This window comes from Luteimonas panaciterrae (genome assembly GCF_020511115.1).
Taxonomy (GTDB): Bacteria; Pseudomonadota; Gammaproteobacteria; order Xanthomonadales; family Xanthomonadaceae; genus Luteimonas; species Luteimonas panaciterrae.
In genome coordinates, this window is sequence record NZ_JAJAVH010000011.1 from 1 (window position 1) to 55,135 (window position 55,135).

At 63.8% G+C, this 55,135-nt stretch carries 60 protein-coding genes and 1 tRNA gene (1 of these 61 cut by a window edge); 32 read left to right on the forward strand and 29 right to left on the reverse strand.

Translation table 11 applies throughout. The features are described 5' to 3' along the window. Both LG367_RS12760 and LG367_RS12765 read right to left on the reverse strand, forming a co-directional pair. On the reverse strand, window positions 1-429 hold a 429-nt coding region (locus LG367_RS12760), incomplete at its 3' end, for a hypothetical protein (RefSeq protein ID WP_226469647.1). A 201-nt stretch (window positions 430-630) separates the two neighbouring features. Further along, a complete protein-coding gene (locus LG367_RS12765) occupies window positions 631-1,956 on the reverse strand; it encodes an outer membrane protein transport protein (protein ID WP_226469648.1) in 1,326 nt (441 codons plus the stop codon). 328 nt (window positions 1,957-2,284) lie between these two features. Here LG367_RS12765 and LG367_RS12770 point away from each other — a divergent pair, with 328 nt between their 5' ends. After that, window positions 2,285-3,886: a lipase family protein gene (locus tag LG367_RS12770; protein WP_226469649.1), complete on the forward strand. Its 1,602-nt coding sequence runs from the start codon at window positions 2,285-2,287 to the stop codon at window positions 3,884-3,886. Between the two features lie 118 nt (window positions 3,887-4,004). On the opposite strand, the gene LG367_RS12775 is transcribed toward LG367_RS12770, so the two are convergent. Then, the gene (locus tag LG367_RS12775) at window positions 4,005-4,427 is read right to left on the reverse strand and encodes a VOC family protein (RefSeq protein ID WP_226469650.1); all 423 of its coding nucleotides are present in this window, start codon (window positions 4,425-4,427) and stop codon (window positions 4,005-4,007) included. 439 nt (window positions 4,428-4,866) lie between these two features. Between LG367_RS12775 and LG367_RS12780 the strand changes: the two genes are divergently transcribed. Continuing rightward, a complete protein-coding gene (locus LG367_RS12780; protein WP_226469651.1) occupies window positions 4,867-5,994 on the forward strand; it encodes a linear amide C-N hydrolase in 1,128 nt (375 codons plus the stop codon). 169 nt (window positions 5,995-6,163) lie between these two features. Here LG367_RS12780 and LG367_RS12785 read toward each other — a convergent pair whose 3' ends face one another. The 5 genes from LG367_RS12785 to LG367_RS12805 form a co-directional block, all read right to left on the reverse strand. Further along, window positions 6,164-6,994: a DUF4434 domain-containing protein gene (locus tag LG367_RS12785; protein WP_319004028.1), complete on the reverse strand. Its 831-nt coding sequence runs from the start codon at window positions 6,992-6,994 to the stop codon at window positions 6,164-6,166. A 479-nt stretch (window positions 6,995-7,473) separates the two neighbouring features. Further along, a complete protein-coding gene (locus LG367_RS12790) occupies window positions 7,474-8,475 on the reverse strand; it encodes an NADP-dependent oxidoreductase (protein WP_226469652.1) in 1,002 nt (333 codons plus the stop codon). A 42-nt stretch (window positions 8,476-8,517) separates the two neighbouring features. After that, window positions 8,518-9,369 carry an oxidoreductase gene (locus LG367_RS12795; protein ID WP_226469653.1) on the reverse strand — a complete coding sequence of 284 codons (852 nt, stop codon included), beginning with the start codon at window positions 9,367-9,369 and terminating at the stop codon, window positions 8,518-8,520. A gap of 98 nt (window positions 9,370-9,467) precedes the next feature. Then, entirely contained in the window at window positions 9,468-10,043 is a 576-nt protein-coding gene (locus tag LG367_RS12800; protein ID WP_226469654.1) for a TetR/AcrR family transcriptional regulator, read from the reverse strand. A gap of 421 nt (window positions 10,044-10,464) precedes the next feature. After that, a tRNA-Phe gene (locus LG367_RS12805) sits at window positions 10,465-10,540 on the reverse strand. A 172-nt stretch (window positions 10,541-10,712) separates the two neighbouring features. On the opposite strand from LG367_RS12805, the gene LG367_RS12810 reads away from it, so the two are divergent. Next, the gene (locus LG367_RS12810; protein ID WP_226469655.1) at window positions 10,713-11,156 is read left to right on the forward strand and encodes a DUF6491 family protein; all 444 of its coding nucleotides are present in this window, start codon (window positions 10,713-10,715) and stop codon (window positions 11,154-11,156) included. Here LG367_RS12810 and LG367_RS12815 read toward each other — a convergent pair. From LG367_RS12815 to ftsY, 4 genes are all read right to left on the reverse strand, one after another. After that, window positions 11,129-11,407, reverse strand: coding sequence for an oxidative damage protection protein (locus LG367_RS12815; RefSeq protein WP_226469656.1), 279 nt, complete (start codon window positions 11,405-11,407; stop codon window positions 11,129-11,131). The two genes, LG367_RS12810 and LG367_RS12815, sit on opposite strands and share 28 nt — an antisense overlap. Beyond that, window positions 11,404-12,501: an A/G-specific adenine glycosylase gene (mutY, locus tag LG367_RS12820; RefSeq protein ID WP_226469910.1), complete on the reverse strand. Its 1,098-nt coding sequence runs from the start codon at window positions 12,499-12,501 to the stop codon at window positions 11,404-11,406. The genes LG367_RS12815 and mutY overlap by 4 nt, the downstream gene beginning before the upstream one ends. Window positions 12,502-12,578: 77 nt before the next feature. Beyond that, a complete protein-coding gene (locus LG367_RS12825) occupies window positions 12,579-13,832 on the reverse strand; it encodes an AsmA family protein (RefSeq protein WP_226469657.1) in 1,254 nt (417 codons plus the stop codon). Continuing rightward, entirely contained in the window at window positions 13,829-15,097 is a 1,269-nt protein-coding gene (ftsY, locus tag LG367_RS12830; protein ID WP_425490965.1) for a signal recognition particle-docking protein FtsY, read from the reverse strand. Before ftsY ends, LG367_RS12825 begins: the two co-directional genes overlap by 4 nt. 56 nt (window positions 15,098-15,153) lie before the next feature. On the opposite strand from ftsY, the gene rsmD reads away from it, so the two are divergent. From rsmD to LG367_RS12875, 9 genes are all read left to right on the forward strand, one after another. Then, window positions 15,154-15,801 (forward strand): 16S rRNA (guanine(966)-N(2))-methyltransferase RsmD, encoded by a 648-nt coding sequence (gene rsmD, locus LG367_RS12835; RefSeq protein WP_226469659.1) that lies wholly within the window; start codon window positions 15,154-15,156, stop codon window positions 15,799-15,801. Next, on the forward strand, window positions 15,798-16,316 hold the full coding sequence (gene coaD / locus LG367_RS12840; RefSeq protein ID WP_226469660.1) for a pantetheine-phosphate adenylyltransferase: 519 nt from the start codon (window positions 15,798-15,800) through the stop codon (window positions 16,314-16,316). Before rsmD ends, coaD begins: the two co-directional genes overlap by 4 nt. A 35-nt stretch (window positions 16,317-16,351) precedes the next feature. After that, window positions 16,352-16,858 (forward strand): hypothetical protein, encoded by a 507-nt coding sequence (locus LG367_RS12845; protein ID WP_226469661.1) that lies wholly within the window; start codon window positions 16,352-16,354, stop codon window positions 16,856-16,858. 104 nt (window positions 16,859-16,962) lie between these two features. Beyond that, window positions 16,963-17,217 carry a YfhL family 4Fe-4S dicluster ferredoxin gene (locus LG367_RS12850; RefSeq protein ID WP_226469662.1) on the forward strand — a complete coding sequence of 85 codons (255 nt, stop codon included), beginning with the start codon at window positions 16,963-16,965 and terminating at the stop codon, window positions 17,215-17,217. Window positions 17,218-17,248: 31 nt separating this feature from the next. Further along, window positions 17,249-17,875: a LysE family translocator gene (locus LG367_RS12855; RefSeq protein ID WP_226469663.1), complete on the forward strand. Its 627-nt coding sequence runs from the start codon at window positions 17,249-17,251 to the stop codon at window positions 17,873-17,875. 24 nt (window positions 17,876-17,899) lie between these two features. Then, entirely contained in the window at window positions 17,900-19,633 is a 1,734-nt protein-coding gene (ggt, locus tag LG367_RS12860; protein WP_425490966.1) for a gamma-glutamyltransferase, read from the forward strand. A gap of 70 nt (window positions 19,634-19,703) precedes the next feature. Next, the gene (locus tag LG367_RS12865) at window positions 19,704-20,291 is read left to right on the forward strand and encodes a hypothetical protein (RefSeq protein WP_226469664.1); all 588 of its coding nucleotides are present in this window, start codon (window positions 19,704-19,706) and stop codon (window positions 20,289-20,291) included. Between the two features lie 73 nt (window positions 20,292-20,364). Further along, on the forward strand, window positions 20,365-21,252 hold the full coding sequence (locus LG367_RS12870; RefSeq protein WP_226469665.1) for an MBL fold metallo-hydrolase: 888 nt from the start codon (window positions 20,365-20,367) through the stop codon (window positions 21,250-21,252). Next, window positions 21,252-22,289, forward strand: coding sequence for a TMEM43 family protein (locus tag LG367_RS12875; RefSeq protein WP_226469666.1), 1,038 nt, complete (start codon window positions 21,252-21,254; stop codon window positions 22,287-22,289). The genes LG367_RS12870 and LG367_RS12875 overlap by 1 nt, the downstream gene beginning before the upstream one ends. A gap of 32 nt (window positions 22,290-22,321) precedes the next feature. On the opposite strand, the gene LG367_RS12880 is transcribed toward LG367_RS12875, so the two are convergent. The 4 genes from LG367_RS12880 to LG367_RS12895 are packed head-to-tail and all read right to left on the reverse strand — an operon-like array spanning window position 22,322 to window position 25,347. Next, entirely contained in the window at window positions 22,322-22,588 is a 267-nt protein-coding gene (locus tag LG367_RS12880; RefSeq protein WP_226469667.1) for a hypothetical protein, read from the reverse strand. An 18-nt stretch (window positions 22,589-22,606) separates the two neighbouring features. Then, on the reverse strand, window positions 22,607-23,239 hold the full coding sequence (gene upp, locus LG367_RS12885; protein ID WP_226469668.1) for a uracil phosphoribosyltransferase: 633 nt from the start codon (window positions 23,237-23,239) through the stop codon (window positions 22,607-22,609). Between the two features lie 17 nt (window positions 23,240-23,256). Beyond that, complete coding sequence (locus LG367_RS12890) at window positions 23,257-23,790, reverse strand: DinB family protein (RefSeq protein ID WP_226469669.1); 534 nt, start codon at window positions 23,788-23,790, stop codon at window positions 23,257-23,259. Window positions 23,791-23,829: 39 nt separating this feature from the next. Beyond that, window positions 23,830-25,347, reverse strand: a complete 1,518-nt coding sequence (locus LG367_RS12895; protein ID WP_226469670.1) for an aminotransferase class III-fold pyridoxal phosphate-dependent enzyme — start codon at window positions 25,345-25,347, stop codon at window positions 23,830-23,832. 131 nt (window positions 25,348-25,478) lie between these two features. On the opposite strand from LG367_RS12895, the gene LG367_RS12900 reads away from it, so the two are divergent. From LG367_RS12900 to secF, 6 genes are all read left to right on the forward strand, one after another. Continuing rightward, a complete protein-coding gene (locus tag LG367_RS12900; protein ID WP_226469671.1) occupies window positions 25,479-25,910 on the forward strand; it encodes an Lrp/AsnC family transcriptional regulator in 432 nt (143 codons plus the stop codon). A gap of 73 nt (window positions 25,911-25,983) precedes the next feature. Continuing rightward, entirely contained in the window at window positions 25,984-27,018 is a 1,035-nt protein-coding gene (gene queA / locus LG367_RS12905) for a tRNA preQ1(34) S-adenosylmethionine ribosyltransferase-isomerase QueA (protein ID WP_226469672.1), read from the forward strand. A 151-nt stretch (window positions 27,019-27,169) separates the two neighbouring features. Then, complete coding sequence (tgt, locus tag LG367_RS12910; protein ID WP_226469673.1) at window positions 27,170-28,279, forward strand: tRNA guanosine(34) transglycosylase Tgt; 1,110 nt, start codon at window positions 27,170-27,172, stop codon at window positions 28,277-28,279. A 121-nt stretch (window positions 28,280-28,400) separates the two neighbouring features. Beyond that, complete coding sequence (yajC, locus tag LG367_RS12915) at window positions 28,401-28,751, forward strand: preprotein translocase subunit YajC (RefSeq protein WP_226469674.1); 351 nt, start codon at window positions 28,401-28,403, stop codon at window positions 28,749-28,751. A gap of 102 nt (window positions 28,752-28,853) precedes the next feature. Continuing rightward, window positions 28,854-30,719, forward strand: coding sequence for a protein translocase subunit SecD (gene secD / locus LG367_RS12920; RefSeq protein ID WP_226469675.1), 1,866 nt, complete (start codon window positions 28,854-28,856; stop codon window positions 30,717-30,719). A 15-nt stretch (window positions 30,720-30,734) separates the two neighbouring features. After that, window positions 30,735-31,700 carry a protein translocase subunit SecF gene (secF, locus tag LG367_RS12925; RefSeq protein ID WP_226469676.1) on the forward strand — a complete coding sequence of 322 codons (966 nt, stop codon included), beginning with the start codon at window positions 30,735-30,737 and terminating at the stop codon, window positions 31,698-31,700. 51 nt (window positions 31,701-31,751) lie between these two features. Here the strand turns inward: secF and LG367_RS12930 are convergent, their stop codons facing one another. Beyond that, window positions 31,752-32,534 (reverse strand): DODA-type extradiol aromatic ring-opening family dioxygenase, encoded by a 783-nt coding sequence (locus LG367_RS12930; RefSeq protein ID WP_226469911.1) that lies wholly within the window; start codon window positions 32,532-32,534, stop codon window positions 31,752-31,754. Between the two features lie 164 nt (window positions 32,535-32,698). On the opposite strand from LG367_RS12930, the gene LG367_RS12935 reads away from it, so the two are divergent. The 5 genes from LG367_RS12935 (at window position 32,699) to LG367_RS12955 (ending at window position 37,631) form a co-directional block, all read left to right on the forward strand. Then, a complete protein-coding gene (locus LG367_RS12935) occupies window positions 32,699-34,150 on the forward strand; it encodes a bifunctional 2-methylcitrate dehydratase/aconitate hydratase (RefSeq protein WP_226469677.1) in 1,452 nt (483 codons plus the stop codon). Window positions 34,151-34,341: 191 nt separating this feature from the next. After that, the gene (locus LG367_RS12940) at window positions 34,342-35,463 is read left to right on the forward strand and encodes an OmpA family protein (protein ID WP_226469678.1); all 1,122 of its coding nucleotides are present in this window, start codon (window positions 34,342-34,344) and stop codon (window positions 35,461-35,463) included. 232 nt (window positions 35,464-35,695) lie between these two features. Next, complete coding sequence (locus tag LG367_RS12945; RefSeq protein WP_226469679.1) at window positions 35,696-36,217, forward strand: hypothetical protein; 522 nt, start codon at window positions 35,696-35,698, stop codon at window positions 36,215-36,217. A 142-nt stretch (window positions 36,218-36,359) separates the two neighbouring features. Continuing rightward, entirely contained in the window at window positions 36,360-36,896 is a 537-nt protein-coding gene (locus LG367_RS12950; RefSeq protein WP_226469680.1) for a hypothetical protein, read from the forward strand. A 216-nt stretch (window positions 36,897-37,112) separates the two neighbouring features. Further along, on the forward strand, window positions 37,113-37,631 hold the full coding sequence (locus LG367_RS12955; RefSeq protein WP_226469681.1) for a hypothetical protein: 519 nt from the start codon (window positions 37,113-37,115) through the stop codon (window positions 37,629-37,631). Window positions 37,632-37,694: 63 nt separating this feature from the next. On the opposite strand, the gene kbl is transcribed toward LG367_RS12955, so the two are convergent. From kbl to tdh, 3 genes are read right to left on the reverse strand one after another with little or no spacing between them, the layout of a single operon-like run. Beyond that, window positions 37,695-38,888, reverse strand: coding sequence for a glycine C-acetyltransferase (gene kbl / locus LG367_RS12960; RefSeq protein WP_226469682.1), 1,194 nt, complete (start codon window positions 38,886-38,888; stop codon window positions 37,695-37,697). Window positions 38,889-38,928: 40 nt separating this feature from the next. Further along, entirely contained in the window at window positions 38,929-39,222 is a 294-nt protein-coding gene (locus LG367_RS12965) for a hypothetical protein (RefSeq protein WP_226469683.1), read from the reverse strand. Window positions 39,223-39,235: 13 nt separating this feature from the next. Further along, window positions 39,236-40,258 carry an L-threonine 3-dehydrogenase gene (tdh, locus tag LG367_RS12970; protein WP_226469912.1) on the reverse strand — a complete coding sequence of 341 codons (1,023 nt, stop codon included), beginning with the start codon at window positions 40,256-40,258 and terminating at the stop codon, window positions 39,236-39,238. A 212-nt stretch (window positions 40,259-40,470) separates the two neighbouring features. Between tdh and LG367_RS12975 the strand changes: the two genes are divergently transcribed. Next, window positions 40,471-42,672 carry a S46 family peptidase gene (locus tag LG367_RS12975; protein WP_425490967.1) on the forward strand — a complete coding sequence of 734 codons (2,202 nt, stop codon included), beginning with the start codon at window positions 40,471-40,473 and terminating at the stop codon, window positions 42,670-42,672. Window positions 42,673-42,716: 44 nt separating this feature from the next. Here the strand turns inward: LG367_RS12975 and LG367_RS12980 are convergent, their stop codons facing one another. The 6 genes from LG367_RS12980 to LG367_RS13005 all read right to left on the reverse strand — a co-directional run bounded on the left by LG367_RS12980 (window position 42,717) and on the right by LG367_RS13005 (window position 44,462). Beyond that, window positions 42,717-42,932: a hypothetical protein gene (locus LG367_RS12980; protein WP_226469684.1), complete on the reverse strand. Its 216-nt coding sequence runs from the start codon at window positions 42,930-42,932 to the stop codon at window positions 42,717-42,719. A gap of 145 nt (window positions 42,933-43,077) precedes the next feature. Beyond that, window positions 43,078-43,311 carry a DUF6289 family protein gene (locus tag LG367_RS12985; protein WP_226469685.1) on the reverse strand — a complete coding sequence of 78 codons (234 nt, stop codon included), beginning with the start codon at window positions 43,309-43,311 and terminating at the stop codon, window positions 43,078-43,080. 21 nt (window positions 43,312-43,332) lie between these two features. Then, complete coding sequence (locus tag LG367_RS12990) at window positions 43,333-43,551, reverse strand: DUF6289 family protein (protein WP_226469686.1); 219 nt, start codon at window positions 43,549-43,551, stop codon at window positions 43,333-43,335. 62 nt (window positions 43,552-43,613) lie between these two features. Beyond that, window positions 43,614-43,907 (reverse strand): DUF6289 family protein, encoded by a 294-nt coding sequence (locus tag LG367_RS12995; RefSeq protein ID WP_226469687.1) that lies wholly within the window; start codon window positions 43,905-43,907, stop codon window positions 43,614-43,616. A 10-nt stretch (window positions 43,908-43,917) separates the two neighbouring features. After that, window positions 43,918-44,145, reverse strand: a complete 228-nt coding sequence (locus LG367_RS13000; protein ID WP_226469688.1) for a hypothetical protein — start codon at window positions 44,143-44,145, stop codon at window positions 43,918-43,920. Between the two features lie 77 nt (window positions 44,146-44,222). Further along, complete coding sequence (locus LG367_RS13005; RefSeq protein ID WP_226469689.1) at window positions 44,223-44,462, reverse strand: DUF6289 family protein; 240 nt, start codon at window positions 44,460-44,462, stop codon at window positions 44,223-44,225. A 169-nt stretch (window positions 44,463-44,631) separates the two neighbouring features. On the opposite strand from LG367_RS13005, the gene LG367_RS13010 reads away from it, so the two are divergent. Together LG367_RS13010 and folC are read left to right on the forward strand one after the other, a co-directional pair. Next, complete coding sequence (locus LG367_RS13010) at window positions 44,632-45,276, forward strand: histidine phosphatase family protein (protein WP_226469690.1); 645 nt, start codon at window positions 44,632-44,634, stop codon at window positions 45,274-45,276. Window positions 45,277-45,442: 166 nt separating this feature from the next. After that, window positions 45,443-46,699 (forward strand): bifunctional tetrahydrofolate synthase/dihydrofolate synthase, encoded by a 1,257-nt coding sequence (gene folC / locus LG367_RS13015; RefSeq protein WP_226469691.1) that lies wholly within the window; start codon window positions 45,443-45,445, stop codon window positions 46,697-46,699. A gap of 126 nt (window positions 46,700-46,825) precedes the next feature. Here the strand turns inward: folC and LG367_RS13020 are convergent, their stop codons facing one another. Both LG367_RS13020 and LG367_RS13025 read right to left on the reverse strand, forming a co-directional pair. Further along, on the reverse strand, window positions 46,826-47,197 hold the full coding sequence (locus LG367_RS13020; protein ID WP_226469692.1) for an antitoxin YezG family protein: 372 nt from the start codon (window positions 47,195-47,197) through the stop codon (window positions 46,826-46,828). 21 nt (window positions 47,198-47,218) lie between these two features. Continuing rightward, window positions 47,219-48,001, reverse strand: a complete 783-nt coding sequence (locus tag LG367_RS13025) for a DNA/RNA non-specific endonuclease (RefSeq protein WP_226469693.1) — start codon at window positions 47,999-48,001, stop codon at window positions 47,219-47,221. 318 nt (window positions 48,002-48,319) lie between these two features. Between LG367_RS13025 and LG367_RS13030 the strand changes: the two genes are divergently transcribed. Genes LG367_RS13030 through LG367_RS13045 form a run of 4 tightly spaced genes read left to right on the forward strand, consistent with a single transcriptional unit; the run spans window position 48,320 to window position 52,274 of the window. After that, entirely contained in the window at window positions 48,320-49,369 is a 1,050-nt protein-coding gene (locus LG367_RS13030; protein ID WP_226469694.1) for an SPOR domain-containing protein, read from the forward strand. Window positions 49,370-49,424: 55 nt separating this feature from the next. Beyond that, the gene (gene purF / locus LG367_RS13035) at window positions 49,425-50,897 is read left to right on the forward strand and encodes an amidophosphoribosyltransferase (protein WP_226469695.1); all 1,473 of its coding nucleotides are present in this window, start codon (window positions 49,425-49,427) and stop codon (window positions 50,895-50,897) included. 38 nt (window positions 50,898-50,935) lie between these two features. After that, window positions 50,936-51,499, forward strand: coding sequence for a hypothetical protein (locus LG367_RS13040; protein ID WP_226469696.1), 564 nt, complete (start codon window positions 50,936-50,938; stop codon window positions 51,497-51,499). Then, on the forward strand, window positions 51,429-52,274 hold the full coding sequence (locus LG367_RS13045) for a ferritin-like domain-containing protein (protein WP_425490968.1): 846 nt from the start codon (window positions 51,429-51,431) through the stop codon (window positions 52,272-52,274). The genes LG367_RS13040 and LG367_RS13045 overlap by 71 nt, the downstream gene beginning before the upstream one ends. A gap of 26 nt (window positions 52,275-52,300) precedes the next feature. On the opposite strand, the gene lpxH is transcribed toward LG367_RS13045, so the two are convergent. Then, the gene (gene lpxH, locus LG367_RS13050; RefSeq protein ID WP_226469698.1) at window positions 52,301-53,041 is read right to left on the reverse strand and encodes a UDP-2,3-diacylglucosamine diphosphatase; all 741 of its coding nucleotides are present in this window, start codon (window positions 53,039-53,041) and stop codon (window positions 52,301-52,303) included. A gap of 70 nt (window positions 53,042-53,111) precedes the next feature. Between lpxH and gltX the strand changes: the two genes are divergently transcribed. Next, the gene (gene gltX / locus LG367_RS13055; protein WP_226469699.1) at window positions 53,112-54,551 is read left to right on the forward strand and encodes a glutamate--tRNA ligase; all 1,440 of its coding nucleotides are present in this window, start codon (window positions 53,112-53,114) and stop codon (window positions 54,549-54,551) included. An 88-nt stretch (window positions 54,552-54,639) separates the two neighbouring features. After that, window positions 54,640-55,135: the 5' portion of a transcriptional repressor gene (locus tag LG367_RS13060; RefSeq protein WP_226469700.1), read on the forward strand. Its footprint extends 2 nt past the window's final position; 496 of the gene's 498 nt are visible here — the first part of the coding sequence; the start codon lies at window positions 54,640-54,642; the stop codon is cut by the window's right edge — 1 of its three bases falls inside, at window position 55,135.

Here is a 55,135-nt window from a genome sequence, read left to right on the forward strand (position 1 = left end):
CCCGCCGAGCGTCACCCCGCCCGAGATCGCATACGACGGCTCATCGTCGGGATTAAGCGAGTCGTAGAACGATTGATACGAGACCAGCTTCTTCGGGCCGAAATTGAAGGCCGGTTGGACCACGGACGTGACATTCACCGTCGCCTGTCCGAGCTGTCCGGTCGAGCGATACAACAGCTGTGTAGTCTTGATCGGCAGCGGAAACCCGATGACGTGGTAAGGGATGATGCGGGTCTTCAATACCGTGCCAGGCGCAATGTTTTCCAGCGGTGTGCTGCCGTCGTATCGGTAGAACGGATCCTGGCCCGGAGGAAGCCGTGCCTCGGCCGAAGTGGTTACCCCTGCGAATGCCAGCATCGCCGCGACCAGGGCTGCGTGTTTATGCGTGACCGCGCGTCGACGGTTTTTCGCACATTTCTTTTCGGACATCTGATGCTCCCGTGGGTTGGATTGACAACGCAATGAACCGGCATCGCTGGAGATGCCGGCAAAGTGGATGGTCAATGAGCGCTACTCCCGTGCTCACTTCTAAGAGTTAAGAGGCGGTTTGGAGTTTCATCGTGCGAAATCTGCGAGGCCGTTGGACGGCATGGGGGCGCCTACAGAAGTCCAGTTCGCAACTCGATCTTGTTAGAAACGCCATGCTCCTTCGAAGGCGAGGATGTCACCTCCCACATCGAAGGCGCCTTGCAGTGTGCTGCCTGTGGCCGATACCAGATCTGTCTTGGAATCGTTCACGAACAGGTGTGTGTAGCCAACGCTGTACTCCGCCGATTCTGAAACTTGCCAAGTCGCACCCAGCGACAGCCAAGTGCGATCCGTGTCCGGTACTCGCACATCCCGCACTTTGTTGGTGACTGGCGATTGGTCATAGGCGACGCCAGCGCGTAACGTCAGCTTCTCGTTGGCCTTGTATTCCGTGCCGATGGAGGCGAAGGTCGTATCGCGATAGCCGAAGTTGAGGACTTGGTTGGCTTGGGGCGATCGGAAGTCAAGTTCGACTTCCTGGAACTTACCCCATGCGGTTCGGCTTACGTCCGCCATGATCGACCACTGGTCGTTCAGTCGGTGCGAGAAGCTGGCGGTCAAGGTGGCCGGCAGCTTCAACGAAGTGGAGGCGCGAGTGTCCGTGAACCATCCGGGACGACCCACGGCCAGGATGGATTGGACAGCCGATGGGACATCGAAGTGTGCATCTACATCATTCGGTTCGTGATTGACTTGTGAGCGATAGGCGATGCCGATGTTGGTGTGCTCGGAAGGGCTGAAAAGGCCGCCGATCGTGAAGCCCCACTCGTTGTTGCTCGCATCGATGCGGCTGTAACCGTCGGCACTGGTCGGGGCATAACCTGGAACACCGCTGGCGGCAAGGAGTGTTCCAAAATCAATAGCAGTGTTGAGTTTGGCCTGCGCGTGCTCGATGAAGACGGAGCCGCCAAATGAAACGTAAGGGTTGACGTCGTATGAGAAGGAAGCACCTACGTCAACGGTTCTGATTTCCGTCTTGGTGCCATGGTAGCGACCTAGCCAGGACCGGCCGTAATCGGTTTTGAAGCCGAAGGGAGCGGTGACCGAGAAGCCCAGGTGCATGCGTTCACCGATGGGCGTTTGAAAGTACAGGGCAGGAAGCGGGGATGTGGCGCCCGCATCGCCACCATCGCCGCCGCTTAACGGACGACCGAAGGCGTCTTGTCCGGTGCCGCTGAATTCGACCGAGTAATTGACAGCCGTCAGATCGGCTTGAAGCACGCGGCCGCCCAGCAGGCGCATTGCTGCCGGATTGTCAGCGACGACGGAGGCATCGCCGGGTGTGCTGATGGAACCCGCAAAGGCTCGACCTTGTCCCTTGGCACTTTTTTCTTTCAGCTGGAATGCCGCCGCATGGGCGTGTCCGACGGCGAAGAGGCTGGCCAAGGTAAACAGGATGGCTTGGGTGAGACGTGTGGGGTTGGTCATTCATTGTGCTCAAAAAAAGAGGTTGGAATAAGCAACACGGCCCCTGATCTCAGAGGGCTGTGTTGGAAACGGGTAGAACATGACGCAGCATCGATCTGGCGGCCAATGCATCACTGGTGTTCGCCCGTGGAACACGTTGCCTAGATGCCCGTGATTGCGATGTATTCGCATGGTGGAATGGCTCATCTGCATTGATCGAGGCAGCTGTCGAAGTGGCGCTGTGCAGACGTTTGTCTCCCCCAAGCGCCGGCTTGTCGAAGAGCACGACACGACGCGTCAAAGCGTCGACGAAGATTTCAAAGGCTACTAGTCTCTGCCAATTCTCTTGATGCTATTCAGAAATCGTTGCGTCGGATCAAATGGTCGCCTATCTGATAATGCCGTTGATGCCACCTTGACGTGCTTTCTGAAAGCATTCCCAGGTGTCGCCTATTGTGTGCAGAATTTTTTCGTTGCGGACACTTGTCTTTGCAGTGATGTTGTTCCGCACATCATGGGCATCATGAAGATGCCATTCCCTGGAGAGTGGCCCATTGTTCCTCGTGACGCCGGTTTTCAGCGTCGTCATATGCTCGTGGAGCGCGTAATGTCTGAGATGAGAGATGAGATGAGTCGCCGGCTTGCCGCCGTGCGTGGACGATTGGCCATGCTTGTTGTATCGCTGGCATTCCTGGGGCCAGCGACTTCGGCGGAAGCACGGCTTCCTCCAAGCGAAGATCCGTTCTATCAGTACGACGGCAGTATGCCGCTCGAGGATATCTTGCCCGGCACAGTGTTGAAGAGCCGTTTGGTTCCCTATCACATCGTCGGGTTTCCGCTGCCGATCAAGGTCACGCAGTTGTTGTATCGCTCGACTGGGCAGCTTGGGCAGGCGACAGTCAACGTCACTTCCGTTGCCCAGCCGGCCTTCAACTTTGGTCCCAAGAGAGTGGTCTCGTACCAATCGGCCTATGATTCGCTGAATCCGGCTGACGAGCCGTCCTACGCGATCTCCGGTGGGTTGACGCTCGGCGGATTGATCCCGAATATCGAGGCGGTATTGATCATTCCGCTTTTGTCGAAGGGCTACACCGTCGTGGTTCCCGACATTCAAGGCCAGCGGGCGAACCTGGTGGTTGGACAAGAATACGGAATGAACACCTTGGATTCGTTGCGGGCGGCGTTCGCCTCTCCGGCGATCGGCCTTCCAAGCGATACCAAGGTCGCGCTGATCGGCTACTCCGGTGGCGCGATCGCAGCGGAGTGGGCGGCCGAACTTGCCCCGGGTTACGCGCCCGACATGGACAAGCGAATCATCGGAACATCAATTGGCGGTGTGTTCGCGCACCCAGTCAACAATCTGCATTATGTTGATGGAAGTCAGCAATGGTCCGGCGTCATGGTGATGGCGTTCATCGGCCTTGCACGCGCATACGAAATCGATCTGGCGCCCTATCTCAACGACTACGGCAAGACCCTGTACGAACGTATACACGAGGCTTCGATCTTAAGCGTTCTGAATCAATACCCAGGACTCACATGGGCATCGATCACTAAGCCGGGGTACCAGGCACCGGAGCAGATTCCAGAGCTCGTAGAGGCCTTGAATGACACAATCATGGGAACAGGCGGTACGCCGTCGGCGCCGTTGCAAATCCGGCAAGGTGCCGGTGGTGAATCGGAAGGTACGCCGGGCAATAAGTCAGGCATCGGCCCTGGCGATGGCATCATGGTGGCCGGTGATGTCCGCAGCCTGGTTCGCGAATATTGCTCACGCGGGGCCAAGGTTCAATACGGGCAGAGCGAGTCTCTCGGTCACACTCTCACCGCGCTTGTCTGGATTGCCGAGATGCTGCCCTGGGCGGGTGAGCGGTTCGCTGGCCATGCGGCATCGCAAAACTGTTCGCTAATCCCGCCGGGAAACCCACGGGACCCAATCCCTTCTCTCTGAGAAAGCGCTCTTCAATGAAAGAGCAAGGAAAATTTGATTCTTTCAAGTCAACCCCGCGTTGGGATGATTCGGAAAGGGAACTTCCGTTACTGGCGCACTGCGTTTGTGGTGCTTGCGCTCAGCTGAGCTCCTGGGCGAGTCCGATGAGAATCCCTCCAGGTCCTCGAATGTAGCAGAGCCGATATACGTCTTGATAACGAACGACTTCGCCTACGAGTTGTGCGCCGCGCTTGCGGAGCTTCTCGAGGGTCTCGTCGATGTCGTCCACGGTGAACATGACGCGTAGATAGCCCAGAGCATTCACCGGGGCGTTCCGGTGATCTGCGACGATGGTTGGCGTGAGAAACTGGGAGAGCTCGAGCCGGCTGTGACCGTCGGGGGTGCGCATCATGGCAACCTCGACGCGTTGATCGCCCAATCCGGTGACACGTCCGGCCCATTCTCCTTCGATCGTAGCTCGCCCTTCGAGCTCGAGGCCGAGCTCGCGAAAGAAATCAATCGTCGCTGCGAGATCAGCGACGACGATTCCTACGTTATCCATCCGCTTAAGCCCCATGTTTCGAATCTACAAGATGTCGTCTTTTCTGACAACGGAGCGCGCGGCATCTGGTGTGATTCCTAAGCTCAAGATAGTCGTCGGATCTGCTTTTGTCCGGGGTGGCCCACTCATCGGCTTCGAGCCAGACTGAAGTGACGTACTGCGGACGGCTACCAACACGTGGCGCCACCGCGTTCACCACATTGCCAGGAATAATCTGGACACAAATCACACGCCTTCATTGTCCGGTGTCATTGCCGCTTCACGCTCGTGTGGCTCATTCGGGATTTTCGGTGAATGCCGCCAGGATTCTGCGCGTTGCGTCGCAATCCTCTCCCGTCGCTCAGGTGTAGAAGTGCCAGCCAGGCTCCGCTTTCGCCGCACAGCGGAACGCTCGACGCGATGTTGCACACCCAAGCCATGGACAAGGAGAGACACTCGCATGTGCACCAACTTCCTACTCGCCGTTCCGCAAATTCCCGCTACCGCCAATACCATCCAATACGTCAGTGCGCGCTGCATGGAGCTCACAGGTGCTCTGGCGACGCATCTCTATCTGGTTCCGGCGCAGCAGCAATTCCCATTGGTCCCGAACCGCTCCACGCCTTGGATCGGCCAGTACGGCTTCGTCGGCCTGGCTGATCCTCAGACAATGGCCGAATTCCCCTGTTTCATGGACGGCATCAACGAAGTTGGTCTGTCCTGTGCGGCGCTGTGGTTGCCGGGCACCGAGTTTCCCTCGGCGAAGGGCGCGAAAAACGTCGAGTTTTCCGATCTGTGCGCCTGGGTGATGAGCAACTTCTCCTCAGTCAACGATCTGCTCGAAGCACTGCCAAACATTCAGTTCCTCGGCCCAAAGGCCGGCGCGATCGATTACGTGCCGCTGCACTTCATCGCCACCGATTCCGCCGGTCAGAGCGTGGTGATCGAATTCCTCGACGGCCAGACGGTGGTTTATCCGCCGTCCTACGGAGATGGCGCCACCGCCGACGGCGTGCTGACCAACGGGCCGGACTATGCCTGGCAACGCACCAATCTGCTCAGCTACTCGCATTTGAGCGTGAAAGGTGGCGGCACCTCGCGATCCACTCAGGTGGCGCCGCCGGTCGGCAACGGCTTGCTCGGTCTTCCCGGCGACATCATGTCGGCATCGCGTTTCGTCAAGGCGGCGACGTTCCGCCGCGGCTTCGGCCTGTTGCCTGCAGACGGCAAAGGCTGGCTGCCGACGCCCAAGGAAGCCGGTGCCACCGAAAGCACCCAGACCGTGGTCAATGTAGCGCTGCAGATGGTGCAAATGATCCAAGCCACACCCTACGGGACTGCTCTGATCAAACCGAAAGATCCGCTCGACAAACCCAGTGTCGGTGATTGGACGATGTGGCAGGTGGCACGTGATCACAGCAATTTCGCCTACTACTTCAGCAGCGCCTTCAACGCCGGCGTGCAGAAGATCAATCTGACCCAGCCGATCTTTGGTGGTGGCAGCGTCAAGGTTCGTGATTTGAAGTCGATCCCAGTGTTACCCGGCCCAAGCCAGTGGTACACCGATATGACGGCAAGCCTGACCTGAGCGCCGCGGCTGGCAAACAGACAGTACGGCGCCGCTACAATGCCTCGTGTTCGACATACATCCTGCAAATGACCCGGGCAGCTCTCTTTGAATTTTCTCCTCATCCTTTGTCTTGAGGGGAGAGAGTACGGTCGCTGACGGCGATGAAACCGGCAGCGGCCGTGATTGCTCAATACGCCAGCTTGCCTTCGGTAGAGGGCAGATAGCGCAGTGAGAAAAACACGCTATCGCCACCGCAGGGCGCGCGTTGTCGCAGCGCCGCCGACATCTCAGACGGTGGAAGCGGCCGTGCGTGGAACTGACCTTCGGTCGAATCAGCCTGCCGAAACACTTCGAATATCAGGCCACGCATCGCCGTGGCCTCACATTGAGCCGCAAGCGCCAGATAGGGCGCGCGTCCAGCGGCATCGAGGCGGCCGGTGCCGGCGCCGTCCTGAATCCAGATGCGAAGGCCGTGGGCGTCGAGGTCGCGGATCATGTCCGCATAGGCGTCGGGCGGCATTTGCGCTGTGAAGAATGACGTCGCGTAGACCGGCCTGGGCAGTATCGAATGCAGCTTTCGTGTTTCGATCGCCAGGTGATGCGCCAGCTTGCGGCGTCGGCTGGAGTCGCGCCAATGAAGGTCGTCAATTTCGAGCGTCAGATACCAGCCGCTGATGATGTCCGATTGCAGGGTGCGCGCCCATGTTCGCGCCAGTTCCAGATCTTGCGCGCGCAATGCCGAGAGATAGCCCTTGAGCGCTTTCGGAGGCTGTGTCAGGCGATTGAAGAAAGCCGGATCTGCATGCAGGCCCAACACCACGTGCAGGCCTGCCGAGTGAGCCTGTTCGATCCGCTCCCGCAGCCAGTCCATGCCCTCGGCATCGGCGAAGGCCTCGCCATGACGTGTCCATTGCAAGACGACCGTGTCGAACCCTGCGGCCCGGGTGGCGGTGAAGAGGGCAGGCCAGCGTTCGGCCGGCAGCGCACGATCGCACGCGCTATTCCCCTGGATTTTTATAGGCCATTGCCATGTCCAGACACTTTCAGTTTCATGACATCAGAAATGAGAACCCTTGGATATGTAATCTATAAATGCTGTGAGATAAATAATATCTGTGGAATATATTTGATCTGATGATCCGTTCGCGCAGGAGACCAGTCCTCATCCGTGAACACGATATGCGTTTCGCGCCAGAAATTCAGGGCAGCGCATCTTTGACATAAGCGATTTTCGTATTGCGAGCAAGAACTAGCCCGGTAACTTGGATCGCCGATTTTGGAAGATGTAAAGGCAACTGCGATATCGGAAGGCGGGCAGAGCAAAGCGGGCCAAGAGAATGGGGTATCGCAGTGGGCACTGCTGGGGAGGGTAGATTGCGGCGTGCTAGGTTGCGGCCATCAACAGGTGGCGCATGATGGGTAAGGAGAGCGCTGTCTTTGGTCGTGGATTGTCTGCTTGCGACCAAAAGCAGACCCAGCTCCTGCTGGGCGATATCTCTACCCCATTCTGATAACGACCTTGCCTTTCGCCCGGCCCTTGTCTACATAAGTCATGGCCTCATTCGTCGATGCGAATGGAAAGACTTGATCCACGACGGGGCGAAGGGCGCCCGAGTCGACCAAGGAAGCGATCTTGCCCAACTGATCGCCGTTCGCTCGCATGAAGTGGAAGGAATAGCTCACACCACGACGCCGAGCCTGCTTCCTGATGCGATAGCTCAGAAGGCGCATGACCTGCCTCATGAACCAGGAAGCGCCGATCTCCGTTGCAAACTCGGTATCGGGTGGACCGGATATCGAGATGAGCTTGCCGCCGGGTTTCAGCACACGCAGCGACTTTTCGAGCACGTCCGGGCCGAGGCCGTTCAGGACGACGTCGTACCCCTGAAGCACCTGCTCGAAATCCTCCTTGCTGTAATCGATGACCACATCTGCGCCAAGCCGCTTCACCCAATCCGCGTTGGTCGCGCTCGTGGTGGTGGCCACGAACGTCCCGAGATGCTTCGCCAGTTGGATGGCAACGGAGCCCACGCCGCCGGAGCCGGCGTGGACGAGGACTTTTTGTCCCTTCTTTAGATTTGCCCGTTCGACCAGTACTTGCCATGCAGTCAATGCAACCAATGGAAGCGACGCAGCCTCTTCCATGCTGATTGTCTTGGGCTTGTGTGCCACTGCCGCTTCATTCATCGCGATCCGCTCGGCGAACGCGCCAATTCGCGCGGCATCCGGCCTGGCATAGATCTCGTCGCCGGGCTTGAATCGCCGCACTTTGGGTCCGACGCGAATCACGACGCCGGCCACATCATTGCCTAAGATCAAAGGCAGACGATAGGGCAGGAGGAGCTTGAATTCGCCGTTCCTGATCTTGGAGTCCAGCACGTTCACGCTGGCGGCGTGGACCTGGACCAGCACGTCATCGTCGCGCAGCTCCGGCTCCGGCATGTCGCCGAGGCGCAATGCGCCACTTTTCTTGTAGTGATCGACGATGAATGCCTTCATGACTGCTTCTCTGGGGGTGCAAAAAGGGGCGCGTAAGAACGCTTACTCTAGGACCGGCGTGCGTGCCGGCGATGCCGTTGTGGCGTCGAGCCGCAAGTCTTTTCGAATGCCAGCGTCCACCAGTCGAGCCGGCGCAAATCTGCGAAGCAATCGCAGGCGATTCGCGAGCCCACCAGCGGTGTACCGGAGTTTTGGCTGGGCGGCGATGGCCGCTTGCAGCACGACATCGGCCACGACGGTCGGCTCGTCAGCCTCTGCCATCACCTTCTTGATCACTTTGTTCAGGAGCGCGCGAACTTCCCGATATTCGTCGAGCTGCGAATCGGGGGCTAGAAAGTTCGCGTCGAATTGCGTCTTCGTGTAAGCGGGCTCGATCACCGAGACCCGGATGCCTCTTGTGCGCAACTCGTGGTCGAGCGACTCGGAGTAGCCTTCAACCGCATGCTTGGTTGCGGCATACAGAGCCCCGTAAGGCATCGGAAGGAAACCAAGCACCGAACCGATGTTGATGATGCGGCCATTCCCCTGGTGTCGCATGTAAGGCACGACGGCACGGGTCATGCGGATAAGCCCGAAGAAGTTGGTTTCAAAGATCGCCTTGGCCTGCTCGATCGAGCTCTCTTCCGCTCCCGCAGGCGCAACACCGAAGCCAGCATTGTTCACCAGCAGATCGATGCGGCCTTCCAGCCGGATCAGCTGGCTGACGGCGGCTTCGACCGACTCGTCGCTGGTCACGTCGAGCGGCAGCATGTGGAACAACTGTTGGCTGCCCTGCGCGCCGCGTCTGCTGGTGCCGTAGACCTTGTAGCCGGCCTTGGCGAGCCGCTGCGCAATGGCTTCGCCGATACCTGACGAAGCGCCTGTTACGAGGGCAATGGATCCTTTGCTTTTCATGGGAATGCCTTCTATCGGAGGTAAAAGTGATGCGAGATATATGATGTTCGTCATATTGGAAATCGAACGGATAGACGCAGATTTCTAACGGCTCAGTTCTAGGTCGGAGCGAGATGCTTCAGCGCTGCTTCGCGTAGCCCATCGGAAAGCCTGGGCTCGTCGACGGCACGCGCCAGCACCAGCGCACCCACCATCGTCGCGACGGTGAAGAGGGCATGTTCGTGCGCGCCCGGCTGCCCCCAGTCGGGCGACTGGCGGGCGACGAGGTCGATCATCTCCTTGATGCGGCGCGTGGCGGCGCGCCGTACCTCAGGCGCCTGGCGTGGCATCTCCGAGCCAAGCGCGGCCGTTGCGCAGCCGCTCTCAATCCCTTCGAGGTGCTCCTTCGAGAGATAGGCCCGCATCATGGCCGGGAGTGCCTGCTGTGGCGGCGAACTGGCGGCGATGCGCTCCATCATCGCCACGCTTTCACTGCCGGCGCGATCGGCGGCTTCGGCGAGCATCGCCTCGCGCGACGGGAAATGGGCATAGAAGCCGCCGTGCGTCAGACCGGCGGCTTTCATGATGTCGGCGACGCCGGTGCCGTTGTAGCCACTGCGCCGGATAGCGCGAGCGGCGGCGTCGACGATGCGATCGTGCGTGGCTTCTTTGGACCTGGGAGTGGCTCGTTTCATATGATGATCATCATATTTGATGTCGGCATATGATGCAATGGGCTTTTCCCGGGGCAGGTTGGGGGTGGCTTTTGGCTGGGATGCCAATGTCCGCTATAGGTCGGAAGCAGCCATCTTCGATGGCTATCATGCATGGTTGCTGTGTCTCCGCTCTCCATCGGTTTGATGTTCTCTTTGCTTACCGAAATAGGTTGCAGAACCGCTTTTTGCAACCCTTTGAATTTGCAGGTGAAGTTCCCGTGTCATGACACAGGACGAATTTCACAAACGGAGAAAAACGGGCGGAAGAGAGAGGAGTTTGGCCTGAGAGAGGCCAGAAACTTGTTCGCGCCGACACGGCGTGAATGCACGAAACCCTGCGAAATAAGGGGTTTTTGCCAGAAACGAAAAACCCACCGGAGAGCGGTGGGTTTTGATGAGGTGGTGGCCGGGGAGGGAATCGAACCCCCGACACGGGGATTTTCAATCCCCTGCTCTACCAACTGAGCTACCCGGCCAAACGCTGCGGCCTTGGCCGTGCGAGCCGCGCATCATACGGGGCTGAACGGCGGGGAGCAAGAAGCTCGCGGCTGGCTGAACGGGCCGCGCGTGCTCCCTTGGGCGGCATGCGGCCCGAGCGCATCATCGTGCTACCTCATCCAGCGCCGCTGTGCGGCAAGGGAAACGGGCATGAAAACGATGATTTTCGCGGCCGCCCTGAGTGCCGCATTGCCACTGTTGGCCGCCTGCGCGACCACGGGCATGAGCGATTCCGAAAAGCTGGCGCTCTACAGCAGCCATGCCGGCAAGCCGGTGTCGAACTTCCACTACTTCGGCCGTATCGACGGCTGGACGCCGCTCGGCGACAGCGCGGTGGCGGTGTGGACCAAGCCCAACCAGGCCTATCTGCTGAGCCTGTACGGTCCATGCCAGAACCTCGAATTCACCCCGGTGATCGGCGTGACCAGCCAGATGAACCAGGTGTACGCGAAGTTCGACAAGATCATCGCGCACGATCGCGGTTCGATCGAGTTCCCGTGCCGAATCAATGAAATCCGTCCGCTCGATGTGAAGGCGATCAGGGCCGCGGAGAAGACCGCGCGCGATCAGGCGTCGCCGTCCACCGGAACGTAGCCGGCCGGCCTCTCGGCGCCGCCGCCGAACAGGAATTTCCGCATCTCGTCTTCGAGGAAGGCGCGGTGGTTCGGGTCGAGCGGTGAGAGCCGGTTTTCGTTGATCAGCATGGTCTGGTGCGCCAGCCATGCGGCCCAGGCGGTCTTGCCGATGTGGGCGAAGACGCGTTTGCCGAGTTCGCCGGGCCAGGGCACGAAGTCCAGGCCTTCGGTTTCGCGGTGTTCGTATTCGCAATAAACCATGCGCGTCATGACGATGTGGTCCCGTGATCCTGATGTTGTCGGAATTGCGCTTCGAGCAGGGTGCGGACCGGTGCCGGAATGCCGAGCGTGGCGAGGTCTTCGCGCGTTGCCCAGCGCATGTCGTCATTGTCGCGCACGACGGTGCGCGGCGTGACGGCGTGCCAGCGTAGCGGCTGCAGGCGCAGGTGGTAGTGGGTGAAGCCGTGGTCGATGGCATCGAGTGCCTCGCCGCCGTCGTAGTCGCCGGTGACGTGGGTCTCGAACCAGGCGCGTGCGTCCTCATGCGCCTCGCTTTGCGGCAGCGACCAGAGTGACGCCCACACACCGGTCGGCGGACGCCGTTGCAGGAGAACGCGATCCTGGGCATCGCGCAGCAGCAGCACGAAGGCCGAGCGTTCGGGCAGTGGCTTGCCGGGTTTCGGCGTCGGTAGTTCGGCGACGCGGCCGGTGGTCAGTGCGGCGCAGTGTTCCTGCAATGGGCAGAGCACGCAGGCCGGATCGAAGCGGGTGCACAGCGTGGCACCGAAATCCATTTGCGCCTGGGTGTAGTCGGGCAGTCGTGCATCGGGCAGTTGCCGGCTCCGCACATGATGCTCGGCAAGCGACCACAATTTCTTTTCCACGGAGGGCTGTCCGGGCCAGCCATCGACACCGTGATAGCGGCACAGCACACGCTTGACGTTGCCGTCGAGGATGGCGTGGCGATCGCCCCAGGCCTGCGACAGAATCGCGCCGGCGGTGCTGCGGCCGATGCCGGGCAATGCGATGAGTGCATCGAAGTCGCGCGGCAGTTCGCCGCCGTGCCGTTCCGCGCACGCACGCGCGGCCGCGTGCAGGTTGCGGGCGCGTGCGTAGTAACCGAGTCCCGACCACAGCGCCAGCACGGTGTCGAGTTCGGCGGCGGCGAGCGCGGCGACGTCGGGCAGGGCGGTGACGAAGCGTTCGAAGTAGGGAATGACGACGCGGACTTGTGTCTGCTGCAGCATGATTTCCGACAGCCAGACGCGGTACGGCGTGCGCGGATGCTGCCAGGGCAGATCGTGGCGGCCGGAGACGTCGAACCAGTTCAGCAGCTTGGCTGCGAAGGTGTCATTCGAATCCATCGCCGAAACCTGCTGGTCGCCGTGCGAATCTTTCACCGGCACGGGGATTTTCAATTTCCTGCTTCCCGATTTCGTGCTCATGGCGCTTTGGCATCCTTCGGCTCCGCGTCATCCAGTTCGATCTCGATCCCTTCCAGGCGCGCGCCGGAAATGACGAGTTCCGGTGTCGTGAGGTGCCCGGATAACGGCGGCAGCGGCGCTGCGGTGCCGGTGGCCGCCGCTACCCACTGCGTGATCTCGGGGATGCGGAAACGGCCATCGAAGCGGGTGGCGTCCCGTTGCAGATGCAGCTCGGCAGGATCGGAAAGATCGGCGGCGCCAAGATAGCGCGTGGAGAATCCCAGTGGCGATTGCGATGCATTGAGTGGCGCGGGCAACGCCGGCCACGCCCGCGGCCAGGCCGCGAGACGGCCGTCGAAGCGCAACAGCATGCGTTTGCCATAGGCGGCCACGCCCGATGCGTCCAGATTTGGCACGACTCCTTCACCGCGCAGGGCGAGGCCCGCGGGGGCGAGCGCCGCCACATCGTCGCGATAACGCAGTGGCGAATTCAAGGCGAAGGCGAAGGGGAGTCTGGTGTCGCCGCTTTCGTATCGCGCGACCAGGGAGGCGCGCAGCGGAACGATACGCACGCCATCGTCGAAATACAGCGGGCCGGACGCGCGCAAACGTGCGGGGAGGCGCCAGTTCTTCGCTTGCGCGGTGATCGGGCCAACGACGGCGACGCCCGCGCCGCTGGCGGGGCGAGTCATCGCAACGGCGAGATTGAATTGCAGCGACAGTGTTTCAGTTCCGAAGCGACCACCGGCGCGCGCGTCGATGCGGCGATCCGGCTGCAGGCGCGGCAGGGCGAGGGAAAACGCCTCGATGCGCCAGTCGCCACCTTCGACGCGCCCGTTGTCGACTTGCACGCCGTTGCTGAAAGTAGGGAGGCTTGTCTCGCCAGACGGTCGTGTGGACAACCAATGCTGCAGCGCCTGGACATCGAGAATGGGCGCATCGAGTTCGAGCCGGGTGATGTCGAGCTTCTCGCCGCGACTGCGGACGGTCGACCAGGGCACGGAGACCAGCACGCGCTGTGCGCGCAGCAACGGTGTCGTGGCGCCTGGCTCGCGGACGGTCACGTTGCGCACGACCAGTTGCGGCCCACCGAGCAGCTGGTATTCGTTGGTGCCGGCGGCATTGATTTCCAGGCCGAGTGCATTGCCGATCGCCGACAACGTGAATCCTGCAACGCGATCAGGTTGCAGGACGAAACGCAGCGCGATCGCCAGCAGCAACAGCAGGACGGCGCCCGCGATGAGCAGCAGCGCAATGCGCTTGCGGATCACGCGCTGAGCGACTCCGGCAGCAATGCGTCGACGAAAGCCTCCGCATCGAACACGCGCAGATCCTCGGGCCGCTCACCGATGCCGGCGTAACGGATCGGAATGGCGAATTCGCGCGCGAGCGCGAACACCACGCCGCCCTTGGCGGTGCCGTCGAGCTTGGTCACGACCAGGCCGGTGACGCCGGCGGCCGCATGGAACTGGCGCAGCTGCGACAGCGCGTTCTGCCCGGTGGTGCCGTCGATGACCATCAACACTTCGTGCGGTGCCTGCGCATCGACCTTGCCGAGCACGCGCTTGATCTTGCCGAGCTCGGCCATCAATCCCTGCTGCGTGTGCAGGCGGCCGGCGGTATCGGCGATCAGCACGTCGATGCCACGCGCTTTGGCCGCCTGCAGGGCGTCGAAGGCTACCGAGGCGGCATCGGCGTTCTGGCCCTGCGCCACTACGGCGACGCCATTGCGGTCGCCCCAGGCTTGCAGCTGCGCGACGGCGGCGGCGCGGAACGTGTCGCCGGCGGCGAGCATCAGGCCGCGGCCTTCGTCCTTGTAGCGTTTGGCGAGCTTGCCGATGGTGGTGGTCTTGCCGACGCCGTTGACGCCGACGGTAAGGATGACGAAGGGCTTGGCCGTGCCATCGATCACGAGCGGCTTGGCGACGGGTGCCAGCATCGCGATCAGTTCGGCGCGCAGTGCCGTGCGCAATGCCGCTGCGTCGGCGAATTCGCGCGCCTTCATGCGCTTGCGCAATTGCGCGATCAGCTGGGTGGTGGCGGTGATGCCGACGTCCGCGGTGAGCAGGGCGGTCTCGATTTCGTCGAGCAGGTCGTCATCGAGTTTCGGATTACGCGAGAACAGGCTGCCGAGGCCGCGCGCGATGCTGCTGCCGCGCAGGCGTTCGCGCCAGCCGGGTTTGCCGGGAGCCGCCGCGGGTTTTTCCTGGACGTCGGCTACCGTCACAGGCGCAGGTTCGGGCCTGGCGGCGGATTCGGGCGCCAGGGGGCTCTCCGTCGCCTCGTCCCGCGATTGCGGGAAGGCGGCGGCGAGCGCATCGATGCGGCTGTCACGTTCGCTGGCAGGGGGGGCCGCATCGGAGCTTGCCGTATTGGAGCTGACCTCGCTCGGCTTCTTGCGGCGGAAAAAGCTGACCATCGGGTGTCGTTCGGTAGATTTGATGAAGTCCGCGCATCGAGCCGCGCGGTCGGCACGATGAGGTGTGCGGGTCTTGTGCAGGGGCCGCACGGAAGGTGTTTTTGTCCACGGGAGCATGGACAATGCCCGAGCAATGGTAGCACCGGCCCCCGGACTCCCCCTATGAAAGCAACATGAGGAAACCGGCTCCGGCCAGGAACGCAGTGCGGAATGCCGTGCCGGGCAGCGTGCGCATCATCGGCGGGCGTTGGCGCGGAACGCGGCTGCCCGTCGCGGACGCGCCCGGGTTGCGGCCGACCTCCGACCGCGCACGCGAAACCCTGTTCAACTGGTTGCAGCCGATGCTGCCGGGCGCGCGCGTGCTGGATCTGTTCGCCGGCAGTGGCGCCCTCGGCCTGGAGGCGCTCTCGCGCGGCGCAAGCGAGGCGCTGCTGGTGGAGCGCGAACCGCGGCTGGCCGAGTCCCTGCAGGCGACGATCGAACGACTACAGGCCGGCGATGCGGCGAAGCTGGTGCGCGCCGATGCGCTGACCTTCCTGCGCGCGCCGCCGCACGGCCGCTTCGACTTGGTCTTCCTCGATCCGCCGTTCGAGCAGGAGCTGTGGCGGGCGACGCTCGCGCTGCTGCCGCCATGGCTGGCGGACGACGCCTGGCTCTATCTGGAAAGCCCGTCCGGGAACCCCGTGGACGCCGGCCCGGGCTGGCGCCTGCACCGCGAAGGGGGCAGCCGCGACGCGCGCCATGCCCTCTACCGTCGACAAGGCGACGGCACTGATACACTGGAAAGGATTCCAGAAGACGATCAGACCAGCCCTCCATGAGCGTGGCCCGTACCCGCATCGCGGTCTATCCCGGTACCTTCGATCCCATTACCAGTGGCCACGTCGACCTGGTCGATCGCGCCGCGCCGCTGTTCGAGCGCCTGATCATCGGCGTCGCCGAAAGCCCGAGCAAGGGGCCGGCGCTACCGCTGGCGCTGCGCGTGGATCTCGCGCGCCAGGCGACCGCCCATCATTCCAATGTCGAGGTGCGCGGCTTCAACTCGCTGCTCGCGCATTTCGTCAGCGAGGTCGGCGCGGGCGTGCTGCTGCGCGGGCTGCGCGCGGTCTCCGACTTCGAATACGAGTTCCAGCTCGCGAGCATGAATCGCCATCTCATTCCCGACGTCGAGACCTTGTTCCTGACGCCGGCCGAGCAGTACGGCTTCATCTCTTCCTCGTTGGTGCGTGAAATCTCGCGTCTCGGCGGCGACGTCTCCGGCTTCGTGCCGCCGGCCGTCGCCAAGGCGCTGCAGGAAGAGCGCAAACGTTCCATGCCCCAATCCAATACGACCTGATTCCATAAGCTGATCCCATAGGGGAATTAATCGCCATGAAAATCCTGACCCATCCGGCTCTGAAGCGTTTCGCCCTGGTTGTCTGCCTCGTGCTGCCGTTCGCGGCCTGCAAGAAGGAAGAAGCGCCGAAGGAAACCGTCAAGGCGGCGCTCCCAGCGCCGACCACCGAGGATGCCGCGCAGTGGCGCGAGTACGTCTCCGACGTCGTCACCCGCAACAGCCCGGCCGATCTGGGCAACCAGCCGTACGTGTACCTGCTGCCCGGCGAAAGCACCCCGGACTTCCAGGGCAACTACGAGCGCCTGCTGGAAAAGGCCAAGACCGACGTCGCACGCGGCATCATCAGCGGCAACATGCTCGCCTATGCCTCGCCGGCTTCGGCGAAGATCGCCGACATCGTAGTGGAGTCGTTCAAGGACGTGCCGGCCGGCACGATGAAGGGCGTGCGCGTCGTGTTCATCGGCAAGCCCGCGGACGGCGAGCGCGTCAAGGCGGCCGTCACGCCGGCGGGTGTGGATTACGTCTTCGTCGAGGCGAAGTAACCGTCGTTCGCGACGGATCGTCCGGACGCAGCGAGGAATCCGCGCGGGCTTGAAAACGCGCGGATTCTACGCCACGTTCTGGAATGATGGATTGAAATGTCGCGATGTCGCTGAAAATCAACGAGCTCTGCGTCAACTGTGACGTCTGCGAACCGGCCTGCCCGAATCAGGCGATTTCGCAGGGCGAGACCATCTATGTGATCGATCCGGCGCGCTGCACCGAATGCGTCGGCCATTTCGACGAGCCGCAGTGCGTGGTGGTGTGTCCGGTGGAATGCATCGATCCGGACCCGGCATTTCCCGAAAGCCAGGAACAATTGCTGGCGAAGCTGCGCCGGCTGCAGCAAGATGCGGGTTAGTCCTTAGTCGTGTCTCAGGTAAGGAGGATCCGTGATCGAGCTTCCCGTCCTGTTTTCCTTCGTCCTGGTCGTGCTCGCGTTGTTCCTGATTCCAGGGCCGGCCGTCCTGATGACGCTCGCCCGGGCCGCAAGCGGCGGCCGCCGCATCGGCGTGCTGACCGGTCTGGGCATCGCCTGCGGGGATCTGATGCATGCGCTGCTGGCGACCTTCGGCCTGTCGGCCGTGCTGATGACCTCGGCGACGGCATTCGCTGTTGTGAAATACGCCGGCGTCGCCTATCTCGTGTATCTCGGTCTGAAGGCGATCTTCGAGAAGACCGGTGAGCTGAGTCTGCCCAGCGCCCGCAAGGTCGATGGTTGGATGGCCTTTCGACAGGGCGCGCTGACCGAAATGCTCAATCCGAAGACGGCGCTGTTCTTTCTCGCCTTCCTTCCGCAGTTCGTGCATCAAGGGCAGGGCAGCGTGACCTTGCAGCTCGCCGAACTCGGTTTGCTGTTCGCGCTGTTGAGCGCGATCTATTCATCCTTCGTCGCCATGGCCGGCAGCGCGCTCGGTGGCTGGATCGGCCGCAATCGCGGGATTGGCCGTTGGCAGGGTAAGGTGGTGGGGACCATCTATCTCGGGCTTGGCGCCAAACTCGCGCTTCAAGAGCGATAGGTTTCCGCATCGGTGTTCATTCGCATGAAATTGAAGTTGTTGCTGTTGTTGGTTTCGTTCGTTCTCACGCCGGGTCTGGCGTTGGCGCAGACGGGAGGCGAAACAAGTGGCAAGTCTCCGCCAGGCGCGGCCATCGCATCGGGCCACGCGCTGGCCACCGATGCGGGCCTGCGCATCCTGCGCGAGGGCGGTAATGCTTTCGACGCGGCGGTGGCGGTCTCGTCGACCTTGTCGGTGGTCGAGCCGATCAGCTCGGGTCTCGGTGGCGGCGGTTTCTTCCTGCTGCACGATGCCGAAAGCGGGCGCGATGTCTTTCTCGATGCTCGCGAGATCGCGCCACGTTCCGCCACGCCGGAGGCCTATCTCGACAAGAGCGGCAATCTCGATTCCGACCGTGCCGAGAACGGCCCGTGGTCGGCCGGCATTCCCGGCTTGCCGGCGGCGCTGGTGGAACTCGCCGGCAAATACGGCCGGCTGCCGCTGAAGACATCGCTGCAACCGGCGATCCGCATCGCCGAGGAAGGCTTCCCGGTCTACGCGCGCATGGCCAGAGGCTACGCCTCGCGCCGCGACGTGATGGACCGCTATCCCGGCACGCGCGCGGTGTACGCGCCGAACGGGAAGCCGATCAAGGAAGGCGATCTGTTCAAGCAGCCCGATCTGGCGCGCACGTTGCGGGCGCTCGCCGATAAAGGTTTCGATGGCTTTTATCGCGGCGAAGTCGCGGACAGGCTGCTCAAGGGCGTGAAGGACGAAGGCGGGCTCTGGACCGCCGACGAGCTTGCTGGCTATCGGGTCAAGGAGCGCACGCCGATCAGCTTCGACTACCGTGGCTGGAAGATCACCACCGCGCCGCCGCCTTCCTCAGGCGGCATCGCGCTGGCGAGCATGCTGCAGATCCTGGAAGGCTGGGATCTGGCCAAACTCGACGAACCGCACCGCGTGCATCTGGTGGTCGAGGCGATGCGGCGCGCCTACCGCGACCGCACCTTCTATCTCGGCGATCCGGATTTCGTGAAGATCCCGCAGCGCACCCTGACCAGCCGCGATTACGCCGCCGGCCTGCGCGCCACCATCAATCCCGACAAGGCGACACCGAGCGATCTGCTCTCGGGCAAGCAGACGCCGCTGGAAGACGACGAGACCACGCACTTCTCGATCATCGACAAGGAAGGCAACCGCGTCGCCGCCACGCAGACGGTGAACCTGCTGTACGGCTCCGGCCTGATCCCGCCCGGCACCGGCGTACTGCTCAACGACGAGATGGACGACTTCGCGCTCAAGCCCGGCACGCCCAATGCCTTCGGCGTGATGGGCTTCGACGCCAACGCACCGAAACCGGGCAAACGCATGCTGAGTTCGATGACGCCGACCTTCATGGAATCGAAGGACAAGGTGGCCGTGCTCGGCACCCCGGGTGGCAGCCGCATCATCACCATGGTGCTGCTGGGCGTGCTCGGCTATGACGCCGGCCTCGACGCACAGGCCGTGGCCGCGCTGCCGCGCTACCACCATCAGTGGCTGCCGGACGAGATCGAGGCCGAAAGCAACGCATTCTCGCCACAGACCGCGGCGGCCTTGCAGGCGATGGGCCACAAGCTCGACCTGCCCGGTGACAGCGCCGCGGGTGGCCGCGGCTCCAGCCACGTCTGGGGCAACCTGCAGACGGTGGAGTGGGACAAGACGCGGGGCGTCCTGTCCGGCGGGAGCGATCCGCGCAATCCGGTCGGCGCGGCCAAGGTGGAACCCGCGCGCTGAGGCCGTGGAGTCGCGGCGGCGCTTGCAGTAGATTGCACGTCCGCCAACACATCGCCACGACCAACTCCCCGTGACCGACGAGTCCAAGAAATCCTGGTACACCCGTGTGCCGACCTTGGCCGCCGCCGGGGTCGCCTTCCTCGTCGCCCTGACCACGCTGGTCAAGAACGTCAGCGACATGTGGACGGAGAAGTCGGCGCCCGCGGCATCGACTCCCGCGGCCGCTCCCGCGAAGCCTGAACCGGTCGCGGCCACACCGCAGGTACCGAAGAAAACCACGGTGACGTTGACCCTGCAGAAGATCGAAGTGCTCGACGACGGCAGCAACGGCACCACCACCTGGTCGTTTGCGGTGGAGGCCGGCGGGCAGTCGCTGTTCGAACTGGCGCCGCGCGACTACAGCGACAGTGAAGCCGAACGCGAGGTGACACCGCGCGGCAGCGACCCCTCGATGGCGCGCGTGGTGCTGGTGCCGGGACAGGAAATGCTCATCAAGGTCAGGGGCCGCTCGCCCGGCGTGATCGGCAAGGCGGTGCTCGCCAGCGGCAGCGCGATGCTGACCGCCGACAGCCCGCTGGCGCCGATCCGTGTTCAGGCCGAGAACGGGCGAAGCGGCACCTTCGTTTTCCACTTCGCCACCGTGGCAAGCGCGCAGTAGCGCGCGTTGAGCAAAAAGCGTCATTCCAGGCTTGTTCAACGACGCCCTAACGCCCAGGGCGTATCCTGTCGTCATGAAACTCTGGTCCCTTCTCGGCAACAGCCAACGCCTCGACGGCGGTGCGATGTTCGGCAACGCGCCGCGCGCGATGTGGGAACACTGGCTCGAGCCCGATGCTCAGAATCGCATCCCGCTTGCCTGCCGCGCATTGCTGGCGAGCCCGCTGAACGGCAAGACCGTGCTGTTCGAAACCGGCATCGGCGCGTTCTTCGAACCGAAGCTGCGCGAACGCTACGGCGTGGTCGAGGAGCGTCACGTGCTGCTGGATTCGCTGCACGAGGCCGGGTTCACGCACGAGGACATCGATGTGGTGGTGCTCTCGCACCTGCACTTCGATCATGCCGGCGGCCTGCTGGCGCCGTGGGAGGAAGGACGTGCCCCACAACTACTGTTCCCCAATGCGGTGTTTCTCGTTGGCGCGGAACAGTGGGAGCGTGCGCGCCATCCGCATCCGCGCGATCGCGCCAGCTACATCGCCGAGCTTCCGGATTTGCTCGAAGCCAGCGGCCGTCTGGAAATCGTCCACGGCGAGCATTCGAAGGCATTGGGCGACACGGTGCGCTTCCATTACAGCGACGGACATACGCCGGGTCTGATGCTGGCCGAGATCGTCGGGCCAGAAATCATCGACGGCGAACCGCATGGCGGCGTCGTGTTCTGCGCCGACCTGGTACCGGGCAAGCCCTGGGTGCACGTGCCGATCACGATGGGATACGACCGGAACGCCGAGCTGCTGATCGACGAGAAGCGCGCATTCCTGGAAGACAAGCTCGCACGCAACGTCCATCTGTTCTTCACGCATGATCCTGGCTGTGCGCTCGCACAGGTGGTGCGCGATGCCAAAGGCCGGTTCGGTACCGCGCACGAGATGGCGGAGTTGCAGGCGAGGGCGCTCGGGTAATGCATGGTTCGAACCGGGGGCGGTGGTTTCGTCTGTGGGGCTTGCAGGCGTCTGCCGTCCTGCTGATGGCCTGCTCGGGACTCGCATTCGCTCACACCACTCCGCAAGAACCGCCGCGTGTCGTCAAGGCGCCGCGTGATGTCGATTTCGGTGTCGTGACGCATCAGGCGGCGCTGCTGCGTCACGTCGAAATGTTTCAGTGGACACAGATAGACGGCGGATATCGCAAAACCTGGCGCGATTCGCTGGTCGATTCCAGCGGGTTCGCGCCGGGACACGACAATCCAAAAGCAATGCCGCTGAGTAGTCGCGAATGGCGGGCGAAGCTGACGCTGGACGGCAAACCGCTCGACGACGTACTGGTGATGCAGCTGGCGCAGTGGCGCAATATGCGGCCGAGCTTCTCGACTCTGCCCGGCAACATGGCGGCGACCTTCCAGCCGGAAGGTGAAGGCCTGGGCAGTGCCGACAATCCGCTGTCACCGCAGATCGGTGATCTGCGTATCACTTGGCGCGAACTGGTGCTGCCACCGCTAGACGACAAGCTGGTGCTTGGACACGATGGGCATTGGACGTTGGCTGCACCGCTGGCAGATCCGGTTGCCGAAGGAATAGGCAGTATCACGGAGACGAAGAAGGGAATCGCGATGCCGAAGATTTCACTGCTGTTCGCTGCATTGCATGCATTGTTGCTGGTCATGCTGGCGGCGCCGGTGACGCTTTATCGACTGCGGAATCGGATTGGAATTGGCGATGGTGGGGATGCATTGCTGATACGCCGTATCCGTGTGCACGCCAACTTCATCGAATATGTTCCGATGGGGCTGCTGTTGCTGCTGCTACTTGAACTGGCAGGAATGCCCGCTGGCTGGCTGTGGGGGTTCGGCGGCTTGCTGTTGCTGGGACGCCTGATGCATGCGCTCGGTCTTTCGCGCAGCTCTGGCAAGTCGTTCGGGCGCTTCTACGGAACGGCGCTGACTTGGCTGGTGCTGGTGGCGATGGCTTGCAGCGGATGTTGGCTTGCCGTGCATGCTTAAGAACGTCCGGCAACATGCACGGGTTGCATCATCTAGCCGTAGCGGTCGCCACTGATTGCATCATCCGGCACGAATCCTTTCTGGCATTTCTCGCAAAAGAAGCCGTCGACGAACTGTTCTAGAGGCGATTGCCTGACTACAGCCGGTTTAAGAGCACCTACTCGCAGGTCGGCGGCATATCTGAGCCGAGAATCCTTGCCCTGAGCCGGAACCCACGCTTCGTCGATCAGCAACAGCTTTTCACGAAGTGTCGAAGTTTCCCCGCATCGCGGGCAGGGCTCTTGTGCGGATGTTTCCATGACGTCACCTCACCAGGTTTATTCAACGCGCGTACCGAAAATCTTGTCTCCGGCATCACCAAGCCCCGGCAGGATGTAGCCTTTCTCGTTGAGCCGCTCGTCGATCGAGGCGACGTAGACCTCGACATCGGGATGCGCGGCTTCCAGTGCCTTCAGGCCTTCCGGCGCGGCGACCAGGAACAATCCCTTGATGCGTGCCGCACCCGCAGCCTTGAGCATGTCGACGGTGGCAATCAGCGTGCCACCGGTGGCCAACATCGGGTCGAGGATCAGTGCGATGCGATCCTGCATGTCGCCGACCAGATTCTCGTAGTAGGGCATCGCTTCCAGCGAGGCTTCGTCGCGCTTGATGCCGACCACGCTGACTTTCGCCGCGGGAATGAGTTCCAGCACGCCCGGCAGCATGCCGATGCCGGCGCGCAGGATCGGAACCAACGTGATCTTGCGGCCCTTGATGCGGCGCACGCGCACGGGGCCGGCCCAGCCTTCGAGTTCCGCGTCCTCGGTCTCGAGATCGGCGGTGGCTTCGTAGGTGAGCAGGGTGGCGACTTCCGCCGACAGCTCGCGGAAGGTCTTGGTGCTGTTGTCGGCGCGACGCATCAGGCCGAGTTTGTGCTGCACGAGAGGATGGCGGACTTCGACGATTTTCATTGCAGCCTTGTTGATGGCTAGTGGTCGTCCCGCCGACGGCGGTCGGGTTCGAATTTGTGCAGATAGGTGGTGAAGGTGTCTTGCGGCGGCGCGGAGGTCAACTGCGGCAGGATGCGGCCGACCTGTCCGCGATGGTAGCCGGCGTGGAGCGCCACGTGCATCAGCATCTCCTCGCGGGTCATGCGTCCCTTCGCGCCGTCGGTGAAATCGAAGGCGATTTCCTCGGAGAGCTGTTCCGGCGAGATGCTGCCGATGTAATCCAGATACCAGCGATCGGATTCGGCGACGGTTTGATGCAAGGTGTCGAGGGTCGGGGTCTCGGGCGTGTTCGTGCCCGTGTAGGCATGCGCCTTGCCAACGAGATGCGCGGCGAAGATGCGATCCACCACGTAGGCATGGTTGAGGAGACGAATGGCGAGATGGCGATCCGCTTCCGAGATCGCCGTGCTTTGCGCCCGGAATTCCGTTAGGAACGCATCGTTGGCCCAGGCCTTGTACTGGAAAAGACGGGTCAGCAGGGAGGATGCGCCGGATGCTGTGATGGCTTCCATTGGCTTCTCCTCCATGCTCCCGTCTTTTCGTCCCGGATTTTACGCTGCGGCGGCCTGCTTTTGCTGCGGACCTTCGAGCAAGGCGCGCTTGACCATCGTCACGATCAAGTCGATCTCCTCGCTGCTCACCGCGAACACCGGCGTGAAGCGCAGCGAGTTCTCGCCGCCGTGGATCACGCCCATGCCGTGCTCGCGCAGCCATTCCTCGCTGGAGCCGGCACCGTAACCCTTGAAGCGCGGATCGAGTTCGCAGGAGAACAGCAGGCCGGTACCCTGGACCTTCTTGATCAGTCCGCCCAGTTCGCCCTTCAGTTTCTCCAGCTTCTCGACGGCCTCGCGCCCGCGCTCGCGCACGTTGCGGCGCAGTTCCGGCGTCAGCTGTTCGAGCACCGCGCAGGCCACGTCGAGCGCGCGCGGGTTGGTGGTCATGGTGTTGCCGTAGGTGCCGCGCTTGTAGATGTTGGCGGCGCGCTCGTTCACCGCGAGCACCGACAGCGGGTATTGGCCGGCGTTGAGCGCCTTGGAATAGGTTTCCATGTCCGGTGCTTCGAGCTGTTCGAAGCCGGGATAGTCGACGATCGACAGCACCCCATGCGCGCGCAGACCGGCCTGGATCGAGTCGACCAGCAGCAGCGCGCCATGCGCCTTGGTGAGTTCGCGCGCGGCGGCGTAGAAGGCCGGCGGCACGCTGCGTCCGGGATCGCCTTCGCCCATCACCGGTTCCAGGAACATCGCCTCGATGTACCAGCCGTTGCGGTCTGCGTCGGCGAACACCTGCTTCAGCGCGTCGATGTCGTATGGCGGAATCGTGATCACCGTGTCCTCGCCGCGGTAGCTGGCGAGGAACTGCATGTAGCTCTTGCGGCTGGAGTCGGAGTACAGCGCGGGGCGCTCGGTGCGGCCGTGGAAGCTGCCTTTCACCACCAGGCGCTTGACCTGCCGGCCGGCGTACTTGGCGCCCGGATCGGTCATGGTCTTGGTGTTGATGTCGGCGATGCGCGCGGCCAGCGTCACCGATTCGGAACCGGAGTTGAGGCACATGAAGGAGGCATAGGGACAGCCGCTGCCCTGAGTTGAAGTGCCGCGGCTGTGCCCGATTTCCTTGCGCAGGGCGCGCTCGAAGCGCAACTGCGCCAGATTCGGCGTCATCACATTCGCCATCGCCTGCGGGCGCGACATGGCGTCGATCACTGGTTGCGGCGTGTGGCCGAAGCCGAGCATGCCGTAGCCGCCGGTGTCATAGACCACGGCGCCCTTGAGCGTGACGATCCAGCAGCCGCGCGCGACCAGCGCCACGTATGGGTTCACGCCATCCTGCGGATAGAAATTGACGAAGCCGGCCTGCACGGCGTGCGTCTGGGCGTCCTCGTCGAGATCGAGCAGGTCGGCGAACTCATGCTTGATGCGCGCATATTCGGCGGCGGCGGCCTCGACAGCGGCGACGAGGTCGGGATGCGTGGCGGCGAATTTCAGGAGGGTGGCATCGTCCAGCCCCTGCGTGCGGCGGCGGCCCTGGTGGGCGCGGAGCGGGGCGAGTGCGTCGATAAGGGGCGTCATGGCGGCCTCCCGTTTCCGGACAAGTGTTCAGGGTAAGTGACTATTATCTGGATTGTTTCGTCGTTTAACAGAGGCGATCTGATAGAAATGCCGCTATATTTCGGCGAATCGCCGAAAATGGAGCCCGCCAGGTGAAGATCACGCCTCTGGATCAGCAGTTGCTGTCCCTGTTGCGCGAGAACGCGCGCGCGCCGACCGCCGCGATCGCGCGCCGCCTGGGGCTGTCGCGGACCACCGTGCAGAGCCGGATCGAGCGGCTGGAACGCCAGGGCGTGATCGCCGGCTACACCGTGCGCGTGCCCGGCGATCTGGAGCGCAGCCTGGTCCGCGCGCACATCATGATCGCGGTGCAGCCCAAGCAGATGGTCGCGGTCACCAAGGCACTCAAGGCCATGCCGGAGCTGCGGCTGCTGCATTCGGTGACCGGCGCCTACGACCTGATCGCCCTGGGAGTGGTGTCCACGCTGACCGAGATGGACGTGCTCACCGATCGTATCGGCGTCATCGACGGCGTGGAGAGGACGACCTCGGCGCTGATCCTCTCCACCAAGTTCGAACGATGATCGGCGGACCGGTGTCGCCATGCGCAAACGTCTAAAATAGGCGATTCCCCGAGCCTGATCGTCCCTGATCCTCTTGAAAAAATCGGATTTCCACTACTCGCTGCCGCCCGAGCTGATCGCGCAGGCGCCACTCGCCGAACGCTCGGCCAGCCGCATGCTGGTCGTGCCGCCCGAGGGCGACTTCGCGGATCGCCATGTGCGCGATCTGCCGTCGTTGTTGCGCGCCGGCGATCTGCTGATCTTCAACGACACGCGCGTGATTCCCGCACGGCTGTTCGGACAGAAGCGGGGCAGTGGCGGGCGTGTCGAGATCCTGATCGAGCGTCTGTTGCCGAACAACGAGGCGCGCGCGCAGGTCGGCGCGAGCAAGTCGCCGAAGGCCGGCGGCGTGATCGAACTGGACGGCGGTGGCGAAGCCGAGGTGCTGCATCGCGATGGCGAGTTCTATCACCTGCGCTTCCATGTCGGGGATGCGCTCGAATCTTGGCTGCTGCGCGTCGGACGCCTGCCGTTGCCGCCCTACATCCGCCGCGAGCCGGGCGCGGACGATGCGGAGCGTTACCAGACCGTGTTCGCGCGCCAGGTCGGTGCCGTCGCTGCGCCCACGGCCGGTCTGCATTTCGACGATGCCTTGCTCGAAGAGTTGCGCGCGCGTGGTGTCGCCTTCGGTCATGTAACGCTGCACGTCGGTGCAGGCACGTTCCAGCCGGTGCGCGTGGAGGATCTGCGCGAGCACCACATGCACAGCGAGTGGCTCAACGTCGGCGCCGAACTGGTCGAGCAGGTGCGCCGCACGCGTGCCGCCGGCGGGCGCGTGATCGCGGTGGGCACGACGGTGGTGCGCGCGCTCGAGGCGGCGACACAAGAGGGGGAACTGCTGCCGTTCGCCGGCGAAACGCGCATCTTCATTTTTCCCGGCTATCGCATCCGTTCCGTCGATGCGCTGCTGACCAACTTCCATCTTCCGGAGTCGACCTTGTTGATGCTGGTTTCGGCATTCGCCGGCAAGGCGCGCGTGTTCGCCGCCTACGAGCATGCGGTGCGCGAGCGTTATCGCTTTTTCTCTTACGGTGATGCGATGTTGTTGTTCCCGGAGCCGGCGAAATGAATCTAAAGCACTTTTTCGACCGTCATTCCTGCGAAAGCAGGAATCCAGTGCCTTTCGTAAAGATGACGGTAGTGCGGGGAACAAAGTCGCTGGATTCCTGCTTTCGCAGGAATGACGAGCTTGAGGCGCCCGATACCATCGAGATTGCGGCATGAGTCGCATGTCGTTCGAGCTGCTCGGCAACGACGGAGTCGCGCGTCGCGGCCGCCTGACGTTTCCGCGCGGCACGGTGGAAACGCCGGCCTTCATGCCGGTGGGCACCTACGGATCGGTGAAGGGCGTGCTGCCGGAACAAGTGCGCGCGCTCGGCGCCGAGATCATCCTCGGCAATACCTTTCATCTCTATCTGCGGCCGGGACTGGACGTGATCGAGGCGCATGGCGGCCTGCATGGCTTCTCGCGCTGGGACGGCCCCATCCTCACCGACTCCGGTGGCTTCCAGGTGTTCTCGCTGGCGCATCGCCGCAAGATCAGCGAGGCCGGCGTGACCTTCGCCGCGCCGACCGACGGCTCCACCGTATTCCTCGGGCCGGAGGAGAGCATGCGCATCCAGAAGACGCTCGATTCCGACATCGTGATGATCTTCGACGAATGCACGCCGTATCCGGCCACCGAGGAAGTCGCGCGAAAATCGATGGAACTGTCGTTGCGCTGGGCCGAGCGCAGCCGTCGCGCGCACGATGGCAACGATGCGGCGCTGTTCGGCATCGTGCAGGGCGGGGTGCATCACAGTTTGCGCACGCGTTCGGCGGAGGGGCTGAAGCAGATCGGCTTCGACGGCTACGCCATCGGTGGGCTCGCCGTCGGTGAACCGGAGGCCGAACGCAACGCCATGCTCGAACACACTTGCCCGCAGCTGCCGGACGATCGGCCGCGTTATCTGATGGGCGTGGGACGTCCCGAGGATCTCGTGGAGGCGGTCGCGCGCGGCGTGGACATGTTCGATTGCGTGATGCCCACCCGCAACGCCCGTAACGGCCATTACTTCACATCCTTCGGCACGGTGCGCATCCGCAATGCCAAGTACGAGCGCGACACCGGACCGATCGAGGAAGGCTGCGGCTGCTATGCCTGCAGCCACGGCTATACCCGCGCCTACCTACGCCACCTCGACCGCTGCAACGAGATGCTGGCGCCGATCCTCGGCACGCTGCACAACCTCTGGTATTACCAGCGGCTGATGGCGCAGATGCGCTCAGCCATCGAGGCGGGAACCTTTACGGACTTCCGGGAGTCTTTCTACGCAGCCAGAAGCCGGTAGGCCGGGGTCCATTCCCCGGCGGAGGGGGTATCGTTCGCAGGGGCATCGCCCCGTCCCGTGAAGCCAATCCCCCGGACGGCATGGCATACTTCCCGACTATTTTGCCAGTGGAACCCAGTGAATGAGCCCGCTCGACCTGCTTGACTTCGTGATTTCCCCCGCCCATGCGCAGGCCGCCGCACAGGCGCCCGCGGGCGGCGGCTTTGGCGTCTTCGTTCTGCCGCTGGTCCTGCTCGCGGTGATGTACTTCATCATGATCCGCCCGCAGATGAAGCGCCAGAAGGAACATCGCGCGATGCTGGAGAAACTCGCCCCCGGCGACGAGGTCATCACCAACGGCGGTATCGCCGGCGTGGTGCGCGAGATCGGCGACAGCTTCATTTCCGTCGAGATCGCCGACAACGTGCGCGTGCGCGTGCAGAAGGGTGCCGTCGGCAACGTGCTGCCGAAGGGCACGCTGAAGTCCGCCTGATCCTTATCATCCTTTCGGCCGCGGCAGACCGCGGCCGGAGTTGATCCCGTCCGTCGTGCAGGCGCCTCATCCGATCCGGAGCGGCGCCATGGAAATGTTCCGATGCTCGAATTTCCTCGCTGGAAATACATCCTGATCCTGGTGGTGGTGCTGATCAGCGGCTTGTACGCGCTGCCCAACATCTATCCGAAAGACCCGTCGGTGCAGATCACCGCCAGCCGCGGCGCCGCCATCGACGATGCGCTGCGCGTGAAAGTGGAAACCACGCTCAAGGCCGCGGGCATCACGCCCAAGTCCGTCGCGGTCGAGGACGGCAATCTGCTGGCGCGTCTGCCCGCGCTGGATGTGCAGACCAAGGCCGCCGAAGCGCTGCGTCCCGTGCTCGGTGAGAACTACGTGGTCGCGCTCAACCTTGCCACGACCGTGCCGTCCTGGCTGGAGAACCTGTTCGCACGTCCGATGCTGCTCGGCCTCGACTTGCAGGGCGGCGTGCACTTCCTGCTGCAGGTGGATCAGAAGGCCGCGCTCGACAAGCGCCTGGATGCCTACGCCGACGACGTGCGCGTGGCATTGCGCGAAGCCCATGTCGGTTACGAGTCGGTCGAGCGCAGCGGCGACAACAGCGTCCGTGTCGCGTTGGCGCCGGGCGCGGATGTCACCAAGGCGCGGGAAGCCATCGCCAAGACCCTGCCGACGCTGCAGATGACGGTCGAGGGCGGCGCACTGATCGCGCGCGTTCCGGACACCGAACTCAACCAGATCGTGCTGAACGCGATCGAGCAGAACGTCGGCACGCTGCGCAACCGCATCAACGAACTCGGCGTGGCCGAACCGATCATCCAGCGCCAGGGCACCGACCGCGTGGTCGTGCAGCTGCCGGGCGTGCAGGACACCGCACAGGCCAAGCGCATCATCGGCGCGACCGCCACGCTGGAATATCGCGCCGTGGCCGACGGCAATGCCTTCGACGCCGTTTCCACCGGCAAGGTGCCGCCGGATGCGCGCGTGTTCTATCGCAAGGAAGTCGGCCCCGATGGCAAACCATTCCCGATCCTGCTGAGCAAGCGCGTGATCGCCACCGGCGAGCAGCTGGTGGATGCGAAGTCGATCATCGATCCGCAGAGCGGCACGCCGGCGGTGTCGGTGACGCTCAACGGCCCGGGCGGCCAGCGCATGTTCGACTTCACCAGCCAGAACGTCGGCAAGCAGATGGCGGTGGTGTACATCGAGCGCATTCCGGAAGTGAAGATCATCGACGGCAAGGAAGTGCGCACCACCCGTACCGTCGAGCAGGTCATCAATGCCGCCACCATCCAGGGCGTGTTCGGCAAGAACTTCCAGACCACCGGCCTTGAAAGCGCGCAGTTCGCCGCCGATCTGGCGCTGCAATTGCGTGCCGGTTCGCTGGCCGCGCCGATGGACTTCGTCGAGGAGCGCGTGGTCGGTCCCAGCCTGGGTAAGGAGAACGTCGAGCGCGGTACCACCGCGGTGATGTACTCGTTCCTGTTCGCGCTGGCGTTCTTCCTGATCTATTACCGCATGTTCGGCCTGATCACCTGCTTGGCGTTGCTGCTCAACCTGCTGATGGTGATCGCGGTGATGTCGGTGTTCGGCGCCACCATGACCTTGCCCGGCTTCGCCGGCCTGGCGTTGTCGGTGGGCATGTCGGTGGACGCCAACGTGCTGATCAACGAGCGTATACGAGAGGAGTTACGCGCGGGGGTGCCACCGAAGACGGCCATCGCCACGGGCTACGACAAGGCCTCGGGCACGATCTTCGACTCCAACATGACCGCGCTGCTGGCAGGTATCGCCCTGTTCGCGTTCGGTACCGGTCCACTGAAGGGCTTCGCGATCACCATGATCGTCGGCATCCTGACCTCCGTCTTCACCGCCGTCACCGTTTCGCGCGCGCTGGCCACTTTGCTCTACGGCCGCCGCAAGAAGCTGAAGACCTTGGCCATCTGACGGGAGACTCCATCCATGAAAATTTTCCCGTTGCACCTCATCCCGAACGACACCAACATCAACTTCATGCGTCTGCGGTGGGTGTCGCTCGCCATCGCCACGGCGCTGGCGCTGGTGGCGGTCTGGGCGATCGCCTTCAAGGGCTTCAACTTCGCGCTCGATTTCACCGGCGGCACGCTGGTCGAGCTGCATTTCGACAAGCCCATCGACATCGACCCGGTGCGCGAGCGCATTGAGAAAGCCGGCTACACCAGCGCGCAGGTGCAGAGCTACGGCAGCAGCAGCGATCTGCTGATCCGCCTGCAGTCGCGCGATGGCGCGACGACTGCCGCGGCCAGTCACACGGTGGCCAACGAAGTGCTGAAGGTGGTGTCCACGCCGGAGAACCCGGCGCGGATCGCGCGCTCCGAATTCGTCGGCCCGCAGGTAGGCGGTGAGCTCGCGAGAAACGCGGGCTGGGCGCTCGCCTTCGTGGTGGTCGGCTTCGTGCTCTACATCTGGTTCCGGTTCGAGTGGAAATTCGCGATCGCCGCGATCCTGACCACCTTGCACGACGTGCTCGTTGTCGCCGGCTTCTTCGCCCTGACCGGGCGCGAGTTCGACCTCACCGTGCTCGCCGGTCTGCTGTCGGTGATGGGCTATTCGATCAACGACACCATCGTGGTGTTCGACCGCGTGCGCGAGAACTTCCGCAACCTGCGCGTGGATCCGGTCGAGGTGCTGAACCGTTCGGTCAACCAGACGCTCTCGCGCACCATCATCACTTCGTTCGTGGCGTTCCTGACGGTGCTGGCGCTGTACCTGTACGGCGGCGGCTCGCTGGAAGGCATGGCGATCTCGCAGATGATGGGTATCGTGATCGGTACCATCTCCTCGATCTTCATCGCCTGTCCGCTGCTGACGATGGGCTTCCTGAAGGTCACCAAGCAGGATCTGATGCCGAAGGCGAAGGATCTCGAGGCGCTCGCCCGCAGGCCGTAAGCCGGGACGAGTGTTGTCGCGACGGCCGGCCCACAAGCCGGCCGTTGTCGTTTAATCGAACGCGAAGGCGTCCAGCGCCAGCGTTCCCAATTCGAATGAATCGTGCAGGTGGCGGGCCGTTGGCGTTTCGCCGCCCGCGCCCATGGCGACGAACAGCGGCATCAGATGCTCGGTGGTCGGATGCGCGTGACGTGCATTTGGCGCTTGGCGCGCCCAGTCGAGCAGCGCGTCGGTGTCGCCGGTTGCGATCCGGCCGGTCATCCAGTCCCTGAAATCCCGCGACCAGGGCGCCAGCGGTGCATCGCGATGCCGCCAGTCGAGATCGCCGAGGTTGTGCACGAAACCACCCGAACCGATCACCAGCACGCCCTGCGCGCGCAAGGGCGCGAGCGCACGTCCGAGAGCGTGATGCCAGGCGGCGTCCCGGTGCGGGCTGACCGAGACCGGCACCACCGGCAGGTCGGCATCCGGGTACATGCGCCTGAGTGGCACCCAGACGCCGTGGTCGAGTCCATGTTGCGGACGTAGCGAGGGTGTCAGTCCGGCCGCTTCGAGGCGGCTCGCGATCTCGGCGGCCAGCTCCGGTGCGCCCGGCGCGGGGTAGGTGATCTGGTACAGCGCCGCGGGAAAGCCGCCGAAGTCGTGCACGGTTTCCGGGGGCGCCGCCGCACCGATGGCCGGAGCCTCCGCCATGAAATGTGCCGAGACGACCACGATCGCGCGCGGCCGCGGCAGCTGCGCGCCCAGGCCGTCGAGGAAGCGGCCGGCGGGCGAATCCTCGACCGCGAGCATCGGCGAGCCATGCGACAGGAACAGAGAGGGAAGGGGAGAAATGGCATTCATCCCCCGACGATGCTGCCCAGACCGGTCCGCCACAAGCGCGACGGATGGGCCGCTACGTTGTCGGGATCGCGTCGATCGGCGGGCGAAACGACGGTTCGTCCACCGCGCTCTGGCAAAATACGCGTCTTTCCTCCACCCACGACCCAGAGCCGCCGATGAGCCACGCCGATATCCGTTCCGCCGTCCGCCCGAAACCCGACCAGCCGATGGTCGACATCGCGGACTACGTCATCGACACCAAGATCGATTCGGCCGAGGCCTACGACACCGCCCGCTACATGCTGCTCGACTCGCTGGCCTGCGCGATGCTGGCGATGAAGTTCCCCGATTGCGTCAAGCACCTCGGCCCGCTGGTACCCGGCGGCGAACTGCCCGGCGGCGCGCGCGTACCTGGTACCAGCTTCGAACTCGATCCGGTCCAGGCCGCATTCAACATCGGCACCCTGGTGCGCTGGCTCGACTTCAACGACACCTGGCTGGCCGCCGAGTGGGGCCACCCCTCCGACAACCTCGGCACCATCCTCGCCGTCGGCGACTACCTCTCGCGCAAGGCCGAGAAGGAAGGCGGCAAGGGCCTGACCGTGCGCGACGTGCTCGGCTGGGCGATCAAGGCGCACGAAATCCAGGGCGTGTACGCGCTGCAGAACTCCTTCAACCGTGTCGGCCTCGATCACGTGATCCTGGTGCGCCTGGCCTCGACCGCCGTCGCCACCGCCATGCTCGGCGGCGACAAGGAGGCCGTGATCACCGCCGTCTCGCATTCATGGATCGACAACGGTGTGTTGCGCACTTACCGCCACGCGCCCAACACCGGTCCGCGCAAGAGCTGGGCCGCCGGCGACGCCTGCCGTCGCGCCGTCATCCACGCCATCAACGCCGCGCATAAGAAAGTGGTCGGCTACCCGAGCGCGCTTTCGGCCAAGACCTGGGGCTTCTACGACATCGCCTTCAAGGGCAAGGAATTCCAGTTCGAGCGTCCGTTCGGCAGCTACGTGATGGAGAACGTCCTGTTCAAGATCAGCTACCCGGCCGAGTTCCACGCCCAGACCGCGGTGGAATGCGCCATGCAGCTGCACGGCCAGGTGAAGGACCGTATCGACCAGATCGAGAAGATCGTGATCGAGACCCAGGAAGCCGGCGTCCGCATCATCGACAAGACCGGCCCGCTGGCCAACTACGCCGACCGCGACCACTGCATCCAGTACATGGTCGCCGTGCCCCTGATCTTCGGCCGCCTGACCGCCGCCGACTACAACGACGACGTCGCCGCCGACCCGCGCATCGACGCCCTGCGCGACAAGATGACGGTCCAGGAGAACCCCCAATTCACGAAGGACTACTTCGATTCCGACAAGCGGTATATCGGCAACTCGGTGCAGGTGTTCTTCAAGGACGGCAGCTCCACCGACAAGGTCTCGATCGACTACCCGATCGGCCACCGCAAGCGCCGCGGGGAGGGCATTCCGGTGCTGCTGGCCAAGTGCGAGGCCGCGCTGCGGGCGCATCTGCCGGCCGGCCAGGTCGACCGCCTGATGGCCCTGGCCGCCGATCCGAAGGCTCTGGACGCGCTCCCGCTTTCCGATTTCATTCAGCTATATCAACAATAATGTTGAACAGACCTTAAGGCTGAGGGGGGCGCATCAGCTTGGCTTCCCCTAACTGTTATGGTAGCGTTAACAACGCCTTCACACGGCAGGCAATAGTCTGCGCGGCGAAGGCAGGCAGACCAGCTGTCTCAATCTAAGAAGTAGAAACTGCAACACCGCTTTATTTCCCCTTGATCTAGGAGCTGAACCCAATGAACAAGAAACTCCTTTGTGCCGCACTGCTGTGTGGTCTGGGCGTCGCCCAGGCGGCCAGCGCGCAGGAGTTCGACGACCGCTGGTACCTGACCGGTAGCGTCGGCTACAACTTCCAAGACAACGATCGTCTGACCGACGACGCTCCGTTTGGCACCATCGGCCTCGGCAAGTTCATCAGCCCGAACTGGTCGCTCGACGGCGAGCTGAACTATCAGAACCCGAACTTCGATTCCGGCAAGGTCAACCACGGTGAAGACCTGAACTGGAGCCAGTACGGCATCTCGTTCGACGCCCGCTACCACTTCATCAAGGAAGGCCGCGGCTGGAACCCCTACCTGCTGATGGGCCTGGGCCTGCAGCGCACGGAAGAAGAGTTCGAGACCACGCCTGACCCGAACTCCCCCGGTCAGCGCCGCGACAACAACCTCGCCGCCAAGGTGGGTGTCGGTCTGCAGACCACCTTCACCAAGCGTGTCGCGGTTCGCGCCGAAGTGGCCTACCGCGCCGACTTCGACGACCAGAGCTTCACCCCGACCCAGCACGGTCATGATGAAGACTGGTTCGGCGACCTGCTCGCTTCGGTTGGCGTCGTGATCCCGCTGGGTCCGGCCCCGACCGCTCCGGTCGCTCCGGCTCCGGCCGCCGAGCCGGGCTGCGCGGACAAGGACGACGACGGTGACGGCGTCAACAACTGCGACGACAAGTGCCCCGGTTCGCAGGCTGGCCAGACCATCGGTCCGGACGGCTGCCCGGTGCCGGTCTCGATCGACCTGAAGGGCGTGAACTTCGACTTCGACAAGTCGACGCTGCGTCCTGACGCGGTCTCCATCCTCAACGAAGCCGTTGAGATCCTGAAGCGCTATCCGGATCTGAAGGTTGAAGTCGCCGGTCACACCGACTCGAAGGGTACCGACGCCTACAACCAGAAGCTCTCCGAGCGTCGCGCCAAGGCCGTGTACGACTACCTGACCAGCAACGGCGTTGACGCCGGTCGCCTGGTTGGCCCGGTCGGCTACGGTGAGACCCGTCCGATTGCTCCGAACACCAACCCGGATGGTTCGGACAATCCGGAAGGCCGTGCGAAGAACCGTCGCACCGAGCTGAACGTCCAGAACTAATTGGACAACTTCCGAAGCGTTCGGCCACGGCCGAACGCCGAGGAAGCAGCGATATGAAGAAGCCCGGCCTAGTGCCGGGTTTCTTTTTTCCATCGATTCCGATTGACCAGCTACGCTGTTGTGAAGCGCTTCGGCGATCGGAACTTCAAGTAATACATGAACAAGCGTGCGCAAGACTTGCCGCATGCTGCGTTGCCGCCTACACTCCCGGGATCATTTGTGAGGGATTGTCATGCGCAAGACGTTGCTGGTTCTGCTCTGTTTCGCCGCTCCCGGACTTGCGCAGGCGATCGATTGCTCGAACACGAACGTGCCACGCGCGCCGGTGCAGGCGACCGTGATAGCGCCGATCTCGGCCGACCTGGCCACGCCCGCGTATCGCCTCGGCAGCGCCGGCAGCGTGCTGGCGCAGGCCTATGACGAAACGCAGTCGCTGGATCAGGTACTGCTGCGCCTGCGCATCGAAGGCTGCGCGAACGTCGCCAAGGCCATGCCCGCGCCGAGCGCGATCAACCCCAACGATCCGGCGGCCTACAAGCCGCTGACCGAATTCGACAACACGCCCTGGCGCTTCGACATGAGCCAGAACGGCAAGCGGATGACGGCCGAGGAATTCGATGCCTGGATGAAGGCGCGCGGCGTGCGCGTGGCCAAGGGCAACGGCGCGGCGGCTGTCGCGGCGCCACCCGTGCAACCGGCTCCGACGACACCGGCTCCCGCGCCCGTGGCCGAGCCTACGAAGCCGAAGAAGTAACGCCGATCGAGTCGGGCAAGGAGTCCCGACTTCGAGCTTCACGTGGCTATCACGTGAGGCTGATAGCGTTCGCCGAGTTTTTCAGGAAGTGGTTCGCCGGAAATCCGGCGATGCCGATGTTCGTCCACGGAGGAGGAAGACGATGTCTCGAGCGATTTTCGCTGTCGATACCACCGCGCGTTCGCGCAAATGGCGTGCTTTTCTTGCTTGCGGCAGAACCCTTCTGGCCCTGCTCGTTCTATTGGGGAGCCAGTCCGCCTCGGCGGATCCAGTCAAGGCTGACCAGGCGTTGCAATTCGCCGACATCCAGTACCAGACGTTCAAGCTCTATTACCAGACCGGCAAGCAGTTGGTCTTGAGCGGCCAGATCGAGGCGGCACGCGTCAATTTCCAGGCGGCGCACCTTCAAACGGTGATGCTCAACATCGATCTGCAGCAATTGTCGCTGGAGAACGTGGACAGCCTGCAGAATGGCCAGTGTAATGATTGCAATCTGCAGCAGCAGGCGGTCACCTACAGCCAGTTTGCCCAGGTGGATTCCATGGTGCTGCAGCTTCATCTGGCGAACCTGTCGCAGACGCCGACTTCGCAGGCATCGATGTCCCAGGCCGATCTTCAGATCATCCTGCTGGATCTGGACCTGCAGCAGGCCGAGTACTACACGCACGCTGCGCAGTGAGCCGTACCGGCGATTTCGCGAAAGGCCGCGTGCGGCCTTTCGTTTTGCGTGCCGGCGATTCCAACTGGCCGGGAATCGCAGGCGATTGACGGCCAGACATTCGACGCCTGTCGCGGCGCACGGCATCCATTGATTGTCCGTGGCAGTGCTCGATACCGCATGAGGGGGCATGCGGATGCGGTAAAAAACCACCATAGAACATTCACGGAGGAAGACATGACGTCTCAAACAATCCCAACCCGCAAGTGCCGCGGTTTTCGTGCCGGCGCCAAGGCCGTGCTGCTCGCCGCGGCGATGCTGTGCAGCCAGGCGGCATCGGCCGATCCGGCGATTGCAGGGCAGATCCTGCAGCTCGCCAAGCTCGACTACCAGCAGTTCGACATGTATTACCAGCAGGGCAAGCTGTATGCCCAGATCGGCCAGGTACAGAACGCGCAGCAGTATTTCCTGTCTGCACGCCTGCAGGCGACGATGATCTCGATGGATCTGCTGAATCTCCGCGCCGAGAACGTGGATACCCTGCACGAGGGGCAGTGCAACGACTGCAACAAGCAGGAGATAGCGATCCAATACAACAGCGTCGCCAGCCTGAACGCCACTGTCCTCGACACGTACATGTCGATGCTGGTGCAGTCGCCGACTTCGCAGCAGTTGCTGGTTCAGGCCGAGATGAAGCGGATCGAGCTCAACATGAGCATGCTACAACTCGAGCAGGCGATGCTCGCGGCGCAGTAATCCGTATCGTCACGTGGACCAAGGAAGGCCGCGGCTGCGGCCTTTCCTTTTTCACGGCGGCGCTCAGCCTTTGATCACGCCCAGCTCGCGACCGATGCGGGTGAAGGCGTCGATGGCGCGATCAAGATGCTCACGGGTATGCGCGGCGCTCATCTGCGTGCGGATGCGTGCCTGTCCCTTCGGCACCACCGGGAAGAAGAAGCCGATGGCATAGATGCCTTCTTCCAGCAGCCGCGCGGCGAATTTCTGCGCCAGCGGGGCGTCGTAGAGCATCACCGGGCTGATCGGATGCGTGCCGGGTTTGACATCGAAACCAGCGGTGGCCATTTTCTCGCGGAAATAGGCGGTGTTTTCTGCCAATTGCTCGCGCAGATCGCCGGCGGCGTCGAGCATCTCGAAGGCCTTGATGCCGGCCGCGACCACATGCGGCGGCAGTGAATTGGAGAACAGGTACGGCCGCGAGCGCTGGCGCAGCAGCTCGATCACTTCCTTCTTCGCGGTGGTGAAGCCGCCGAGCGCGCCCCCCATCGCCTTGCCGAGCGTGCCGGTGAAGATGTCGATCTTGTCCAGCACGCCTTTCACTTCGGCCGAGCCGCGGCCGGTCTTGCCGAGGAAGCCGGTGGCATGGCATTCGTCGATGTGGACCAGTGCGTTGTACTTCTTCGCCAGCGCGGTGATCTCGTCGAGCGGGGCGATGAAGCCGTCCATCGAGAACACGCCATCGGTGGAGATCAGCTTGGTGCGCGCGCCGGCGGTGTCGGCGGCCTGCAGCTGCGCTTCCAGGTCGGCCATGTCGCAGTTGGCGTAGCGGAAGCGCTTGGCCTTGCACAAACGGATGCCGTCGATGATCGAGGCGTGATTGAGAGCGTCGGAGATGATCGCGTCTTCCTCGCCCAACAGCGGCTCGTAGAGGCCGCCGTTGGCGTCGAAGCAGGCGGCGTAGAGGATGGTGTCCTCGGTGCCGAAGAAATCGGCGATGGTCTTCTCGAGCTGCTTGTGCAGATCTTGGGTGCCGCAGATGAAGCGCACCGAGGCCATGCCGAAGCCGTGCGTGTCGAGCGCGTCCTTGGCGGCCTGGATGATGTCGGGGTGGTCGGCCAGGCCCAGATAGTTGTTGGCGCAGAAGTTCAGCACCTTGCGGCCGTCGGCGAGGGTGATCTCGGCCGATTGCGGGCTGGTGATGATGCGTTCGGACTTGAACAGGCCCTGTTCGCGGATTTCTTCGAGAGTGTCGGCGTAGCGCTGCGTCAATGACATGGAAAACTCGTCTGCGGCCGCGGATGCGGAATGATGTGTGTCAGCCCGTATAGGGCTCGTTGTTGCGCGGCGCATCCGGTAGCTGCCGATCGAGCGATTGGCGATAACGGATGCAGCCGCGCAGGAATTCGGGCCAGCTCGGCACGACGGGTGCCGGATCGGTGCGTTCGGGCAGCAACGTCCACAGGTCCGGATGGTGCCAGCACAGCGCGTGTCCGGTGCTGTCGCGATGCGCGCGGATGCCGTGTCGCAGTTTGCGGACCTCCGCGATCAGTGCCTCGCGCGCCATTCCATCAAAATCGTCATCGAGTCGATTGTCGCCGGACGTCGCCATCGCGAAGCCTCCGTCAGTTCCAGCTCAGGACCACCTTGCCGGCCTTGCCCGATTCCATCAGATCGAAGCCTTTCTGGAATTCGTCCACCGGCAGTTGGTGGGTGAGCACCTTGCCGAGCGGGAAGCCGGACAGCACCAGTTGCGTCATCTTGTACCAGGTCTCGTACATGCGGCGTCCGTAGATGCCGTGCAGCGTGAGGCCCTTGAAGATGATCTTGTCCCAATCCACGCCCGCGCCCTTGGGCAGGATGCCGAGCAGGGCGATCTTGCCGCCGTGGTACATGCAGTCGAGCATGTCGCCGAAGGCGCGCGGATTGCCGCTCATCTCCAGGCCCACGTCGAAGCCTTCCATGTGCAGGTCGCTCATCACGTCCTTCAGCGACTGATTGGAGACGTTGACCACGCGCGTGGCGCCCATGTCGGCGGCGAGCTTGAGGCGATAGTCGTTGACGTCGGTGACCACCACGTTGCGCGCGCCGATGTATTTGCAGATGCCCGCGGCCATCACGCCGATCGGGCCGGCGCCAGTGATCAGGACGTCCTCGCCGACCACGTCGAACTCCAGCGCGCAATGCGCGGCGTTGCCGTAGGGATCGAAGAAGGCGGCCAGTTCGCTCGGGATCTGGTCCGGAATCGGCCACAGGTTGCTGGACGGCATCACGATGTATTCGGCGAAGGCGCCGTTGCGGGTCACGCCGATGCCGACGGTGTTCGGGCACAGGTGCTGCTTGCCGGCGCGGCAGTTGCGGCAATGACCGCAGACGATGTGGCCTTCGGCCGACACGCGCTGGCCGATCGCGTAGCCGCTGACGCCGGGACCGATCTGGACGACGCGGCCGACGAATTCATGACCGATGACGAGGCCGGGCTTGATCGTGCGCTGGCTCCACTCGTCCCACAGATAGATGTGCAGGTCGGTGCCGCAGATCGCGGTTTTCTCGAGCCGGATCAGCACTTCGTTGGGGCCGGGCGAGGGCACCGGTACCTCTTCCATCCAGATGCCTTTGGCCGCCTCGCGTTTGACCAGCGCTTTCATGCTGGAAGGGAGCTGCGAGGGTGTCGATGGCAGGGCGGTCTGCGACATGGTGGGCCAGCGGGGTCGGAAAGAAGCCGCCATTGTACCGCCGCGCCTCCACGCGGCATCGCGCCGCATCGTTGGCGCGGCGAGGGTGCCATTCATGACCGCCGGCAGTTGCCGTGATCGGGGGCCTGTGTCTATGGTCCGGTTTTCGGTCAAAAAGGAAATCCGTGCTTATGCGTATGTTTCATTTGGGGCTGGCCAGCGCGCTGCTACTGACGACGACGGCGAGCGCCAATGAAGGCATGTGGGTGCCGCAACAGTTGCCGGACATCGCGCCGGCGCTGCAACAAGCCGGATTGAAGCTCGATCCGAAGCAGCTCGCCGATCTGACCGGTGATCCGGTCGGCGCGGTGGTCTCGCTGGGTGGCTGCACGGCCAGTTTCGTTTCGCCGCAGGGATTGGTGGTGACCAATCACCATTGCGCCTACGGCGCGATCCAGCTCAATTCGACGCCCGAGAAGAATCTGATGGTGAGCGGCTTCAACGCCGCCAATCGTAGTGACGAGCTCAGTGCCGGCCCCAATGCGCGCATCTACGTGCTCGATTCGATCCAGGACGTGACCGCGCAAGTGAAGGCGGCGATCGCGGCGGCCCCCGACGCGCTGGCGCGGACCGAGGCGCAGGACAACATCGAGAAGCAGCTGATCGGCGCCTGCGAGAAGGGGGGCGGTTATCGCTGCAAGCTCTACAGCTTTTCCGGCGGCAACGTGTATCGCCTGTTCAAGAATCTCGAGATTCGCGACGTGCGCCTGGTCTATGCGCCGCCCGGTAGCATCGGCAACTACGGCGGCGAGATCGACAACTGGATGTGGCCGCGGCACACGGGTGATTTCTCGTTCTATCGCGCCTACGTCGGCAAGGATGGAAAACCTGCCGCGTTCGCCGCCGACAACGTGCCGTATCAGCCCAAGCATTGGCTGAAGTTCGCCGACAAGCCGCTCGCGGCCGGCGATTTCGTCATGGTCGCAGGCTATCCGGGTGTCACCAACCGTTATGCGCTGGCCGACGAGTTCGACAACACCGCCGACTGGTCGTATCCGACGATCTCGCGTCACCTCAAGCAGGTGATCGCGCTGGTCCAGGCGGAGGGCGCCAAGCAGCCCGACATCGCCGTGAAATATGCCAACACCGTGCGCAGTTGGGAGAACGTGTCCAAGAATTACGACGGACAGATCGAAGGCTTCAAGCGCATCGGCGCCTCCGCGCGCAAGCACAGCGAGGAGAACGCGGTGCTCGACTGGCTGCGCGGCCAGGGCGATGCCGGGAAACCGGCCTTGGAAGCGCATGATCGCCTGGTGGCGCTGGCGAACGAGGCCAAGGCGACGCGCGATCGCGATGCGATCCTCGGCCAGTTCAACAATACCGGCGCCATCGGCACGGCGATCACGCTGTATCGCCTCAGCCTCGAACGCGCCAAGCCGGATGCCGAGCGCGAGGTGGGTTATCAGGAGCGCGATCTGCTCACGATCGAGGGGGCGCTCAAGCAGATGGACCGCCGCTACGTGGCCAGCATGGACAGCGGATTGCAGCGCTATTGGCTGACGCAATACATCGACCTGACCAAACAACAGCGCCTGGAGCCGGTGGACAAGTGGCTGGGCGGAAGCAACGAAAAGGCGATCACGCGCGCAGTCAGCAAACTGGCGAAGACCAGGCTCGGCGATTCCGCCGAGCGCACGAAGTGGTTCACCGCCGACAGCAAGACGTTCGAAAGCAGCAAGGATCCGGCGATCCAGTACGCGGTCGCGATGATGCCGACGCTGCTGGAGCAGGAGCGCGTGCGCAAGACGCGCGCCGGTGACGATCTGATCGCGCGGCCCGTGTATCTGCAGGCGGTCGCCGATTACCGCAAGAGCAAGGGCGAGGCGGTGTATCCCGACGCCAATTCGTCGCTGCGCATCACCTTCGGAAACGTCAAGCCGTACACGAAGCTCAGCGGCGCGGCGCAGCTGCCGTTCACGACGGCGGAGCAGGTGGCGGCGAAGAACACGGGCAAGGCGCCGTTCGATGCGCCCAAGCCGTTGCTGGATGCCATCGCCGCGAAGCGCTACGGCAAGCTCGCCGATCGTGCGCTGGGCACGCTTCCCGTGAATTTCCTTTCCGATCTCGACATCACCGGCGGCAATTCCGGTTCGCCGGTGCTCGACGGGCAGGGACGATTGGTCGGACTTGCGTTCGACATGAACTGGGAAGCGGTGGTGTCGAACTGGGTGTTCGATCCGGCGATGACGCGGATGATCTCGGTCGATGGCCGTTACGTGCGATGGATCATGCAGGAGGTTTATCCGGCGCCGCAGTTGCTGCGTGAGATGAACATCGCGCCGAGCCAGACTCCGGCAGGCAAGCCCGCGAAGAAAAAGCGGCGGTAGTCTTCCCGCCGCCGCTTCGTTCCTGATGTGTCGGTGCGACCTGCCTACTGGCTGCAGTCGACTTCGCCGAGGAGCCGGACATCACCTGTGGTCACGCCGTGCACGGTGATGTTCCCCTGGCAGTCGTTGACGGCCCAGCCGACCTGCACGCCATCCTGGTAGTAGCCGTAGATCTGGCGCGGGGGAGGGAGTTTCGCCGCAGCCGCGGTCATGGCGATCGCGGCCAGCACAAGGCCGAGTGCGAACTTCTTCTTGAGCATGTTCAAACTCCTTTTCTGTCCATGTCGACGACAGTGTCGACGCTTTTGAACCGGCGACTGGATTCGATCCGTCGCCGGTTTCTTCCGGAAAGAAAGCGATGGCGGAGGTGTTCCGCCATCGCTTCGGATATCGATCAATCGCCGCTTATTCCACCGGAGGTGGGCAATTGATCGAACTCATCACGGGGCGGCCGGTGATTTCGCCCCACTCCTTGGGCGTCGAGGCGCCGCAAGACCACCACGCCTGGCCGATCAATTCGGTGTCGGCGTTGTAATAGCTCACGTATTGACCCGGTCGCGTCGGATAAAGAATGGCCAGGGCGGTCGTCGTGACGAAAGCTGCCACGAGACCGAGGCTCAGAGCGAGTTTCATACGCATGCGATGTCTCCTGCGTCGTGTTTAGCGCGGATTGCAGACCAGATGACCGTTGGTGACCGAGGACGAGGTGCGCGTGCCGGAATAGCTGAAGACACCGTCGCAGCTCATCACCCAGGTGCCGACGACGTTGCCGTTGTCATCGAGATAGACGCCCATGTCGCCGTTGTTCGGGCGGGCGAGGGCGATACCGGCAACGAGGGCGGCGCTCAGGCCGAGGGCGAGGACGAGTTTCTTGCGCATTGGAAAACTCCTGATGTTTGTTCAAGTAAGTAACGATGGGGGACGATCGGTCGCGATGACCGTCAGACGTCGGGTTCGCAGAGGAAAACGCCGCCTTCGCTGCGTTTGGTAATGAATCCCCAGGATTCCGGCGTGCCGTCGCAATGGATGGCGCGGTAGCCGACGACATTGCCGGTAGCGTCGAGGTAGTAAACAAATTCGCCGAGCCCGAGATCGGGCGCGACGGCCGAGGTACTGCCGGCGGCAAACGCGGCGGCGAGGCTAATGCTCAGAACAATTGCGGTTCGCATGTGTTTGCTCCGATGAAGGCCTGTTGACTGCGGCCGGAGAAATGCCCCGGCCGCGATGTGGTTCATGGGCTGCCTATCAGTCCGGATTGCAGACCGCGTGGCCGCTGCTGTACGAGTTGGTGCGGATGCCTTCCTCGAAGAGGTTGCCATCGCAGTCCATCGACGCGGAGCCGACGATTTCGCCGTTCGCATCGAAGTAGAAGTAGAACTCGCCGATTTCGTTGGGCCCCGGTGGACGGGCGAGGGCGACAGTGGCGACGAGCGAGGCAGCCAGGCCCAAGGCCAGGATGAGGGGATTGCGCATGTTGTTCTCTCTCTTTTTGAAGTTGGACGATGCATGCGCGCGATGGCGCATGCGCCGGTCATCCGACGCGAGTGTGGTCAGCGCGGATCGGGGTCGCAGATGTAGTAGCCGACCTCGTAGTGGCTGGTGCCATGGCCCCACTTGTCGATGTTGCCGTCGCAATCGATGGCGAAATGGCCGACGTGCTGGCCGGTATCGTCGTAGTAGTCGTAGATCTGCCCGGGCCCATCCGGGCCCGCCGCGGCGACGGCGAGGGCGGTACCTGCGGCGGTGGCGGATGCCAGGGCCAGCAGCAGGGCCAGAGGTGCTTTTCGCATCAAGATTCTCCTGGTCGAGTGGATTGAACTTGGTGCGTCCGTGCTGGAGTCCCCCCTTGGAACGAATCGAGAGATTCGCCCGACGACGGAGCATATGCACGATGCGGCGCACCAAATGTGAGGCAGGTCTGATAACCTGCCGCGCCCACCATCAGTCTTCGTCCCGCGCATGAAAATCCTGCTAGCCCGTCACGGTGAAACGCCTTGGAACGCCGAAGGCCGCTACCAGGGACAGGAGGACATTCCGCTGTCGGCGATCGGTGAGGCCCAGGCCACTGCATTGGGCGAGCGTTTGTTCGATGTGAAGATCGATCGCGCCGTCGCCTCGCCCCTATCGCGCGCGCGGCGCACGGCGGAGCTGGCGCTGGGTGCTTCGCGGGTGCCGATGCTGACCACCGATCCGGGTTTGATGGAGATCGCGCACGGCACCTGGGAAGGCTTGCTGGCCAGTCAAATCCGCGAGCGCGATCCGCAGCGCCTGCAGGCCTGGCGTGACACGCCGGACAGCGTGCAGATGCCGGAGGGCGAGTCGCTGCAACAGGTATTCGATCGCGCCTGGCCCGCGCTCGTGCGCGCGAGCGAAGGCCTGCAGCCCGCGGACACATTGCTGCTGGTGGCGCATGACGCCGTCAACCGCGTTCTCCTGTGCCATGTGCTCGGCATCCCGTTCTCGAAGCTGTGGACATTCCGCCAAGCGCCGACCACGCTGAACCTGCTCGAGGGCGCGGACGTGGATCATCTCGACGTGGTGCGTCTCAACGATTGCTCGCATCACACGTTGTTCTTCGGCGAAGCGGTGCACCGCGCTCTGTAAATGAGAGTGTGTTATGCCCTTTGCGGCACGCACGTGGCCCTGTGGGGCGGCACGATGCGTTGTTGCGCACCTTGCCAAGGCAGCCGGCCTTGGCGGCGGTACGCGCCTAGCCTCGTACCACCCCACAGAGCCACGCACGCACCGCAAAAGGCATAACGCACTCTCTATGAAATCGCTGAGTGATTGGCTGGCCTACATCGAGCGTCAGCATCCGAAGACCATCGCGATGGGGCTGGAACGTGTGCGTGAAGTAGCCGGGCGCTTGTCGCTGGGCAAGCCGGCGAGGCACGTGATCATGGTCGGCGGCACCAACGGCAAGGGCTCGACGGTGACGTTCACCGAAGCGATCGCGCGCGCGGCCGGATGGAAAACGGGTGCCTACACCTCGCCACATCTGCTGCGCTACAACGAGCGCGTGCGCATCGATGGCCGTGATGCCGACGATGCAGCGCTAGTCACGGCATTCGAAGCCGTGGAGGCGGCACGCGCGGACACGCCGCTGACCTATTTCGAATACGGCACGCTCGCGGCGCTGTGGCTGTTCCAGCGCGCCGCTCTCGATCTTGCGATCCTCGAAGTCGGACTCGGCGGCCGCCTCGATGCGGTGAACATCGTCGACGCCGACGTCGCGGTGATCACCACGGTCGATCTCGATCACCAGGACTATCTCGGCGACGATCGCGAGAAGATCGGCTTCGAGAAGGCCGGCATCGCCCGCGCCTGGAAACCGTTGGTGTTGGGCGAGGACGATCCGCCATCGAGCGTGCTCGGCCATGCCTACGCGATCGGTGCTTCGACGTGGCGGGCGAACAACGACTTCTTCTTCGAACGCATCGACGATGCCAGCTGGCAATGGCGCGAAGTGGGCTACGAGGTGGCGTTGCCGCTGCCGAAGCTGGTGGCGCCCGCGCAGCTGCGCAATGCCGCGACCGCCATTGCCGCGTTGCGCGCGCTGGATGTGGAGATTCCGGACGCGGCGCTCGTCGAGGGCGTGGCGAATGCGAGCCTGCCGGGGCGGTTGCAGAGATTCGAGCGCGACGGCGTCGAGATCGTGGTCGACGTCGGCCACAACCCGCAGGCGGCGCGTGAACTCGCCGCGTGGTTGCGCGCGGATGCCACCGCGGGGCGCACCTTCGCTGTCTATGCGGCGCTCGCGGACAAGGACATCGTCGGTGTGGTGAACGCGCTGCGGGAAGGCATCGCGGGCTGGTACATCGCAGGATTGGAAGAGGCCGGGCCGCGCGGGCTCGATGTCGAGGCATTCGCCGAGCGGCTCACCGGCACCGCGGCATCGGAAGCCGAGCGGCATGCCGACGTCGCGACCGCGCTCGCGGCCGCGCGCGCGCAGGCACGCGAGGGAGATCGCATCCTCGTGTTTGGCTCCTTCTTCACCGTCGCCGCGGCGCTTTCGGTTTTGCAATAGACAGCTTTTTTCGTCATTCCCGCGAAGGCGGGAATCCAAGGACGTTCGGTCCGGTCATCGCGATCTTGACGAAAGTCCTTGGATTCCCGCCTTCGCGGGAATGACGAACTGAGAGACTTCGCGCGATCAGGGACGCGCGCGCTGCGCGATCTCGGCCGCCGTCGCCGGCGTCACGTGCCAGCGCTCGGGATTTTCGTATTCGAAATCGACCGTGGCCTTGCCGGTCCCGCGATCGAGCCTGAACACGCAGGCATGCCACGGCGCCTTGCCGTCGACCTGGGTGGCGTCGCGCAGCTCGTCGAGGCGATCTTCGAGCTCGGGGGCCGCGGGCGTCGCGGGTTGTCCGGCTTCCTCGCCGACATAGCGGAAGCCGTTGAGCTTCGAAACACCATCGCCGTACCACGCCACCAGTGCGTATCGATCCCAGGGCTGCGCGGCCACCTTGGCGTCGGCGACGATCAACCGGCCGATCTCGACGATCAAAGCGTCCTTATCCACGTTGCGGCACCTCGGAAACGATCAGTACTTGTCCATGTCGCCGCGAGGCACGCGATCGAACGTCTGATCGGCCTCGTTGCGGAATGTAACGCGCTGATCGTACACGACGCTGCCATCGGCCGGATCGACGACCTCGTAGGACACGCGCACCTTGTCGGGGCGATCGACGTTGGCCGGCGTCAGATCGACCGTGATGCGCACTTCCTTGCCGCTGTCGATCCAGTCGGCCCATTCGTTCTCCAGCGTCTTGTAGGCGCTGACGTTGAAGTTGCCGTTCTGCGGGAACAGGTTCTTCAGCCCCTGGTCCTTGACGAAGCGGTGGCCGATGACATGGCCGCCCTGGTCGCCCTCGATACCGCGATCGGCGGCGTCGCGCTGCGCGTCCGTCTCGGCGGAACTGCGGTCGATGCCGTCGAAGACCTCGCTCAGGTCGGCCTCGACGTGGATCGGGCGGCCCTGGCTGTCGTTGGTCCAGGTGACGGAGTTGGCGCCGATGCGTTCGGTGGTCTGAGTGGTGCCGTTGGTGGGGGGCGTATCGGTTGGCTTGCCGGTGGACAGCGCGGCGTATTCGTCGCGGACGGCGGGCGGACTGCGCGTCTCCACGGCGTTGGCGACGGTTTCCTGGCCGAACACGCCTTCGATTTTGACCAGCTGCGGCGCTTCCAGCTTGGTCGCCAGATCGTTGACGAAGTCGGTGCGGTCGCCGATCGGCATCTGCTCGACATCCGACTTCAGCTGCGTCGCCTGCACCGGCGTCATCTGCTCGATGGCCGCGTTGGCGGCGGCCGGGTCGGCTTTCGTCAACTCCGGCGGGGTTGGCGGCGGCGGAGGGGGCGGCGGTGGCGGAACATAGGGAGCGCGACCATCGACGAACATGCCGGTCTCTCATTGCCGGTTTCGATGACCGCAAGTCTAGGTGTGCGTGGTCGCGGCCGGTACTGGGGATCACCCTAGCTTTCAGTGCGAGCTTTCGGTGCGAGGGCGTGGCGGACTCTCGTGAAAGTCGGCATGTACGGCGTCTGTACGCGAGGTACCGCGGGCGATCATGGTCCGTGGCGCGCGCGGACCCCGCCTCACCCACGCGGGTATAATTTGCAGGCCCGTCCGCTTCCGCGAGTCTCGATGGAATCCCAACTCAAACAGCGCCTGATCGGTGCGGCCGTGCTGGTCGCGCTTGCGGTGATCTTCCTGCCGATGCTGGTCAAGGGCCCGGCGCCCGACAGCGGGGTTTCCGACGTTCCGCTCAAGACCCCGGAAGCGCCGCAGGGCGAGATGCAGACCCGCGATCTGCCGCTGGTGGCGCCCGAAGAGGCCCCGGCCAACGGAGCAACCGGGATGCCGGCCCCCGATGCTTCGAGCAACGGCGGCGACACGCTGCCCACCGTCGACACCACGACCGCGGGACCTGCCGCCAGCCAGCCCGAACCCTCGCCGGATGCCGCCGACCTGGCCAAGCCGGAGCCGATGCTGCCCCCGAGCGCGGCGGGGGGCGACTACGCGGTGCACTTCGGCGCCTATGCCAGCAGCGTCAGCGCCGACACCGTCGTGTCGCGCCTGCGCGCCGCGCAGCTGCCCGCCTATCGCGAGACCACCACCATGAACGGCAAGTCCGTCTGGCGCGTGCGCGTGGGCCCGTATGCGACCCGCGCCGATGCCGAAACGGCACGCCTGCGCGTCAACGAAATCGGCAAGCAGTCGACCTCGCGCGTGGTGGCGCTGGACGCGGCCGATGCCGCGACGCCCGCCACGGCGAGTGCATCGAAGCCCACGCCGGCCAAGCCCGAGCCGACTCCGGCCAAACCACAGCCGCTGCCGCCGGAACCGGCGAAGCCGGTCGCCTCGACCAAGCCCGTTGCTCCAACCAAGCCTGAACCTACCAAGCCCGAGCCGGTCAAGCCGACGCCCGCACCCGCGCCGAAGCCCTCCGGCGCATCGTCGGTCGGCTTCGCCGTGCAGCTCGGCGCCTTCAGCAGCGCCGATCAGGCGAACAAGAAGCGCGACGAACTGCGCGCCGCCGGTTTCAGCGCCTTCGTCGAAACGGTCAAGACCGACAAGGGCTCGCTGACCCGCGTGCTCGCCGGCCCGGTCGTGAACCGCGCCGACGCCGACCGCCTCAAGGCGCAGATCAAGACGAAAACCGGAGCGGACGGGATGGTCCGCCCGCATCCATAAGCGCACGGATCGCTCGTCACCGTAGTCAACGTTTCATTCCAGGCAGATCAAACTTATGTGCGGCATCGTCGGCATCGTTGGAACCACCGAGGTCGCGGCAGCGCTGTATGACGGCCTGACCGTGTTGCAGCATCGCGGGCAGGACGCGGCAGGCATCGCCACCGCCAACGGCGCGCAGCTGCGCGTGCACAAGGGCAACGGCCTGGTGCGCGACGTCTTCGACGCGAAGGCGATGCACCTGCTGGAAGGGCGCGTCGGCATCGGCCATTGCCGCTATCCCACCGCCGGCAGCGAGGGCAGCGACGAGGCCCAGCCTTTCTACGTCAACTCGCCCTACGGCATCGCGCTCGCGCACAACGGCAACCTGATCAACACCGACGCGCTGCGCCGCGAGGTGTTCGAGGAGGATCGCCGCAATATCAATACCGAGTCCGATTCGGAAGTGCTGCTCAACGTGTTCGCGCACGAACTCGACCGGCAGCATGCGTTGACGCCGGCCGCCGCGTTCAAGGCGATCGAGGGCGTCAACCGCCGCGCCAAGGGCGGCTATGCCGTGGTCGCCACCGTGCTCGGCCTCGGCCTGATCGGGTTCCGCGATCCCTACGGCATCCGTCCGCTGGTGCTCGGCCGCAGGATCACCGATGCCGGCACCGAATATGCGATCGCCTCGGAGTCGGTGGCGCTGGATATCCTCGGCTTCGAACGCCTGCGCGATGTGCAGCCCGGCGAAGGCATCGTGATCACCGCGCGCGGCGAGCTGCACACGCAGATGTGCGCCGAGCCGCAGCAGCACGCGCCGTGCATCTTCGAATACGTGTATTTCGCGCGCCCGGACTCGATGATCGAGGAGATCTCGGTGCACAAGGCGCGCATGCGCATGGGCGTGACGCTGGGCGAGAAGATCCTGCGCCAGCGTCCCGATCATGACATCGACGTGGTGATTCCGATCCCCGACACCTCGCGCGATTCCGCGCTGGAAATCGCCAACACGCTCAACGTGAAATACCGCGAAGGGTTCATCAAGAACCGCTACGTCGGCCGAACCTTCATCATGCCCGGGCAGGGCGAGCGCGCGAAGTCGGTGAAGCGCAAGCTCAATCCGATTCCACTGGAATTCCGCAACCGCGTCGTGCTGCTGGTCGACGATTCGATCGTGCGCGGCACCACGTCCAAGCAGATCGTGCAGATGGCGCGTGATGCCGGCGCGCGCAAGGTGTATCTCGCCTCCGCCGCGCCACCGGTACGCTATCCGAACATCTACGGCATCGACATGCCGTCGGCGGACGAGCTGATCGCGCATGGCCGCACCGAGCAGGAAATCCAGCAGTTTCTCGGCTGCGACTGGTTGATCTATCAGGATCTGGCCGATCTCGAGGCCGCCGTCGCCGGCCCGAAGTTTGTCGGGCGCAAGTTCGACAGTTCCTGCTTCAGTGGCGAATACGTCACCGGGATCGAGACGGGCTATTTCGAGCGCCTGCAGCAGCTGCGTTCCGACGAGGCGAAGAAGAAGCGGCGCTTGGCCTCGTGAAGCGGGGCTTCCGCAAGCCGATCGCCGTCGCGTTGGCCGTGGCGGCGCTCGCCGCATGCCATCGCAATGGAGGCGAGGCTGCATCGCCGGTCACGAAGCTTGACGATTCGCGCGTAGTGCAGGGGGACCCCGCCGGCAGCGTGGTGTTGTCCCCGCCCACCTACGCCTACACCGATGGAAATTTCTTTCCTGTCCATGGCGGCCCCGAAGTGCTCGGTGCCACACGCCTCGGGCCGGATATCGTGAAGATATACCTGGCGCGATCAATCCATTCGCAGGGCTCGCTTTCGCACCCGTACGCGGCCTACGCCGTGCAATGCCGCACGCGGCAGCTGCGAATGACCGGTGCGGGAAACACGTTGGACGATGCCTCGCGCGGCGCCGGTGTGCAAATGGCGATCACGCCCTGGCCTGAGCATGCCGGACAGGCCGCGATTTTCGAGGCGGTCTGCGCCAACCGCATGCGCTGCGAATTTCACGACAAGAACAATCCTTGCGAACAGGAAATGCGCAAGCGACTCGACGAAGCGAATGCGAGGGTGGCGGCGGAGAAAGCAACTTCGGGGCCGGGAAATGGCGAGTCTCCAGCAAGCCGCGAGTGAGTGCCTGGCGGCAGCCGCTCCGGAAGACAAAGTCGCTCGAACATTCGCCGCCGCAGAGGCTTACGGTCGCGGCGAACTTCATCTCGACGTTGCCGCAGCGCCACCCGAATCGATCCGCATGCCAGGGCGGCCGGAAAGACCTTTGCTGGTGCATCCGCGCGATCTGCCCAAGCGCGGCTTCGGCACGTCGGAAGGTCGTGCCGCTTTCATCCACTCCATCGCGCATATCGAATTCAACGCCATCGATCTTGCCTGGGATGCCGTCTATCGTTTCCGCGATATGCCGCCGCAGTACTACGCCGACTGGGTGAGTGTGGCGAACGACGAGGCCCGCCATTTCGTCATGCTGCGTGAACGGCTGCGACAGTTCGGCCACGACTACGGCGATTTCGATGCGCACAACGGATTGTGGGAAATGGCCGAAAAAACCGCACATGACGGCTTGGCACGGATGGCACTGGTGCCGCGCGTGCTGGAGGCACGCGGGCTCGACGTCACGCCCGGCATGATTGTGAAGCTGCGCGCGCTGGGTGACGATGCCACCGCCGACATCCTCGAAGTGATCCTGCGCGAGGAAATCGCGCACGTCGCCGCCGGCAGCCGCTGGTTCCGCTGGCATTGCGAGCGCGAGGGTGTGCGGCCCGAGCCGAAATTCCGTGAATTGCTCGCGGAGTATGCGCGCGCCGTGCTGCACGGCCCGTTCAACGTCGAAGCGCGCACTGCCGCCGGGTTCGGCGAAGACGAACTGCGCGCCCTGCAGCAGCTCACTGACTAACCTTTCTTCCGTTCGTGGGAGAGGCGCTACAGCTTGGCGAGCTCCACCCCATCGGCGTCGACGCGCAGCACCGAGCCTTGCTCATACCAGTCACCGAGCACGATGCGCGTGCGCGCGTGCCCGGCCTTCGCAGGGGCAGGCTCGCGATGGATCGCAGGACGATGCGTATGTCCGTGGATGATCGTGTCGATGTCGTAGCGCGCGAAGGTCTCGTCCACGGTCTGCGGCGATACGTCGGTAATGGTTTCCATCGTGCCGGCCTCGCGCAGTTCACCCTGGCGCGCCTGGCTGGCGGCACGCGCCTGTTGCGCGAAGGCCAGGCGCGCGGTGAGCGGCTGCGACAGGAACTGCTGCTGCCAGGCGGGATTGCGCGTCATCGCGCGGAACTGCTGATAGGCGGTGTCGTCGGTGCACAGCAGATCGCCGTGCATCAGCAGGACGGGCTTGCCGTAGAGGTCGATCAGTGTCGGATCGGCGAGCAGCGTCATGCCTGCGCGGCGCGCATAGTCCTCGCCGACGAGGAAATCGCGATTGCCGTGCATGAAGAACACCGGCACGCCGCTTTCGGCCAGGGCCTTGAGCTTCTCGGCGACGAAGGCACCGGTCTCGGACGGATCGTCGTCGCCGACCCAGGCCTCGAACAGGTCGCCGAGGATGTACAGCGCCTCGGCCTGGCGGGCCTCGTTGTCGACGAACTCGCCGAACAGCCGGGTAACCTCGGGACGCGCCGGATCGAGGTGCAGATCGGAGATGAAAAGCGTGGTCATCGGGCGATTCTAAGCTTTCCCACCGGCTGCTCCGGTAAAATCGCGCTTCCAGTCGCCACCTCGATTCGAAATGACCTGCCGCACCCGCTTCGCCCCCAGCCCCACCGGATACCTGCACATCGGCGGCGCACGCACCGCGCTCTACTGCTGGCTGGAAGCGCGGCGGCGGGGCGGGCAGTTCATCCTGCGCATCGAGGACACCGATCGCGAGCGCAGCACGCAGGCGGCGATCGACGCGATCCTGCAAGCGATGGACTGGCTCGGCCTCGACTACGACGAGGGCCCGATCTACCAGACGCAACGGCTGGCGCGCTATCGAGAGGTCGCCGAGCAGATGGTCGCCGCTGGGCACGCCTACTACGCCTACGAGACCAAGGAAGAGCTGGAGGCGATGCGCGAGGCGGCAATGGCGAAGGGCGAGAAGCCGCGCTACAACGGCGCCTATCGTGATCGCAATGAGGCCGGCTTCGATGAGGCGCATCGTGACGATCCGAACCGCGTCATTCGCTTCAAGAATCCGCTCGAGGGCAGCGTCGCCTGGGAGGACAAGGTCAAGGGCCGCATCGAGATCAGCAACAGCGAGCTCGACGATCTGGTGATCTTCCGTTCCGACGGCTACCCGACTTACAACTTCGCCGTGGTGGTCGACGATCTCGACATGCGGATCACCGACGTCGTGCGCGGTGACGACCACGTCAATAACACGCCGCGGCAGATCAACATCTACCAGGCGCTGATTCAAAGCGGCGTGCCTGCGTCAGTGCCGCATTTCGCGCACCTGCCGATGATTCTCGACCCCGAGGGCGCCAAGCTCTCCAAGCGCACCGGCGCGGCCGACGTGATGCAGTATCGCGACGAAGGCTATCTGCCGCATGCGCTGTTGAACTATCTCGTGCGCCTGGGCTGGTCGCATGGCGATCAGGAGATCTTCTCGATCGAGGAGATGACACGCCTGTTCGACTTGAAGGACGTGAACGCGAAGGCATCGCGGCTCGATCCGGCCAAGCTCGGCTGGCTCAACCAGCAATACCTGAAGAGCGACGATCCGGCCGCGGTGGCGAAGCATCTGGAATGGCATCTGCGCGAGGCCGGTTATGACCTCGCCAAGGGGCCGGCGCCCGCCGATGTCGTGATCGCCTTGCGCGATCGCGTGCAGACGCTTAAGGAGATGGCCGCGCGCGCCGCGGTCTGGTATCACCCGCTCGAGGAGTACGACGATGCCGCCGTGGCCAAGCATCTGACGCCCGCCGCCGGCATGCCGCTGGCCGAGGCGCGTCAGCGTCTGGCCCAGCTGGGCACCTGGAGCGCCGAGACGGTGAGCGAGGCGCTGCACGCGACCGCCGAAGCGCTCGGCATCGGCATGGGCAAGATCGCGCAGCCGCTGCGCGTGGCGATCACCGGCACCCAGGTGAGCCCGGATATTTCACATACTGTTTACCTGGCGGGGCAGGGCGAGGCGCTGAAGCGCATCGATGCCGCCTTGCAGCGGATTCCCGCCGCCGCGGATTGATCCGGAACCGGTTTTTCGCGGGCTTTCGGCGTGCTCCCGCACTCGGGCGCGGCTTGAGTTCGCACGCCATCGCCGCCATCATCCAGATATGGCTGAACCCGCTTGCATCGATCCCAGGCACCACGTCCACGACGCCCACGGCTTCGTGGCGGCGGTGGAGCGCGCCTGCCACGAACGCGGCTTGCGGCTAACGCCGATCCGCGCGCGCGTGCTCGGCCTGGTCGCCGACGCCGGTCAGCCGATCAAGGCCTATGACCTGCTCGAACTGATCCGGGTGGGAAACAACGACGATGGCGAAGGCGCCGGCGCGGCAGCGCCGCCGACGGTGTATCGCGCGCTCGATTTCCTGCTCGCCAACGGCTTCATCCACAAGCTCGAATCGGTCAACGCGTTCGTCGCCTGCCACCATCCGAACACCGCGCAGCATTCGGTGCCGTTCCTGATCTGCGACAACTGTCATTCGGCGGTGGAGCTGGAAGACCTGGATGTGGTCGCGCAGTTGGAAGAGCGCGCGAAGTCGCTTGGCTTCCGACCGCAGGCGCAGACGCTGGAAGTGCACGGATTGTGCGCGCGCTGCGCCGGCT

What these genes read in the sequence shown, in the direction of transcription:
- LG367_RS12985 (WP_226469685.1), bottom strand. Translation starts at nt 43,311, where the DNA reads ATGCGTATGAAACTCGCTCTGAGCCTCGGTCTCGTGGCAGCTTTCGTC.
- LG367_RS12810 (WP_226469655.1), top strand. Translation starts at nt 10,713, where the DNA reads ATGAAAACGATGATTTTCGCGGCCGCCCTGAGTGCCGCATTGCCACTG.
- ggt (WP_425490966.1), top strand. Translation starts at nt 17,900, where the DNA reads ATGAAATTGAAGTTGTTGCTGTTGTTGGTTTCGTTCGTTCTCACGCCG.
- LG367_RS12815 (WP_226469656.1), bottom strand. Translation starts at nt 11,407, where the DNA reads ATGACGCGCATGGTTTATTGCGAATACGAACACCGCGAAACCGAAGGC.
- LG367_RS12870 (WP_226469665.1), top strand. Translation starts at nt 20,365, where the DNA reads ATGAAACTCTGGTCCCTTCTCGGCAACAGCCAACGCCTCGACGGCGGT.
- LG367_RS13000 (WP_226469688.1), bottom strand. Translation starts at nt 44,145, where the DNA reads ATGCGCAATCCCCTCATCCTGGCCTTGGGCCTGGCTGCCTCGCTCGTC.
- tdh (WP_226469912.1), bottom strand. Translation starts at nt 40,258, where the DNA reads ATGAAAGCGCTGGTCAAACGCGAGGCGGCCAAAGGCATCTGGATGGAA.
- LG367_RS12945 (WP_226469679.1), top strand. Translation starts at nt 35,696, where the DNA reads ATGCGCAAGACGTTGCTGGTTCTGCTCTGTTTCGCCGCTCCCGGACTT.
- LG367_RS12995 (WP_226469687.1), bottom strand. Translation starts at nt 43,907, where the DNA reads ATGAACCACATCGCGGCCGGGGCATTTCTCCGGCCGCAGTCAACAGGC.
- yajC (WP_226469674.1), top strand. Translation starts at nt 28,401, where the DNA reads ATGAGCCCGCTCGACCTGCTTGACTTCGTGATTTCCCCCGCCCATGCG.
- kbl (WP_226469682.1), bottom strand. Translation starts at nt 38,888, where the DNA reads ATGTCATTGACGCAGCGCTACGCCGACACTCTCGAAGAAATCCGCGAA.
- gltX (WP_226469699.1), top strand. Translation starts at nt 53,112, where the DNA reads ATGACCTGCCGCACCCGCTTCGCCCCCAGCCCCACCGGATACCTGCAC.
- rsmD (WP_226469659.1), top strand. Translation starts at nt 15,154, where the DNA reads ATGAGGAAACCGGCTCCGGCCAGGAACGCAGTGCGGAATGCCGTGCCG.
- LG367_RS12940 (WP_226469678.1), top strand. Translation starts at nt 34,342, where the DNA reads ATGAACAAGAAACTCCTTTGTGCCGCACTGCTGTGTGGTCTGGGCGTC.
- LG367_RS12795 (WP_226469653.1), bottom strand. Translation starts at nt 9,369, where the DNA reads ATGAAAAGCAAAGGATCCATTGCCCTCGTAACAGGCGCTTCGTCAGGT.
- tgt (WP_226469673.1), top strand. Translation starts at nt 27,170, where the DNA reads ATGAGTCGCATGTCGTTCGAGCTGCTCGGCAACGACGGAGTCGCGCGT.
- LG367_RS12775 (WP_226469650.1), bottom strand. Translation starts at nt 4,427, where the DNA reads ATGGATAACGTAGGAATCGTCGTCGCTGATCTCGCAGCGACGATTGAT.
- LG367_RS12880 (WP_226469667.1), bottom strand. Translation starts at nt 22,588, where the DNA reads ATGGAAACATCCGCACAAGAGCCCTGCCCGCGATGCGGGGAAACTTCG.
- secF (WP_226469676.1), top strand. Translation starts at nt 30,735, where the DNA reads ATGAAAATTTTCCCGTTGCACCTCATCCCGAACGACACCAACATCAAC.
- LG367_RS12950 (WP_226469680.1), top strand. Translation starts at nt 36,360, where the DNA reads ATGTCTCGAGCGATTTTCGCTGTCGATACCACCGCGCGTTCGCGCAAA.
- folC (WP_226469691.1), top strand. Translation starts at nt 45,443, where the DNA reads ATGAAATCGCTGAGTGATTGGCTGGCCTACATCGAGCGTCAGCATCCG.
- lpxH (WP_226469698.1), bottom strand. Translation starts at nt 53,041, where the DNA reads ATGACCACGCTTTTCATCTCCGATCTGCACCTCGATCCGGCGCGTCCC.
- LG367_RS13010 (WP_226469690.1), top strand. Translation starts at nt 44,632, where the DNA reads ATGAAAATCCTGCTAGCCCGTCACGGTGAAACGCCTTGGAACGCCGAA.
- LG367_RS12890 (WP_226469669.1), bottom strand. Translation starts at nt 23,790, where the DNA reads ATGGAAGCCATCACAGCATCCGGCGCATCCTCCCTGCTGACCCGTCTT.
- LG367_RS12790 (WP_226469652.1), bottom strand. Translation starts at nt 8,475, where the DNA reads ATGAAGGCATTCATCGTCGATCACTACAAGAAAAGTGGCGCATTGCGC.
- upp (WP_226469668.1), bottom strand. Translation starts at nt 23,239, where the DNA reads ATGAAAATCGTCGAAGTCCGCCATCCTCTCGTGCAGCACAAACTCGGC.
- mutY (WP_226469910.1), bottom strand. Translation starts at nt 12,501, where the DNA reads ATGGATTCGAATGACACCTTCGCAGCCAAGCTGCTGAACTGGTTCGAC.
- LG367_RS12965 (WP_226469683.1), bottom strand. Translation starts at nt 39,222, where the DNA reads ATGGCGACGTCCGGCGACAATCGACTCGATGACGATTTTGATGGAATG.
- LG367_RS12875 (WP_226469666.1), top strand. Translation starts at nt 21,252, where the DNA reads ATGCATGGTTCGAACCGGGGGCGGTGGTTTCGTCTGTGGGGCTTGCAG.
- secD (WP_226469675.1), top strand. Translation starts at nt 28,854, where the DNA reads ATGCTCGAATTTCCTCGCTGGAAATACATCCTGATCCTGGTGGTGGTG.
- LG367_RS12935 (WP_226469677.1), top strand. Translation starts at nt 32,699, where the DNA reads ATGAGCCACGCCGATATCCGTTCCGCCGTCCGCCCGAAACCCGACCAG.
- LG367_RS13045 (WP_425490968.1), top strand. Translation starts at nt 51,429, where the DNA reads ATGCGAGGGTGGCGGCGGAGAAAGCAACTTCGGGGCCGGGAAATGGCG.
- LG367_RS12765 (WP_226469648.1), bottom strand. Translation starts at nt 1,956, where the DNA reads ATGACCAACCCCACACGTCTCACCCAAGCCATCCTGTTTACCTTGGCC.
- ftsY (WP_425490965.1), bottom strand. Translation starts at nt 15,097, where the DNA reads ATGCTCCCGTGGACAAAAACACCTTCCGTGCGGCCCCTGCACAAGACC.
- LG367_RS12780 (WP_226469651.1), top strand. Translation starts at nt 4,867, where the DNA reads ATGTGCACCAACTTCCTACTCGCCGTTCCGCAAATTCCCGCTACCGCC.
- purF (WP_226469695.1), top strand. Translation starts at nt 49,425, where the DNA reads ATGTGCGGCATCGTCGGCATCGTTGGAACCACCGAGGTCGCGGCAGCG.
- LG367_RS12980 (WP_226469684.1), bottom strand. Translation starts at nt 42,932, where the DNA reads ATGCTCAAGAAGAAGTTCGCACTCGGCCTTGTGCTGGCCGCGATCGCC.
- LG367_RS12990 (WP_226469686.1), bottom strand. Translation starts at nt 43,551, where the DNA reads ATGCGCAAGAAACTCGTCCTCGCCCTCGGCCTGAGCGCCGCCCTCGTT.
- LG367_RS12800 (WP_226469654.1), bottom strand. Translation starts at nt 10,043, where the DNA reads ATGAAACGAGCCACTCCCAGGTCCAAAGAAGCCACGCACGATCGCATC.
- LG367_RS13030 (WP_226469694.1), top strand. Translation starts at nt 48,320, where the DNA reads ATGGAATCCCAACTCAAACAGCGCCTGATCGGTGCGGCCGTGCTGGTC.
- LG367_RS12955 (WP_226469681.1), top strand. Translation starts at nt 37,113, where the DNA reads ATGACGTCTCAAACAATCCCAACCCGCAAGTGCCGCGGTTTTCGTGCC.
- coaD (WP_226469660.1), top strand. Translation starts at nt 15,798, where the DNA reads ATGAGCGTGGCCCGTACCCGCATCGCGGTCTATCCCGGTACCTTCGAT.
- LG367_RS12850 (WP_226469662.1), top strand. Translation starts at nt 16,963, where the DNA reads ATGTCGCTGAAAATCAACGAGCTCTGCGTCAACTGTGACGTCTGCGAA.
- LG367_RS12845 (WP_226469661.1), top strand. Translation starts at nt 16,352, where the DNA reads ATGAAAATCCTGACCCATCCGGCTCTGAAGCGTTTCGCCCTGGTTGTC.
- LG367_RS13005 (WP_226469689.1), bottom strand. Translation starts at nt 44,462, where the DNA reads ATGCGAAAAGCACCTCTGGCCCTGCTGCTGGCCCTGGCATCCGCCACC.
- LG367_RS12770 (WP_226469649.1), top strand. Translation starts at nt 2,285, where the DNA reads ATGCTATTCAGAAATCGTTGCGTCGGATCAAATGGTCGCCTATCTGAT.
- LG367_RS12895 (WP_226469670.1), bottom strand. Translation starts at nt 25,347, where the DNA reads ATGACGCCCCTTATCGACGCACTCGCCCCGCTCCGCGCCCACCAGGGC.